This window comes from Phenylobacterium sp. CCH9-H3, from assembly GCF_001557235.1.
In the GTDB taxonomy this organism is placed as follows: Bacteria; Pseudomonadota; Alphaproteobacteria; order Caulobacterales; family Caulobacteraceae; genus Phenylobacterium.
In genome coordinates this window covers 1-55,323 of record NZ_LSJI01000299.1, presented here as the reverse complement: position 1 = coordinate 55,323, position 55,323 = coordinate 1, and the positions used below count along the sequence as shown (strand labels likewise).

Genomic DNA, 55,323 nt, shown 5'->3' with positions numbered 1-55,323 from the left:
CAGGTGATCACCTATCTGAAGCAGCGCGGCATCGGCATCCTGATCACGGACCACAACGTCCGGGAGACGCTCGACATCATCGACCGCGCGTCGATCATCCACGCGGGCGAGGTGCTGTTCGAGGGCAGCCCGGACGAGATCGTGGACGACCCGGAAGTGCGCCGGGTCTACCTGGGCGACCGGTTCACCTGACCGTCGCCAGCGAAGCGCGGCGCCGTCGCAGCGCGCCGCCCGCCAGGCCGAAGCCGCAGAGCATCAGCGCCCACGTGGCCGGCTCCGGCACCCCTTGAGCGACGTCGCGGGCCATCCCGTCCAGGCTCACGCCCAACTCCCGGTCGGCATAGAAGGCGGCGTAGTCGATCGAGCGTGAATATGAGCCGCCGATGGAAAGGCCGGTGCTGCCGAACCCGGTGGTCGAGGTCGTGAACTGGCCCGCGTAGGCGGCCATGTCGCCGCTGAACGTCGGCAGGCCGCCCAACTGGGTGGCGACGCCGCCGGCGAACACGGTCGAGCCGTCGATCGCCAGGGCGGTCGAGAAGGCGCCCGAGTGATTGGCGTCGTTGGTGCCGATGTCGTTGCCGATGTCGAAGACCGTGACGTAGTCGAACATCAGCACCGCGCTCAGCACGTCTTCCGGCGCCGGCATGGCCTCGGCGATGGCGAACCCGGCGTCAGCCGCCCGCAACTTCACCTCGCCCTTCCATGTCAGGACGGCCTCCGAATAGAAGATGCCGTCCCCCGTCGCCTCGACCTTCTTCCCGAAGAGCGAGTTGTTGGCCGTCGCCTCTGCGAGCCCGAACTCGTCGAGCGCGATCGCGTTCACAGGGCCGGCGGCGCCGAACCAGTTGTCCTTGTCGCTCTGCACATCGAAATCGGTGGGAACGACGGCGACGGCGACGGCGCCGCGGTTGTCGTCGAACACCTGATGGATCGCCAGCTTGATCAGCTTGATCGAGAGGTCCTTGAGAGTCGCGGCGACCACCATGTCGATGAGGGTGGTGGCCGAGGCGGCCTGGGCGCCGAAGACGACGCAGAGGGCGACGCTGGCGCCCGCCAGGCGACGATTGCGAACACGGCGGCGGGCGTGGAGATGGGACATGGAGCTGCCTTTCGAGGAGGGATTGCACGCAGGAGCACTCGCCTCGCCCCCGGAACCTTGCGAGGGTCCGGACGAAAGACACCTCACCGTGGGGGTTGTGCGTGCAGGGGAGCGTTGACCATGATCAACGCCCGAGAAATTCTCCCGGGCGCCCGCTGTCCGCGCTCGATCAGCCCAGCAGCTTCTCCATCTCGTCGAGGGTGCGCGAGAACTTGCCCAAGAGGGTGCGGTAGGGCTCGGGGCTGGTCATGTCGACGCCGGCGCGCTTCAGGACGTCCACCGGATAGTCCGAACCACCGGCCTTGAGCACGGCCAGATAGGCGTCGCGCTCCGCCGCCTTGCCGGTGAGGATCCGCTCGGCGAAGGCCGAGGCGGCGGTCACCGACGTCGCGTACTGGTAGACGTAGTAGTTGTAGTTGAAGAAGTGGGAGGGGTAGGCCCACTCGATCCCGTAGGTGTCCTCCACCGCCACCTTGGGACCGTGGTAGCGCTTCAGGAGGTCGAGGTAGATGGCGCTGAGCCGCTTGCCCGACAGCGGCTCTCCGCGTTCCGCCGCCTCGTGCGCCGCCAGCTCGAACTCCGCGAACATGGTCTGGCGGTAGAACGTGGCGCGCATCATCTCGCAGACGCGATCCAGGTAGAACAGCCGCTCGTCCCGGCTCTTGGCGCCCTTCAGCATGTGGGCGACCAGGAGCTGTTCGTTCACCGTCGAGGCCACCTCGGCGGTGAAGGTGGGGTAGCCGGCCAGTTCGAACGGTTGGGCCTTCTGCGCCAGCAGGGTGTGCATGGCGTGGCCCCATTCGTGGGCGTAGGTGGACAGGCTCTCGTAGTCGTCCGTGTGGTTCAGCAACATGTAGGGATGGACGTCGTAGGCGGCGCCGAAGACGTAGGCGCCGGCGGCCTTGCCCTTCTGCGGATAGACGTGGACCCAGGGCGCCGCCGTCGCCCGCGCGAAGGCCTCGGCGTACTCAGGCCCCAGCGGCTTCATGGCTTCGAGCGAGATGCGGCGCGAGGCGGCCAGGTCGAACTTGGCGTCCAGCTTCGTCACCGGCGGATAGAGGTCGTAGTAGGCCATGTCGGGCAGGCCAAGCATCCGGCGGCGGACCTCGAAATAGCGGTGCAGGATCGGCAGGCCGCGGTTCGCCTCGGCCACCAGCGTCCGGTAGACCGACTCCGGGATGTTCGGCCCATCCACTGCGGCCGCGAGTGCGGTCGGATACTTGCGGGCGCGGGCGTTGAAGACGTCGCCGTCGATCTTGGCGCCCAGGGCCGCGCCCAGGCTGGACTCGTAGCGCTTGAAGGTTCCGAAGAAGGTGTCGAACACCTTCTTGCGCTCGGCCCGGTCCGGCGTGGCGCGCGCCTGGCTGTAGCCTTGCAGGTCCAGGCGCAGTTTACGGCCGGACACCTCGATCTCGGGCCAGGGGATGTCGGTCAGCACCAGTTGCGAGCGGATGGCCTGGGGCCCGTTGAGCGGGTTCGACGCGGCTGCCAGCAGGGCCTCGCCCGCATCGTCCAGGGTGTGGGGCGCCTGGCGCAGGGTGTTCTCGTAGCTGAACCGGAACTTCGCGAGCGCGGGGTCGGACTTTAGGAAGGCCTCGACCTTCGCCGCGCCCATGGCCAGGACCTCGGGACTGACCCAGGCCGTGGCCTCGCCCACCTTGGCGTTGAGGGCGTTGGCGGTCTGACGCCGCTCCTGGTTGGCGGCCACGCCCAGGTCCTCGTCGGCCTTGAGCGTGGCGTAGACGAAGAGGCGGAGCTGCCGCTTGATCACCGCCGAGATAGCCTCCGAGGCCGCCCGGAAGGTCGCGGCGCTCTCGCCGAGCCGGCCCTTGAACGCCAGCAGGCGCGGCAGTTCGGCCTCCACCGCCTGGCGCTCCGCCTCCCAGGCGGCGTCGTTGGGATAGAGGCGCGTGAGATCCCAGGTCGTGGGCAGCGCCGGATCGGCGGCCAGGGCCAGGCCCGGCGCCGCGGCGGCGGCGGCGGCCAGGATCAAGGCCGCGCGGCGGCTGAGGTCGGTCATGTGGGTAACTCCCCCGGAAACGTGTGACGCCACGCTAGGCGCCGCCGGGGCCCACGCCAACTTACCGAACGTTCACGCAGCGCGCGGGCCTAGCGGAGGGGATCGCGCGGCGGCGGCGTCTCGCTGGGCGGGTCGGCGCGCCGCGCGAGTTCGGAGGTTCCGAGGGAGGTGATGTCCCATCCCTCGTGACTGCGCGCGGCCAGGCCGCGGTCGCTCAAGGTGCGGGCGGCCGCGATATTGACGAAGGCGACTGCTTCGCCGGCCTTTTTCCGAGCGAGCAGCTGCAGGGTCCGCAGCTCGACGTCGGTGAGGTCTTCCATCGCGTCGCTTGCTCCAGCGGCGGTTTCGGGAGGCGGCCTAGATGGGCAGATGCGATAAAGTCGTGCGCGCGCCCCTGCGTTCGCAATATGCATCTCTTGGCGCGGCGCCAATACAAGATCTGAAAAGGTCGCGAATTATCCGCGGCCGATGACGTCATCGGCGCCGAAATTTACTGATATATCCAAAAGAATTACCTGGGTCGTCCACGTCGTGTTACATGACTTTGGGCCAGAAAATTTCGATGGGATGGATCTTTCGGTCTCCCGAATCTTGCGACGCCCGTAGGAGCAGAGACATGGCCAAGGGTCAAAAGCGATCCAACAAGGAAACGCGCAAGCCGAAGCAGGAGAAGGCCAAGCCGGCGGCGGCGACGCCCCTGTTCCGGACGACCCCGCCGCCGGGCGCGCGTTGATGAACCTGCTCTCCATGATCTTCCGGCCCGGCGTCGCCGACACCGAGGTGCGGGCCGAGATCTGGCGGCTGGGCGTACGGCACGTCGGCTGGCCGCTGGAAGGCGCTCTAAGAGAGCTTCGCGAACCCAATCTACCCATGGACCGTGCGGTCCTGCTGCGCGCCTGCGTCGACAAGCTCAGGCTGGAGGAAAGACGATGACGCGACCCGTAAAGCTCGGCGGACCCCCATATGCGCCGGCCGCTCGCGGCGGGCTCTCCGATCCCCGCTCCACCGGCAGCCCGGCCACGTCCGCCGGCGCTCGGCCGATGCTGACCGACCGCCGCAGCACGCGTTAGCCTCCCGCATCGGCCGCGGCCGCCTTGGCCTTGTGCGCCTGCATCGCCTGCCACTGTTCCTGCTGGTGGCGGCGCCAGCGGGCGCGGAGCGACGCGGGGCGGTCGGGATAGCGATCTTCGGTGAACTGGGCCGCGGAGACACGGTCGGTCCGGAAGCTGCGGAAATCGCGGCGCATCTCGCACCAGGCCATGATCAGCCGGCTGGTTTCATAATAGCCCACGGCGAACGGCCAGACGGTGCGCTCGGTCTCGCGCTCCCGTTCGTCGCGATAGGTCAGGACGATCTTCCGCCCCCCGCGGATGCATTGGCGCACCCCCGCCATGTCGATCTTGTCGGGCTGGGTGTTCCAGTTGGGCGCCGCGCGGGTCGCGGGTTCGACCACCAGCGGGCGCAGGTTCTCCGGAATCACCGCGCCGATCTTGGCGATCAGGTCCTCGGCCGCGCGGCGCAGCGCCGGGTCGCCGCGGGCGGCCACCATCTGTGCGCCGAGGACCGCGGCCTCCACCTCCTCGGGCGTCAGCATCAGGGGCGGCAAGTCGAAGCCGTCCTCCAGGATGTAGCCGACGCCCGCCTCGCCGCGGATCGGCGCCCGTTGGCCGATCAGGTCGGCGATGTCGCGGTAGACGGTGCGCTTGGAGGTCTCCAGTTCCTCGGCGATCGCGTCGGCGGTGATCGGTCGTGTCCCGCGCCGCAGGATCTGGATGATCTGGAACAGGCGGTCCGCCCGACGCATGTTCACTCACCGTTCTGCTGACAGAATGCTGTCAGCAAGCCGCTGTCAGGGTGGCGCTGTCAATGAGGGAGACGGCAGATGATCACGCTTTACGGCGCCGGCGAGGGCTTCGGGCTTCCGGAAATCAGCCCCTATGTCACCAAGACCGAGGTGCAGCTCAAGATGGCGGGGCTGCCGTACGTGAAGGTGCGGGCGCGTCCCGACGAGTCGCCCAAGGGGCAGGTGCCCTTCATCGATGCGAAGGGGGTCCGGATCGCCGACTCCACCTTCATCCGCGGCTATGTGGAACGGACCTACGGCGTCGACTTCGACGAGGGCCTGGATCCTGCCCAGCGGGCGCAGGCCTGGGCGATCGAGCGCATGATGGAGAACCATTTCGGCTGGACCCTGTGCGTCGAGCGCTGGCTGGACCCGGAGAACTTCGCCAAGGGCCCGGCGAACTTCTTCGAGGGCGCCCCCGAGGGCGTGCGCGAGGCGGTGCTGGACGAGGTGCGGCGGAACGTGCGGGCGGTCGGCATCGGGCGGCACAGCGACCTGGAGGTCGTGGCGCTGGCGGTGCGGTCGCTGGCCGCCGTCTCGGCCATCCTCGCCGACAAACCCTTCCTGTTCGGGCGCCAGCCGTGCGGCGCGGACGCCACGGTCTTCGCCATGCTGGCCGGCACGCTGACCCCGTTCTTCAACGGCGAGATCCGCCGCAGGGCCGAGGGCTTCGGCAACCTCGTGGCCTATGTGGACCGGCTGATGGCGCGGTTCTATCCGGAGTTCGAATGGGACCTGGAGTCGAGCGTCCACGCGCCCATCGCGGCTTAATCCGCGGGCGTTAACCAGTCAGTTGGGAACGCGCCCTAGCTTGTGAAGCAAGAAACAGGCCAGGAGGCGGTTCGTTGGCGCTCAGCGCACGACTTGAGATTCGGCAGGGGCAGGGGCTGGTCATCACGCCCCAGCTGCAGCAGGCGATCAAGCTGCTGCAGATGTCGAACCTCGAGCTCGAGGCGTTCGTCGAAACCGAGCTGGAGCGCAACCCGCTGCTCCAGCGCGACGAGAGCGAGAACGAGGCGCAGGACGGCCCGACCGACGAGGCCGTCGCTCCCGCCGAGCATGTGGCCGACGCCGAGGCGCGGGCCGACCTGGACGCCGCCCATGATGAGGCCTCGCCCGGCGAGCGCGCCACCGGCGACGCGCCCGAGGTGGCCGACGCCGGCGGCGCCATCGATTGGTCGCGCGCCGGGTCGGGCGGCAGCTTCGACCACGATGGCGAGGGCTTCGAAGGCGCCCTGAGCCGCGAGAAGACGCTTGCCGAGCACCTGCACGAACAGCTTTCGGCCTCGGGCCTGTCGCCGGCCGAGACCGTCGTCGCCGGCATCCTGATCGATGCGATCGACGAGGCGGGCTACCTGCGCGCCGACATCCAGGAGGTGGCCGAGCGGCTGGGCTGCGCGCCGGCGCTGGTGGAGAAGGTGCTGTCGGTGGTCCAGGGGTTCGACCCCGTGGGCGTCGGCGCGCGCGACGTGCGCGAATGCCTGATGATCCAGCTGAAGGATCAGAACCGCTACGACCCGGCGATCGGCGCCCTGCTCGACAACCTGCCGCTGCTGGCCAAGCGCGACCTCGCCGCCCTGAAGAAGATCTGCGGCGTCGACGACGAGGACCTGCGCGACATGATCGCCGAGGTGCGCGGCCTGACGCCCCGCCCCGGCGCCGCGTTTCCCGGCGGGGAGGCGGCGACCCCCGTGGCGCCGGACGTGTTCGTGCGCGAAGGGCCCGGCGGCCTGTGGCTGGTGGAGCTGAACACCGACACCCTGCCGCGCCTGCTGGTGGACCAGCGCTATCATGCCCGCGTCTCGGGGCAGTCGAAGACCGACCAGGAGAAGACCTTCGTCTCGGACTGCCTGGCCCAGGCCAACTGGCTGATGAAGAGCCTGGACCAGCGCGCCCGCACCATCCTGAAGGTCAGTTCCGAGATCGTGCGCCAGCAGGACGCCTTCCTGGCCTACGGCGTCGAGCACCTGCGGCCGCTGAACCTGAAGACGGTGGCCGAGGCCATCGGCATGCACGAGTCGACGGTCAGCCGGGTCACCTCCAGCAAGTACATCGCCACGCCGCGCGGGCTGTTCGAGATGAAGTTCTTCTTCACCTCGGCCATCGCCTCGTCCGAGGGCGGCGAGGCCCACTCGGCCGAGAGCGTGCGCCACAAGATCAAGCAGCTCATCGACACCGAGGCGCGCGAATCGGACGTCCACTCGGACGACCGGATCGTGGAGATCCTCAAGGCCGCCGGCGTCGACATCGCGCGGCGCACCGTGGCCAAGTATCGGGAAGCGATGCGCATTCCGTCATCGGTCGACCGCCGCAGGATGCTTAAGGAACCGGCCTGAGCCGATTTCGCTTTGGTCCACTTGGCGTGGCGCCTCCGAAGCGCCAGATGGACTGAGCGATGTCCGAAGCGACCCACCCGGCCGAACTGCCCTTCAAGGAGCAGCCGCTTTCCGCGGTGCTGCAGGATATCGCCGAGCACGAAGAGCCGCGGATCTCCGTCGAGGAATTGATGGAGAAGTTCGGCGGCCGCGCCATCGGCGCGCTGCTGTTCGTCTTCGGCCTGGCCTGCATGCTGCCCCTGCCACCGGGGGCGACGACCATCTTCGGCCTGCCGCTGCTGCTGCTGGCGCCGCAGCTGGTGATCGGCGCCGGCGCGCCCTGGCTGCCCGAGCGGATCCGGGTCCGCACCCTCTCCACGGCCGATCTTCGCAAGGGGCTGCCACGCCTGATCCCGACGCTCCGCAAGGCCGAGGCGGTGTCGAAGCCGCGGCTGGTTTTCCTGTTCGGCGCCGTGGGCGAGCGCGTGCTCGGCGTGGTCTGCACCGCCCTGGCGTTCGTGCTGATCCTGCCGATCCCGGGCGGCAACATCCTGCCGGCCATGGCCGTCTCGGCGCTGTCGTTCGCCCTGATCCAGCGGGACGGCGTGATCGCCCTCCTGGGGTATGCCCTGGCCATCACCAGCGCGTCGGTCCTGGCCCTCGCGGCTCACATTATCGTCAGGATGTTCCTGCACGCCTGGGCCGTCGTTTACCCGACTTGACACCTTCCAGCGGGAGGCGCGTTGATCTCACATGCAAGTCCAAGTCACCGGCAAGCATGTCGATGTCGGGGAGGCTCTGCGATCGCGAGTCACCGACGAACTCTCAAACTCCATCGCGAAGTATTTCGACCGTGGCGGCGGCGCCGACGTGGTCGTCAGTCGCGAAGGCACGGCCTTCAAGGTCGATTGCGCCGTCACCCTGGCCTCCGGCCAGCAACTGACGACGCACGGTGTGGGCGGTGACGCCCACCTGGCCTTCGACCAGGCGCTGGAGAAGATGTCCAAGCGCATCCGCCGCTACAAGAACCGGCTCAAGGACCATCACGGCCAGGCCGTGGCCAAGCAGGCCGAAAGCGCCGCCTATTTCGTGATCGCCTCGCCCGACCTCGACGAGGAGGACGAGGACCAGGACGAGACCGGGGGGCCGGCGTTCGGCGAGCCGATGATCATCGCCGAGACCGAGCACCCGGTGCGGTCGATGACGGTTTCTATGGCGGTCATGGAATTGGACCTGACCGAAGCTCAAACAATCGTGTTTCGAAACGCCGCGCACGGCGGACTTTCGGTGGTATATCGCCGCCCCGACGGGAACATCGGCTGGATCGACCCGGAGCGGACGAAAGGCCGCAACGGGACCGGGGGGGACGGGGCTTCGGCCCACTAATTGCTTGGCGACCGCGCAGGCGGCCTTCCCGGGGCCATCTGCGCGGATTGGGGTTAGTTCTTCAAGACCATGAACATCGGCGAACTGCTGGATCGCGGCGCGATCTCCACGCGCGTCAGCGCGGCCAACAAGAAGAAGGCTCTGGCGGTGATCGCCGAGATCGCCGGCCGCAACTTCGGCCTCGAGCCCGCCGAGGTGCTCGAGGCGCTGAGCGAGCGCGAGGCCGCAGGCTCGACCGGCGTGGGCCATGGCGTCGGCGTCCCCCACGCCCGCCTGGAGGGGTTGCAGCGCATGCGCGGGATCTTCGTCCGCCTCGAGCAACCCGTGGAATTCGAATCCGTGGACGACCAGCCGGTCGACCTGCTGTTCGCGCTGTTCGCCCCGAAGAACGCCGGCGCCGAACACCTACGCGCCCTGGCCCGCGTATCGCGCCTGCTGCGCCAGTCCGACCTGCGCGAACAGCTGCGCAAGGCCCGCAGCGCCGACGCCATCCATGCGCTCCTGGTCCAGGACATGTCCGCCCGGCCGGCGGCCTGAGCGCGCGAAAAAGGCCGGCGGGTGAGGCCGGCCTTCCGTGATCGTGCAGGGTGGCGGTTGGTCTAGTGGACCGACACCGGAGCCAGCTCGTGGGCCAGGGCGGCCGCCATCGCGGAGTCCTTGTCCGTCAGCACGGCCAGCCGCTCGCCGTCGGCGCGGTGCACCGCATAAAGGGTCTGGTCGGGATCCAGCTCGAAGCTCTGGATCTGCGCCGCCGGCGTGTTGGCGATGATCTCCGCCGCCTTGATCGGGCGGACATAGACGAGATTGGGGGCGCCCAATGCCGCAAACGCTTCCATCGAAAGAACAGGTGTCATCATGACCACCTCCATGAAACTCAACGCTCCGAAAGGCCGCGGGTTCAGCGCACCTTCCTTTTGACAGGACCCCGGCTCATCCGGCGGTCCTTCCGGGTAGACTTTGGCAAAGCTCAGCCGGCGGTGCGGATGGGGATCGACTGCACCCGCTTTTCCGGCTCTGGCCGCGCCAGATCGATGTGGAGCAGGCCATGCTCCAGGGTCGCGCCTTCCACCACCATGCCGTCGGCGAGAACGAAGCTTCGTACGAAGCCCCGGGCCGCGATGCCGCGGTGAAGGTAGGCTTCCTCGGACTTGCCGGGCGCCTGGCCGTCGCGCTTGCCCGTCACCACGAGCTGGCGATCCTCGATGTTCACGCTCAGCTGATCGGGCGAGAAGCCCGCCACGGCGAGCGTGATGCGAAGCGCGCCGTCGCCGCGATCCTCCACGTTGTAGGGGGGATAGCTCTCGGCGGCCGCCTTGGCCGCCCGCTCGATCAGGCTTCGCGTGTGTTCGAAGCCCAGCAGGAACGGGCTGTCGAAGATCAGGCTACGGTTCATCCTCGGAGTCCTCGCTGGAAGCGACTCTCCGGTCGGACCGCCCGATATCGGCACGGCTCGCCCGGACCCTCCCTATGTGGGGATCGAGGCCGGTCCGATCAATATCGCCGCAAGCGGGCCGGGACGGAGCTCACTTCGCGTAGAAGCTGATCGCGACGCCGTCGAAGTAGGACTGGCCATCGGCGGACACGACCCGGACAACCGCCGTGTGAGGCCCGGGCTTCACCGCGGGCAGGGCGGCCCGGAACCCGGTGGAGGCCAGGGCGTCGGCCTTGAAGTAGGCGGCCACGTCCGCGCGCTCATGGCCGTATTCGGTGGGATAGGCCGCGCCGTCGATGACGATGTCGACCGCCTTGCCCGGCGTCTTGGCCACGGGATCGAAGCCGAAACCCGAGACCGCGACGGGAACCCCCGCGCGGATGGTGGCCGGCATGTTCACCGGGTCCTGCGCCTCGTTGATCGCATCCAGAGAGAAGCCCGCCATTTCGTCGCGCTGGGCCAGGCCCGTCGACGCCGCGGGCGCCGCGGGGGCCGCCGGCGCGGCGGCGGGCGCGATCGCGAGGGGCGGCGCAGCCTGACGGGGCTTGGGTCTGTCGCAGGCGGCCACGGAAAGCAGGGCCAGGGCGGCGATCGGCAGGGCGGCTTTCAAGGGCGGCGGTCCTCACTGGATCTGACCGTTGATTGCCACAATGGCCGCGGCGCGAGAAGCGGCCGGAGGGCCGCGACATCGCACCGCATCGGCGGGTTAGCAGATCGGCAGGGCTTGCGGGTCTAATCCATGGCGGTGTCGCCGGAGCCGCACCGTCCATGAGCCTCACATCCGCCCATACGGCGTTCCGCAGGACCATGACCCTCATGGCCGCCGGCAACCCGCTGCCCGCCGTGCTGGAGGCGATCGTGCTGTCGGTCGAGGCCGAGGCCCCCGACATCCTCTGCAGCATCCTGTTGCTGGACGACACGGGCCAGCGGCTGGTCCTGGGAGCTGGCCCCAGCCTGCCGGCAAGCTACAACGCCGCGATCGAAGGCATCGGGATCGGGCCGGACGTCGGGTCATGCGGGGCGGCCGCCTTCCTCGCGAAACGCGTGATCGTCGAGGACATCCAGGCCGATCCGCTCTGGAAGGACTTCAAGGACCTGGCCGCGGCCGCCGGACTGGGCGCCTGCTGGTCCCAGCCGATCCTCGGCGCCGAGGGGGGCGTGCTCGGCACGTTCGGTATCTACCATCGCCAACCGGCCGTGCCCGACAGCGAGGACATCGCCTTCATCGAGGCCGCCGCCGAGCTGGCGGCGATCGCCATCGACCGCCAGCGCGCGCTGAAGAACCTGGCCCGCAGCGAGGCGCGCGCGCGGCGCGCCCTGGAGGTCGAGAAGGCGACGGCGCGCGAGCTGACCACCTTCTTCGAGGTTTCCCTCGACATGCTTTGTATCCGGGACAGCGCGTTCCGGTTCATCCGGGTCAACAGGGCGTGGGAGACCACGCTGGGCCACCCTGTCGCCGCCCTCGAGGGGGCCTCGATGCTCGACTTCGTTCATCCCGACGATCGCGCCGCGACGCTCGGCGAGATGGAGCGCATGCGGCGCGACGAGGAGGTCCTCGGCTTCGTCAACCGCTACCGCCATCGCGACGGCAGCTACCGGCACCTGGAATGGCGCGCCCGCCGGGTGGGCGACCTGACCTTCGGCGCCGCGCGCGACGTGACCGAGCGCCTCGCCTTCGAGGCGGATCTCAGCGCGGCGACGCGTGCGGCCGAGGCGGCGAACCGGGCGAAGAGCGATTTCCTCGCCAACATGAGCCACGAGATCCGCACGCCGCTGAACGGCGTGATCGGCGTGGTCGACGCCCTGGCGCGCACGCCGCTGGCGCCGGACCAGCGGGAGATGCTGGACCTGATCCGCAACTCGGGAATGACGCTGGAGCGCCTGGTGTCGGACATCCTCGACATCTCGAAGATCGAAGCCCGCCGGCTGGAGATCGAGAACAGCGTGTTCGATCTGCGCGCCGAGCTCGCCAGCGTCGTGGAGCTGACCCACCTGCGCGCGGAGGAGAAGGGCCTGGCGTTCAGCGTCGATTACGACGTGGCGGCGCGGGGCGAGTTCGTCGGCGACAGCACCCGCATCAAGCAGATCCTCGGCAACCTTCTGTCCAATGCGGTGAAGTTCACCCAGGCCGGCGAGATCGGCCTGAGCCTCGCGCTGGCGGACCCGATGGTCGCGGGCGAGCCGTCGCAGCTGACGATCGAGGTGGCGGACACCGGGCTGGGCATGGACGCTGCGGCCCAGGAGCGACTTTTCCAGCGGTTCAGCCAGGCCGACGCGACGATCACCCGGCAATACGGCGGCACGGGTCTGGGCCTGGCCATCTGCCGGTCCCTGGCCGAACTCATGGGCGGCGACATCGCCGTCACGTCCGAGCCTGGCCGCGGCAGCGTGTTCCGCGTCACCCTTCCGCTCCGCCGGGCGCGGTCCCTGGCCGCGTATGACGCCGAGACCCGGCGTTCCGAGGACCTGATCCCCGGCCAGGGGATCGAGGCGCTGCAGGACGGGCCCGTACGGATCCTGCTTGCCGAGGACCACCCCACCAACCAGAAGGTCGTGCAGCTGATCCTTGCGCCGCTGGGCGTCGACCTGAGCATCGTGGAAAACGGCGCGGATGCGGTCGCGGCTCTGCGCGAGGACGTCTTCGACCTGGTGCTCATGGACATGCAGATGCCCGTGATGGACGGCCTGGCGGCGGTGCGGGCGATCCGGAAGGCGGAGCGCCGGCGACCGGAGTCTGGGCGCACGCCGATCATCATGCTGAGCGCGAACGCCATGCCCGAGCACCGCCACGCCGCGCAGGCCGCGGGGGCCGACTTCCACATTTCCAAGCCGGTCACCGCCGAGGCGCTGATCCGGGGCGTTCGCGAGGCCCTGGCGCCTTCGCCAGCGCTGGGGGCGCTGGGGCAGGGCTGAGCGGCGCGGTCGCCGACCGGATACACTTCGATACAAACCGTAGCCTGGGGTTCATGGGGCTGCGGGGGCGGCGGGGCATAAGGCCGGGCCTCAACCGCGGAGTCCTCCTCGCCATGAAACCAGGCTGCAGCCAGCCCCGGGTGGCCGGGGCGGACGTCGCGCTGAGTCGATGACGACCTCCCCGACTCCGGCCGGCTTCGCGGCCGGCCGGCTTCTTTCGGGCCGGGCAGCCGCGGGGATGCGCCGCCGAACCTTGCTCGCGGCCGGTCTCGCGGCGGGTGTCGGCGTAAGCGGCGCCAAGGCGGCGCCGGGCGACCGGCGGGCCGCCGCCGACGCCCTGTTCGACAGGTTTCGCGCCGAGACCGGCCTGGCGGACGCCTCCACCATCGTGATGCGCGGCGAGGCGGTGCTCCATCTGCGCTACGCCGGGCGCTACGCACCGCAGACCCTTGTCCCCATCGCCTCGTCCTCCAAGTGGATGTTCGGCGCGCTGGTGATGACCCTGGCGGACGACGGCCTGCTGGCGCTGGACGCGCCCATCGGAACCTATCTGCCGGAGCTGCCGCCATCCCACCGCGCGCTGCGCCTGGACGCCCTGATGTCCTACACCGCCGGGTTGGTCGGCCTGCGTGAGGCGCTGGAACTCAAGCAGCCGGCGGGGATCTCACTGCTGGAGTCCGCCCTGCGCGCGGCGCGGACGCCCCTGGCCGCCCCGCCCGGCGCGCAGTTCGACTACGGCGGCCCGAACTTCCAGTTCGTGGGCGCCGCGGCCGAGCGGGTCACCGGCCGGACCTGGCATGAGCTTTTCCAGGCCCGGATCGCCGATCCCCTGGGCATGACCTCGACAGCCTGGGGCCGGTTGCGCGCGCCGCCGGACCCCCGCGCGCCGGTCGCCAATCCGGTGCTGCAGGCCGGCGCCTGGACCACGCTTCCGGACTATGCCGCCTTCCTCACCATGATCGCGCAGGACGGGACCTATCGCCGCCGCCGCGTCCTGAGCGCCCGGGCCGTGGCCGCCATGGGGACCATCATGACCCGCGGCCTGCGCAAGGTCGGGCCGGAAGGCCTCGGCGCCCAGCCGGCGGAATACATGATCGCGCACTGGTGCGAGCGGCCGCAGGGCCTGCGCTGCGCCCTGGAGTCCAGCCCGGGCTACTTCGGCGCCAACCCCTGGATCGACCGGACCGCCCGCCTGCACGGCGTGCTGCTGGTCCAGGACCAGAGGCGGCGCATCGTCGACGCCGAGACGAGGCTGCGCGACGGCCTGATCGACCTGTTCGCATGAGGGATGAGCAACGTGAAAGCCCGTGAGCGTAACGATCCGACGCCGGTGCGCAGCCGGCGGGTGCTGGCCTTGTTCGTCGGCCTGGGAGCCGCCCTGGCCGCCACGCCGGCCCTTGCCGCCGCCGATTGCACGCCGGCGCTGCGGACCATGCCGGCGGGCGATGCGGCCTCCGACGCGGCGGGCCGCGGCCAGATGTTCGAGAGCATCGAGGTTCCGGGGATCACCGACGTCCAGCTGTCCACCAACAGCGGCGTCCTGGCGGACGTGAACCAGGACGGGCGCACGGACGTGCTGCTGATCCAGTCGGGCGGCAGCGTGACCAAGCCGGAAGGCCGGCTGCGCCTGCTGCTGAACCGCGGCTGTTTCCGGTTCGAGGAGCACGCGGTGGACATCCAGGGCGCCGGCTTCACCGCCGCCCAGCTGGGAACCCAGACCCAGATCGCCAACATGGCCGACTTCAACAAGGACGGCCGGCTCGACATCCTCTTGACCCGCAGCCGAGGGCCGTACGACGCCCCGTCCATCGGCAACAGCCTGCTGGTCAGCGACGGCGCCTTCGACCGCTTCCGCGAGGTGGGCGCCGCCATGGGGATCGCCAACGATCAGGGCTACAACCGCGCCACCGCCATCGGCGACCTGGACGGCGACGGCTGGCTGGACTTCGCCGTGGGCGCCGACAACATCGGCAACACGCGCCGATACGGCATCCCGCGCCATGGCCTGTTCCTCTACCGCCCCGCGGCGTCCGGCCGGTTCGAGGACGGCCGGTTCGAGGACATGTCGACCAAGGGCCTGGCGCCCGACTTCCCGGGCGAGTTCGTGTGCAATGCGCGCAAGGACCGCGCCGGGCCGGACATCCTGTTCCGCGACCTGGACGGGGACGGCGACCTGGATGTGGTCCAGTCCTACCACGTGGACATGAACGGCTCGCGCGCCACGGACCTCTGCGCCAGCGGCGAGTACCGCACCGGCGTCTGGGTGTGGAAGAACACCCTGAAGGAGACCGGCGTCTTCGGCTTCGAGAAGGCGGAGGGCAATGGCCTGGCCGAGGAAGGCCGGGCGATCTACGAGCCGGCCAAACAGCTCTACCGGACCGAAAAGGCGGCCGTGAGCCTGCCCTACATGTTCACCGCCGACGTGGACAACGACGGGCGGCTGGACGTGCTGGCCACCGGCCCGACCGACGCGTCCTGGACGGTGAAAACCGATCCCACCGCTGCACGCTTCTGGCGCAACCTCGGCGGCTTCAAGTTCCAGGAGGGGCTGGAGGCCTCAGGCCTATCGGTCCTGAACTGGACCTATCGCCAGTGGGCGGAGTTCTGGGGCACGGCGCTGCCGGAGAAGACCCAGTTCGACCAGATGGCCTGCAAATTCAACCAGCTGCAGGTGTCGATCTGCAGCAAGATGACCATCGGCGACTACCAGTTCTACCACGCCGACGCCCTGATGGAGGACTTCGACAACGACGGCGACATCGACCTCCTGGTCGCCGACCGGCGCGAGGCCGACGGCATGTGGGGGATGTTGCGGAACATCCTGTTCCTGGGCGATGGCCGCGGCGGGTTCAAGCCGGTGGCCACCCAGGTCTCGGGGATCGACCGCAACTCCATCGCCATGGAGACGGGAGACCTGAACGACGACGGCCTGCTCGACGTGATCCTGCTCAACAGCCCCTTCAACAGCTATCCGCCCAACCTGCCCCTGGTGCCGCCGCTGCCGGCCGACCGGCGGTTGAACACCGTCTACTGGAACACCGGCGCGCATGGGGGGAAGGCCAACCACTGGCTGCGGCTGCGGTTCGAGGGCGTGGATCACGCCGCCCTGATCGGGGCGCAGGTGGAGCTGCTGCGCGGCGAGACCCTGCTCGGCAGCCGGCAGCTGCACACGGCCCAGTCCTACAAGTCGGGCGGGGAGCTCGCCGCGCACTTCGGCCTGGGCAAGGCGCGGCGCGGCGACGTGCGGGTCAGGCTGGGGAACGGCGACGTGAAGATCTTCAAGGGTCTGGCCGCCGACGCGACCTACGTCCTGGACCTCAAATCCGGCGCCGCGCGGGTCCAGCGGCCGCCGACGTCCTGACCCGCCGCCGTCAGCCGGCGAGGGCTTCCGCAGCTACGCGGGCGACGTCGGCGATGACGGCGTTGCGCTGTGCGCCCGTGGCCTGGGACTCCGCGTAGTAGACGGTCACGATCGCCGGCTGGCCGGAGGGCGGCAGGACCACCGCCACGTCGTTGTTCGCGCCGTTCTCGCCGGCCCCGGTCTTGTCCATGACCACCCAACCCATGGGGATGCCGCGCCGGATGCGGGCGTCGCCGGTGGTGTTGCTGGCCATCCACTGGCTCAGCCGTCGCCGGGATTCGGGCGAGAGGGCCGGGCCGAGCAGCAGCTTGCGCAGGTTGCGGGCCATGGCCTCGGGCGAGGTCGTATCGCGCGGATCGCCCGGCGTGGCCTCGTTCAGCAGCGTCTCGTACCGGTCGAGGCGGGTGATCCCGTCCCCCAGTCCACGGGCGAACCGGGTGAGCCCCGCCGGCCCGCCCAGGCTGTCCAGCAGCAGGTTGCCGGCCGTGTTGTCGCTGTAGCGGATGGCGGCCGCGCAGATCTCCGACAACGTCATGCCCTCGCCGCCGACCCGCGGGCCGGTGACCGGGGAGTAGGTGACCACCTGGTCCTTGCCGAACACGATACGGCGCGCCAGGTCCTCGCGCCCCCGGTCCACGCGAGCCAGCACAGCGGCGGCGGCCAGGGTTTTGAACGTGCTGCACATGGCGAACCGCTCGTCGGCGCGCCGGGCGATCCGCAGACCGTCGGCGGGCCGCCAGATCACCACGCCCAGCCGTCCGCCATGCCGCCGCTCAAGATCGGCCAGGGCGGCGTCGGCGGAGCTTGTGTCCGTGGCCGCGGCCGCAGCGGTCGCGGCGAGGGCGAAGGGGGTCGCCAGGGCGGTGCGTCGGGTCAGCATGGCGTGGCTCCTCTAGGCGGCGGAGGCATAGTCCAGATCGGCCTCGGCGCCTGCGCCTGCGATGTGGAGTTTCGGCGCCGTGGATCAGGAGCATGCGTGCAGGCGAAGATGCGGAGCTGCGCTCACGGCGCCGGCGGCCGGGCGCGGGCCGCGTGGGGCGCGAAGGCTTGGGCCAGGGGATCGCCGGCGTACCACGTCGGCCGCTGCGAAGCGTTGGCGGCGCCCTCGATCACGCCGTGGATGTACCGCGCCCACCGCTCGGCCTGGTCCCAGCGGATCGGCAGGTTCATGTCGTCCGACGGCTGATGATAGGCGGTGTTCTCGTAGCCGTCCCATTCGGCGATGCCGTCCGGGCCCGAACGGGGCAGGCCGCGGGCGGGGTTGGGGAACAGCACCGGCACGCCGTGGCGCAGGAACGGGTACTGGTCGCTGAGCGCCAGGTTGCCCCGGTCCGGGATCGGGTCGGGGACGTGCGCGGCGCCGATGGCCTTGGCCGCGGCCGCCGAGATCTGGCCCAGGGTCGAATGGTCGGCGCCCAGGGCGACGATGCCGCCGAAGTCGTGGAAGGTCATCAGGCCGTCGACGCTGATCGCGGCGGCGATCTTCTCCAGCGGCACGGTGGGATAGGTCACGTAGTAGTCCGAGCCCAGCAGCCCCTTTTCCTCGCCCGTGGTGGCGATGAACAGCACGGTCCGCTGCGGCGGCGGGCCGGCGGCCACGGCGCGGGCGACGTCCAGCATCACGGCGACCCCGCCGGCGTTGTCGATGGCGCCGTTGTAGATCCGGTCCCCGGCGACCTCCGGGCCGATCCCCACATGGTCGAGGTGCGCGGCCACCACGACGTACTCGCCCTTTAGCTTCGGATCGGCCCCGGGCAGGACGCCGATCACGTTCGGCGAACTGGCGTCCTCATGACGCGAGGCCCGGGCGATGCGGATGCGACCGTCCAGCGGAAAGCCGCGCGGCGGCGCCGTGTCCGCGGCCCGATAGATCGCCTCGATGTCCTGGCCGGCCTTGGAGAAGAGCTGCCGGGTGAAGGCGGGGCCGAGCGTCATCGTGGCCGCCGGCGGAAGCACCTCCCCGGGTCGCCGCTCGCCGATCCAGCCCACCGCCGGCAGCGGCCGGTAGATTCGGGTCCGCTCCCAGGGCGAGTACTTCTCGCGGGCTGGCGCCTTGAGCGTCAGGACCGCCGCCGCGCCCCGGGCGGCCGCCATCCGCTCCTTCTGCTGGATCCAGCTGTAGTGTGCGCGCAGGGCGGGGGCGAGGGTGGCGGGCGCGCCCTCCATCAGGACCACGGCCTTGCCGCGGACATCTAGCCCCGCATAGTCGTCCAGGCCGAGCTGCGGCGCGTCGATTCCCCACCCGACGAAGACGAGCTCCAGGTCCATCGTCTCGCGGGTGGCGTAGGGACTGGCGTCGAGGGCCACGTCGACGCCGTTGACCAGCTCGATGCTGTCGCCGCCGCCCGCATAGCTGATCTGTGTGCTCTCCAGCGTGCGCCGCCGCACTTTCAGCGGCTGGAAGTAGCTGTCGCCGACGCCGGGCTGCAGTCCGGCCGCGGCGTACTGGGCCGCCACATAGGCCGCGGCGATGTCGAAGCCGCGGGCGCCGGTGTCGCGGCCCTCCAGCAGATCGTCGGCCAGGAACCGCGTATGCGCCTCGATCGCCCGCGCCTCGAGCCTGGGCGCTGGAGGCGAATGGGCGCAGGCGGCGGCCAGGGCGCAAGCCGTCGCGATCAGGAGTGACCGCGCGAAGGCCGTGGGTTGGGGCATGTCCTGATACCTGTCGGGAAAGGGCTGTCGGGCCGGCGTCACGGCGCGCGGATCTGCGAGGGCGTCGCCCCGAGGACCCGGCGCGTCCAGCGCGCCAGATGGCTCTGGTGAGAAAAGCCGCAGGCGTGCGCGACCTCCGCGGTGCTGAGGCGGTGGTCCTGAAGCAGGGCGCGGGCGCGCTGCACCCGCCGCTCCATGACGTAGCGGTGGACGGACTGGCCCATGGTGCGGCGGAAGAGAGCGGTCAGGTGCGGGATGCTGAGGCTCGCCTCGGCTGCGATCCGCTCCAGGGGCAGGTCTTCCGCCAGATTGGCCTCCACGAAGTCCGCGATCCGGCGCTGCTGCGGCTTGGACAGGCTGCGGTGGCGGGGGGCGCCGGAGGCCATGAAGCTCTGCAGCAGACGCGACGCCAGGGCGGCCCCCAGGCTGTCGGCATAGATCCGGGCGGCGGGCTGCGGCGCCTCGATCTCGCTCGCCAGCGCCCGGACGATAGGTTCGATCACCGCGTCGCGTGCGCCGATCCGGGGGGCCAGGTCGATGGAGCCGCGGATGGCCAGCGCCTCCGCGGTGTCCGCGAGCAGCCTCGGGTCGATGCGAACGGAAACAAACTGCACCGGGGCGGCGTCTTCCCAATAGCCGGAGGCCCCCGCGGGAACGAGGTCGAAGGCCCCGGGCGTCAGGGTGTGGACCCGGCGCACGCCCTCGCAGCCGCACTCGGCGGCGACGCCACCCGTTTCATAGAAGACCAGCCGATGATCGGTCCGGGCGTCCGTGGCGTGCCGACCCGCCGTGGCGTGGATGCGGTTCGCCGAGAACCCGCCCCACTGGCGGCTTGCGCGGCAGTGGAGGCGTGCATCGTCGACGTCTGCGAAACGGGTCATAAGCGGCACTGAACTCCGACCCGAACAGCACTCCGACTTACTTGCCGCCGTCAACGGTCTGCGGGGTTCCCGAGGCTCGCCGTCATCGGATGGTGCTCAGGGTGAGGGTCAGGCCCGCCGACCTACTGCACCGTCTGGCCAAACGTCCGGCTGGCCTCCTGGCAGGCGCGTTCGCACCGGCGGCAGGCCTCGGCGCAGATGCGGCAGTGTTCCATTCGGCTCGCGTGCCGCTCGCACTCCTCGGCGCAGAGGCGGCAGGCTTCCTCGCAGGTCTCCAGCATGGCGGCGATCAGCCGTTCGTTGGAGCCGGTGCGGCGCGTGCTGAGTTGGCCGGTGGTGAGGCAGACGTCCGCGCAGTCGAGGCAGGTGCGGACGCACTGGGTCATCTGCTGGACCATCTCCTCGCCCAGACACGCGTCTGCGCAGGAGGTGCAGGTCTGCGAGCAGTCGTAGCATTCCTCGATGCATCGGATCAGCGCGTCGTTCGTACTGCCACGGACGTGGGGGTGCGTCGCGATGATCTGTTGGGCGTGCATGTTCGCCTCCTGCCAGGTTGATCGGGGATCAGGGGTGAACCGGTCGGGGCGCGCCCTGTTCCGAACGCGCCGCGGCCCCGCCGTTCACGATTTTCGGCGCGCGACCTGGATGGCGCCGAGCAGAGACGGACGCCCGCAGCCGCGGAAGATCACCTGCGCGAGGTGCTGGCCGCCGCCGATCTGGTTGCGATCAGCTGGTCGACGTGTTCGAGGAAGTACTTCAGCACCGGCGACGGGTTGTCGGCCCGATAGCCGGCGGCGACCTCGATCACAGGGGCGTTGCCCACCAGCGGGCGGCTCACCACCGACGAGGGCAACAGCGGCTCCACATAGGCCGGCAGCAGCGTGACGCCGCCGGTGGAGGCCACCAGCGAGATCCCGGTGGCGAAGCCGTCGAGGAAGTGTGTCGGCGAGACGGTGACGCCCCGGTCATGGAGGTATCGCTCGACGACGCCGCGCAGGACGTGCGGTGTGTCCGAGTAGCCGATGAAGGCGTCGGGGGCGAAGTCCCGCGGGTCGATCTCGGCGCGGGCGGCCAGAGGATGGTCCGCGCGGAGGATCACCGAGATCGGTTCGCGCGCGATCACCTTGTAGCTGACCTCGGCCTGCGGCTCGATCCGCGAGAAGCCCAGGTCGATGTCCCCGCGCGCCACGGCCTCGGCCACGTGGGGTGAGAAGTCGCTGGAGACCCGCAGGTCGATCTCCTTCAGCTGGTCCTGCAGCACATGCGTCACGTGCCGCAGCCACTCGACCTCCTGGCCGGTGAGGAATCCGACGGAGAAGCTGGCCTTGGCGGGGCGCGCCGCCCGGCGTGCGGCGGCGACCGCCTCGGCCGCCTGGTGCAGGGTCAGCCGCGCGTGTTCCAGGAAGGCGCGCCCTGCGGCCGTCAGCTCCACACCGCGCGACGTGCGCACGAAGAGCTGAGCGCCAACCTCATGCTCCAGGTCCCGCAACTGGCGGCTGAGGGAGGGCTGCGCGGTATGGAGCCGCTTCTCGGCCGCCACCGTGAGGCTGCCTTCCTCGGCGACCGCGACGAAATACCTGAGGTGCCGCAGCTCCATCGCGATCCATGCCTGTGAGGTATGGCTGACACATATACAAAGTCGTTCTGCCCGCCCAGTCGCATCTGTAGGCATCTCCTGTCGCCGGAACTGATGTCTGCCGCCCGGGCATGGCGCGGAGAGGAAGCTCGCGACGACGCACGCCAACTTCAGGAGCGAACCATGACCACCATCTCCCTCGTCACCGGCGCGAACCGCGGGCTCGGCCGGAACACCGCCCTCAGCATCGCGCGCCGCGGCGGCGATGTGATCCTCACCTATCGCAATGGCGCGGACGGCGCGCAGGCGGTGGTTGAGGAGATCGAGCGCCTGGGCCGCAAGGCCGTGGCGCTCCAGCTCGACGTGGGCGACGTCGAAAGCTTTCCGCGGTTCGTCGAGAGCGTTCGCGCGGCGCTGACGTCCGCGTGGGGCCGCGACCGCCTCGACCACCTGGTCAACAACGCCGGGCACGGCGAGATGGCGCCCTTCACCGAGACCACCGAGGCGCAGTTCGACCTGCTGTTCAACGTCCACGTCAAGGGCGTCTTCTTCCTCACCCAGGCGCTGGCGCCGTTGCTCAAGGACGGCGGGCGGATCGTCAACTTCTCGTCCGGGCTGACGCGGGTGACCTATCCCGGCTTCTCGGCCTATTCGGCGGCCAAGGGCGCGATCGAGATCCTGACGATCTACATGGCGAAGGAACTGGGCGCGCGCGGCATCACCGCCAACGCCATCGCGCCAGGCGCCATCGAGACCGACTTCCTGGGCGGGGCCGTGCGCGACACGCCCGCCTACAACGAAGCCTTCGCGAGCATGACCGCCCTGGGGCGGGTCGGCGCCCCGGACGATATCGGTCCGGCCGTGGCCAGCCTGCTCGGTCCGGACAACCGCTGGGTCACCGCTCAGCGGATCGAGGTCTCCGGCGGCCAGAACATTTGAACCCGAACTCGCGTGCGCCGCGCACCGGACAGCCCCGGCGCACGCGTAACTCCAGACGGAGCAGCACAATGACCCGCATCCTGATCGTCCTGTCGGCCGCCGACCGATGGACCAGAGCCGACGGATCCATCTACGAGACGGGCATCTGGGCCGAGGAGTTCGTCGTCATGGACGAGGCGTTCATCGCCGCCGGCTTCCAGGTCGACCTCGCCAGCCCGGGCGGAGCCCCGCCCACGATGGACAAGCGCAGCCTCGATCCCGCCGTGGTCGGGGAAGACCTGGCCCTACGGATGCGTGACTGGCTCGCGGCCAACGCCGCCAGGCTCGCATCGCCCATGGTCCTGTCCGACGCGGACGTCACCCTCTACGACGCCATCGTCATTCCAGGTGGGCACGGCCCCGTGGAGGACCTGTACAAGGATCCGGACATGGGCCGCCTGCTGGTGCAGGCCGACCGGCAGGCGAAGGTGATCGCCGCCGTCTGCCACGGCCCTGCGGCGCTGTTGTCGGCGGTCGACGAGCAAGGCCGCTGGCCTTTCGCCGGCCGCCGGATGACCGCACTCAGCGACGAGGAGGAGGTGGAGTTCGGCACGGCCGAAAACGCGCCCTGGCTGCTGGCCGACACCCTGCGCCGGCGCGGGGCCGCCTATCAGCAGGCCGCCAACTGGTCCGTCCACGTGGTCCAGGACGGCAACCTGCTCACCGGCCAGAACCCGGGGTCCTCCGCCGCCTTGGCCGAGGTGGTGATCGCATCGCTTCGGTGACGTCCGTCGCGTCCAGGCGCAGGAGCCGGGACGGGTGCGGCAGGCCCCAAAATGATGAGGGCCCCCGGCTGTCTGCCGGAGGCCCTCATGGTGGAGCTAAGCGGAGTCGAACCGCTGACCTCTTGAATGCCATGGGCCCCGGAGGCCTTTTTCGGCCTGTTTCAGGCTGTCTCATTTCGTTTCTAAGTCATTGTGGGAGTTGAAGAAATGGAGGCGTTGGGCAAAACTGGAAACGGGTGAAACCTGGGTACCAATTTTGCCTGCTGGTACCCATGCGGTACCCAGAAAAGGGCCTCGCGCGATGCCGAAACTGACTGAAAAACTGGTCGCCGCCCTCGTCCCGGAGGCCGCGGAGTACGTCGTTTGGGACACCGAGGTGACAGGCCTGGGCGTCCGGGTCCGGCCCACGGGCTCGAAGAGCTTCATCCTGGTCTACCGGCGTGGCGGCAAGAAGCGCAAGCACACCATGGGCCCGCTCCGCTCGGACTATGGCGTGAAGGAAGCCCGCGATCGCGCCGGCGATCTGCTGCACGGTTTGCGGGGCGGGGTCGATCCGCAGGACGCCAAGGCCGAGGAGCGCGGCGCGATCAGCGTCTCCGAACTCGCCGACGCCTACCTGGAGGACGGGCCCGCGCTGAAGCCTGAGAAGAAGGACAGCAGTTGGGACACCGACCGCGGGATCTTCAAGAACCACATCAAGCCGCTCATCGGCCGGATCCTCGCCCGCGACGTCACCAAGAACGACGTGGCGATGATGCAGCTCGACATCTCCAAGGGTAAGACCGCCAGATCCGAGAAGACCGGTCACCGCCGCCGCTCGAACGTGAAGGGCGGCAAGCGTATCGCCTCCATGGCCGTCGTCGTGCTCGCCGCCTGCTACCAATGGGGCATCGAGACCGGCCGCGTGACCCACAATCCGGCGCGCGGCGTGAAGGGCTTCAAGACGACGCGCCGCGAGCGATACCTTTCGGAGAAGGAGGTCGCCTGCTTCAGCGAAGCGATCGCCGAGATCGAGCGGGAACAGCCGCACATGGAGGTCATGGCGGACGCGGTGCGGCTGCTGATGCTCACGGGGTGTCGGAAGAGCGAGATCCTCACGCTGGAATGGTCGTGGGTCGACTGGACCAAGAGCTGCCTGCGCCTGCCGGATTCGAAGACGGGCGCGAAGGTCGTTCCCCTCGCGGACGCCGCCGTCACGATCCTGAAGCGGCGCTGGGAGGCGAACCGCGCCGAGCCGGATATGCGCGGCCACAATTCCGGGGAGCGACCGGAGCCGAAGCGGCGCTCACGCTTCGTGCTCCCCGCGATGAAGGGAGAAGGCTGCTATGTCGGCCTTGGCCACCACTGGGAGAAGGTCAGGATGCGGGCCAACCAGGTCTCGCGAAAACGAGCGCAGGAGGCTGGCGATCACCCTGACGATGTGCCCCCGCTGACAAATGTGCGGCTACACGACCTGCGGCACAGTTTCGCCAGCTTTGCCATCGCCGACGGCGCGTCGCTGTTCATGGTCGGCAAGGTCTTGGGTCACAAGCAGTCGCGCACCACGGAGATCTACGCCCACCTGAGCGATGACCCCATCAAACAGGTCGCCAACCGCGCTGCGTCTCGCGTCGTCGCGGCGATGAGTGGATGAAGGCGATCGCCCGACCGGGAGCGTTGACGCGAAAAGCCCGTGCGCGGCCGCAAGGACGCGCCGTCGAGCGGCGGGCGGTGTCTAACGAGCGCGAAAGAGGGGGGCATTGCCGGCGGCCTTGGACCCGGCGGCTTGGGCCAAAAGGGGCCATCCCGACCTCTTCGGCAGTACGTATGAATGCTAGGCCCGGGCTCCAAGCTGCAGGGAGAAAGGAGGCGAGCGGCCCTTCTCGGTCTAGGTTATGCGGGCACGCCCCTTCCGCCCGAACTCACGTGCCTGCGTCCCCACGCATAGTAGCCGAGCGCCAAGGCGATCAGGGCGTTCAGCGGGCCACCCGCCATGTGCCAGGCCGGCGTGAACGTCAGGCCGAACAGCGTGATGGCCGTGCCCGAGGTCCACAGGTACGCGTGGAACGCGGCGTGAAAGGCTTCAAAGCCGCTGAAGAACTTGGCGATTTCCTTCCAGTTCATGTTGCACCTCCTGGCTCGGTTCTCAGCATTCGGCGCCGCCGAATCCCAAGCGTGCCCCATCGCGGACGAAGAGCTTGATCCGCGTGATGGTTCCATTCTGAAGGGCCGCCCGCAGACCTCTGGAGGCATTTTCGGTCTCAGGCCGCAACCGTCGGTGACTTCCGGAGGATTGTCAGAACCATCGCGAACCTACCTCGCGCGCGAGCTCCTGCTGGTCGGATCAATCTCTCCGCAGCCAGAACCGATAGGTCTCACCGAAGGTCTCGGGATGGCGTTGCTCGAACGCGTGCCAGTCGCGCAGCGACCGCAAGCTCGAGGCGGCCGGGTACTCGCCGCGGAACCGCTGAAGGTCGGCGCCGTGGCGCGGCTCCATCCCCAGGAAGGTGAGGCCCAGGCGGGAGATCATCTCGTCGATCTGCAGCAGGCCGAACCGATGCTCCTGCACGTGGAACAGTAGGTCGCGGCAGTCGGACGTTGTCCAAAAGTCCGACACCGGGCTCAGGAGGCCCCGAAGGTCCGGCGCAAGGTCGCTCTCGGTCATGATCTCGCGCCGTAACTGGCGAACGCCGGAGGCGTCGGGGGCGTAGCCGCGGGCGGCGATCCGCCCGCGGGCGGCGACCACGCCGGCCCGGCCGAGCTCACTGTAGAGGCCAAGGCGCATCAACCCGCCCCTCTTCAGAACCGTGCGCAACTCGGCGAGCCCGCGCTCCGGATCGGCCATGTGGTGAACGACCCCGAAACTCTCGATGAGGTCAAACTCCTCGCCGAGCCGCGCAACGTCGAGAATGTCTCCATGCACGAGCTGCACATTTTCGACGCCGTACTCCGCGAGCTTGCGCGCGCCGTAGGCCAGACTCGCGCGGCTCAAGTCCAACGCGACGACGGACGCACCTCGGTAAGCGGTCACGACCCGCATTGTCTCCAGCCCGGTGCCGCAGCCGGCGACCAGCACGCGCGGCGACGCCACAGTTGGCGGCTCGCGAGATGGAAGATGCGGCAGCGCGGCGGCGACGACATCGCGGAGAGCGGCCGGCTCCCCCTGGCCGCAGCGGGTCCAGCGCGGATAGGGGTTTTCCTCGTACTGGGCTTGCACAGCTCGGGAGGTCCGGTCCTGCACCGGCCGCAGGCTTCGCAGGCCCGCGGCCAGCTCGCGCTCAGCTCGCGGCTCCTCGATCTGCTGGCGCAACACCGCTTGCAGCGACGCCGGCGGATCCGCCGGAAGGTTCGCCGCCCCGAGCGCCTGGTCGAGGCGCATGTAGCAGCCGATGAGGGCCACGGCGCCCCAGCGCCGTTCGTCGTCATCGCGCTGCGCAAGAGCGGCCCGAAGCGCCTCAAGCGCAGCCTGCTCCGCTGGGGTGACGAAGTAGACGTATTCGTTGAGCCAGCACTGCTGCGCTAGGGCGCAGATCAGGTCGAGGTCTTCGGTGGCCGATTCCGACGGGGCCTCCGCGGCCTGTAGAAGCACGTCCCGGCGCAGGCTGGTGAGGAGCTGCTCCACCGCCACATCGGGGATCGGGGCTGCGACCATCAGGGTCTGGAAGACCCGGTCCGCCAGCAAGGCTACGGCACTCGCCCTTCGCTCGGCGATGATGCCGTCGACGCCAGCGGGGTCTGCGGCGATCGCGTCGAGCAATCCCGCGAACGCCGGATTGCGCTTGAGGACGACCAGAGCCGCGGTGGCGAGTCCGCGGGGATTGACGTCGGGCCGGGCGAAGAGCGCCAGCAGCGTGTCCCGGAACGCCGCGCCCTCCGGCGCGACCTTGCTGTCGCGCAAACCGCGCGCCAGGAGGCGCCAGTAGTCCGGAACTTCGGGCGCCAGCCGGACCGCCTCGTCGAACGCCGCGAGCGCCTCGGGCCGGTGGCCCAGGTCGAGCAGCACGACGCCGAGCTGCGAACAGGCGGCCGCACGGCCGGGTTGCCCGAGGAGCGCGTCGCGGGCGTCGCCGAGGAAGCGCGCCGCCGATTCCAGGTCACCCGCCTTCCGAGCCACGACGCCTAGGCCCATCAGGGCCGTCGGCAACCCTGGCCGGAGCGCGAGGGCGCGGCGATAGGCCGCTTCGGCCTCGTCGGACCGCCCGAGCGCGCGGCAGGCGTCCCCGGCGTGGGCGTGGGCCTCGGCGAAATCCGGCTTCAGCTGGATCGCATGCCGGAAGGCGCGTAGGGCCGCCGCCGCATTGCCGCTCCGGCGAAGCGCCTCGGCCAGGTTGAACGCGATGAACGGATTGCGCGGCTGGCCGCGCGCGGCCCGTTCCAGAAACGGGATCGCCTCCTGATGGCGGCCGGTGTTCATGGCGGCGCCGCCGAGCACGTTCAGCGCCGAGGGGTCCGCGGGTTGGCGGGCCAGAACCTGGCGCGCCAGTGCTTCGGCCTCCGCCCAGCGGCCGGCGTTGAACGCCTCTACGGCGCGGCGCAAAACCGCGAGCTGGGCGGCATCGGCGCCGATCCTCAAGGGCGACATCCGCGGCATGCTGGATTCGGAACCCGCCTAGGGCCGCGGTGCGAGCACGCCATCGGCGCCCGCCTCGCGAAGGTCGCTCCGCGCATGACGGATGATCGACCAGGCCGACTGCAGAAAGAGGCCGGCGATCACGAAGGCCACGACCAGGTCCGGCCAGGGCGTGCGGGTCCACGCGACCAGGCCCGCGGCGATCACCACCGCGAGGTTGCCGAGCGCGTCGTTGCGCGAGAACAGCCAGACCGCGCGGGCGTTGGCGTCGCCGGCGCGATGCCGCATCAGCACCAGGGCGGCGACCACGTTCACCACGAGGGCGATGGCGCCGAACAGCCCCATCGTCTCGGCGTTGGGTTCGTTGAGCACGAGGACGCGATAGGCCGTCCCGAGCAGTACGCCGACGCCAAGAACGGCCAGGAACACGCCCTGGATCAGGGCGGCGCGGGCGCGCCAGGCGAGGCCCCAGCCGATCGCCAGCAGTCCCAGGAAGGTGATAAGGCCGTCGCCGAAGAAATCGAGCGCATCGGCCTGCAGGGCCTGGGACTGGCCGGCGAGGCCGGCGCCGATCTCGATGATGCCGTAGCCGACGTTCAGCAGGACCACGATCCAGAGCGCCCGCCGGTAGGCCGGGTCACGGCGGATGGCGTCCCTCGCCTCGTCGGCCTCCCCCGGCGCGGCGGCGTCGACCCGCTCGAGGTGATAGCCGAGGGCTTGTACGGCGCGCTCGACGTCTGGAAGGCGGCGTTCGCGGTCGTCGACGTGCAGCGTCATTAGCTCCGAGGCGATGGAGACCCGGACGTCACCGACGCCCTCGAGCTTGCGGACGCCGGCCTCGATCTTGGCGGCGCAGTCGCCGCAATCCATCCCGGTGACCCGGTACTGGGCGCGCTCGCTGGCAGGGCCGTCTGTCATGGCGGAACCATCCTCATCCCTGCACCCTAGCTCCTCTAGCCACTTGAGGATCAAGCCCAAAACGGGGCAGGGCCGAGACAGGCTCCCAGTCAGCGGCCCGCGATCCTCAGGGCGCCGGCGGCGAGGAGCCCGAAGATGATGGGCGCGCCGGTCAGGGCCATGCCAAAGGCCGGGCCGCACGCGCCACACGACCATAGCCCAACGCAAAGGTGGCCCGACCAGCGAGGCAGGGCGCCACCAATCCCAGGCCTCTCGGCGGAACTCGTTCGAGCTAGATCACGCCACGGAGCAGGCCGTCGACCATGTCGTAGATGACCCAGGCGAAGGCGCCCATGATCGGCAACGCCGTCGTCACGACGCCGAACGCTCTGCCAGGCGAACCACGAGGGTAGCCGCGCCAGAAGGTGATGCGCCCGACCGCGAACAAAACCACCATTCCCACGATGAAGGCGAGCGGGGCCTCGCCCTTGACGGTGGCGAGCGCAAGGGCGGCAAACGCGGCCAGCACCGCGTGCTCGAGCGTGTTCTGCAGGAAGGCCAGCGGAACTCTGAGCCGCTCGCTCGGCGGGCCGTAGGCAGAGCCCGCGGTGTCGTGCGCCGACTTGCGCCGGAGCCTCCCGACGGTCCCGACGCCGATCAGGACCCAGAGCATGATCAGCAGGCTCGCCCGAGCGGCGAAAGCCAGCCGGTCGCCCATCTCGACCGGAAATTCAAACTGCCGCGGCAGCCACCAGAGGGCCGCGGCGAGAACGGGCGCGCAAAACACGAAAGACAGGGCAGCCTGACGGCGGACGCGGGCAATCTCGGCAGCCAGATCTTTCGGGATCGGGGGCTTGTTCATCGCGCTCTCCACCAACGTCGTTGATTGGCCGGGTTCGCGGCGCCGATGTCCGCCGCCGTCGCCAGCCATTCAGCGACCTCTCGCCAGGCGACGCGCCGAGCCGTCGAGGACGAAGCCTATTCCGGCGAGCGCGGCGATGATCCCGTCAAACGCGAAGTGTTCCGGACCGATACCCAGGAAGGAACGGCCCGACAGGTCGACCAGACCCGAAAGCCCCGCTTCGATCAGCGCCCACACCAGCAGGACGCGACCGATGATGACGGACCAGTTTCGTGAGCCGCCAAGCGCCCGGTCGGGATTACCGACTGCATGATTTTGACTTGGCATTACAGGTTCCTTTCGGTTGCCGTCGCGTCGTCACAGTGAGAGTGGAATGACCTCCCGGAATTTCCCGCCGCGACCCTGCTCCGGCGGCTCGCCGCCGCGCTCGACGGCGACGTGTTGGAGCCCATGCACGGCGAGCATGTTGCGCAGGCCGGCCTCGGCCTCGCGCCAGACGGTGTCCGCATTCGCTGTCGGCGCGATTTGCAGACGCAATTCCAATCTTTCCGGCTCGGACTGCGCGATCTGAAAGAGCGTGACTCCGCTGACGCCCTCGACGGGCTGGCTCAGCGCCAGCGGGGGCAGCCGGACATCGCCGCCCGCAGTCCGGAACGTGAGAACGTCCGCGGAGCGACCCTGAACGCGGATCGCGGGCAAGGGGTTGCCGCACGGGCACGGGCCCGGCCGCTGCAGGACGCTGTCGCCCAGATCGTAGCGCAGGATCGGCTGCACACGATTGGCCAGATTGCTGATCAGGACCGTGTGCGACGGCTCGCCGGGCGCGACCGGCCGATAGTCGGCATCGACCGGCTCGAACGCCACCCAGTCGGCGTTGGCGTGCAGCCAACCTTCGCTGCACATGTAGCTGAGGAACATGCACTCCGAGGCGGCGTAGCTGTTGCCGACCTTGGCGCCGAACACGCGCGCTATCCGGCCGTACTCCGGCTGCGGCAGACCTTCGGCCGCGAGGACCAGCAGCACGGGATCGATGTGGAGCCGCCCGGCTTCCTGTTCGTCGGCCAGCATGGCCGCCATGCTGGCGTAGGGCGTAAGCAGTGCCGGCTGGAAGCGGTTCAGCCGCTCGACAAGCTCCGCCATCGGCATGTGCGCGGAGAGCACCTCGACGCGGTTTCCGCGCTGCTTCTTCAGGCGCGCCGCGGCGACGGCCGACGCGAAGTGGCCGCCCGTCGCCATGACCATCGCCAATCGGCCGCGGCGGGCGATGATCTTGAGGATGTCGCTCGGGCTGAGCCAATCACCCATCCAGCGGAGCATCATGGCCGTCACGACCGCCATCGTGCGATCGTCGGTCAGGAATATCCCGCGGCGGCCGGTCGTGCCTGAGGTGGTCGCCAGCGTGTACTTGCCGAGGAACCGCTCACCAATCCGCCCGGGATCGTCGACGACCGCCTCTGCGGCTTCCAGCGTCACGGCGCGGTCGGTGCACCAGTCGTCGAAGCGCGCCATGAGCCTCTTCTTGTCGGTGACGGGAAGCTGCTCGGCGCTTTCAACCCGATCCGGCAGGTCACGATATAGCTCACCGTAGTACGGCGAGTTGACGCGCGCGTGGGCGACGATGTCCGCGACACGGGCGCGCTGGCGTCCGGCGATAGCCTCGGGGCCGTCGCACCACGTCCGGCGCGAGTCCAGGATGACCCGAAGAAGGTTCTCGGTCATGCGCGTCTCCGAACCAGACTCTACAACCTCAAGCCACTTGAGGATCAAGTCGCCCTGCGAGACTGCGCTTGCTCCTCAAGTGGCTAGAGGGTCTAAGCTGCTGCAAACCAGTCGCAATTGCAGCAGAGTCCCTGATGCCGCCCGTCGTCCGCCTTCTCGCCGTGCTCGTCGCCCTGACGGCTGCTGCGCTGCCGCTCCGCGCCGTGGCGCAAGACACGCCGCCCGCCCAGGTCGCTTGGCGCCTGCTCGACTACATCGCCGTCGATTACCCCGGCGCGGTCCAGGGCGGGCGGGTCGTGAGCCCGGCGGAATATGCGGAGATGCAGGAGTTCTCCAGGACCGTGCGCACGCGCCTGGCGGCGCTTCCGGAGACGCCGGCGCGCGCCGGCCTGGTGCAGGCGGCCGACGCCCTGGCGGCGGACATCGAACGCAAGGCGCCGCCGGAGACGGTCGCCGCCCGCGCCCGCAATCTGGCCGGCGCGGTGCTGGCGGCCTATCCGACGCCGCTCGCTCCGGCCAAGGCGCCCGACCTGGCGACGGGCGCGCGGCTCTATGCCGAGCAGTGCGCGAGCTGCCATGGCGCGAGCGGCCGCGCCGACGGCCCCGGCGCCAAGGGTCTCGATCCTGCGCCCGTCGCCTTCGCCGACGCCGAGCGGGCGCGCGAGCGCAGCCTCTTCGGGCTGTACCAGGTGATCGGCCAAGGCCTGGACGGCACCGCGATGGCGAGCTTCAGTCATCTGACCGAGGACGAGCGCTGGGCGCTGGCCTTCTACGCCGGCGGCTTCGCGTTCGACGCGCAGGCCGCCCAAGCCGGCGAGCGACTCTGGACCGCCGACCCGAACCTGCGGGCGCGGTTCCCCAACCTTCAGGCGGTGACCCAGGCGACGCCGGCGGCGCTGGCCGCCGAGCTCGGCGAACCGCGCGCCACCCAGCTGGTTGCCTACCTGCGGCGCCACCCCGAGGCTGTGAACGCCTCGCCGGCCGGCAGCCTCGACATCGCGCGCGCCAAGCTGCAGCAGAGCCTCGCGGCCTATCGCGCCGGCGACCAACCCCGGGCGGAGGAGCTGGCCCTCTCCGCCTACCTCGATGGCTTCGAGCCGGTGGAGCCCGCGCTGCGCGCGCGGGATGGGGCCCTGATGGCCCGGGTCGAGTCCGCCATGGGCGAGCTGCGCGCCAGCCTTTCCGCACGGGCCCCGGCGGTCGAGGTGGAGGCGAAGGTCACCCAGCTCAGCACCCTGCTGGGCCTTGCAGAACAGGCATTGGCGCCGGATCGGGCCAGCGCCGCCTCGAGCTTCGCCGGCGCCTTCGCCATCCTCCTGCGCGAAGGCCTGGAGGCGCTGTTGATCGTGGTGGCCATGGTCGCCTTCCTCGGGAAGGCCGAGCGCCGCGACGTGCTGCCGTATGTCCACGCCGGCTGGCTTGCCGCCCTGGCGGCGGGCGCCGCCACCTGGGCGGCGGCCACCTACCTGATCTCGATCAGCGGAGCGAGCCGCGAACTGATGGAAGGCTTCGGATCGCTGGTCTCGGCCGCGGTGCTGATCTCGGTGGGCGTCTGGATGCACGGCAAGTCGCACGCGGAGGCCTGGCAGCGCTACATCAAGGAGAAGCTCTCGGCGGCCCTGTCCAAGGGGTCGGCCTGGTTCTTGTTCGGGCTGGCCTTCGTGGTGGTCTACCGCGAGGTGTTCGAGACGATCCTGTTCTTCGCGGCCCTCTGGAGCCAGGGCGGCCACGCCGCCCTGCTGGCCGGCGCCGGGGCGGCGATCCTGGTGCTCATCGTCCTGGCGCGGCTGCTCCTGACCTACAGCCGCCGGCTGCCGATCTCGCAGTTCTTCGCCTACAGTTCCATCCTCATCGCCGTCCTCGCCGTGGTGCTGGCCGGCAAGGGGGTCGCGGGCCTGCAGGAGGCCGGCCTGCTAGATATCCGCCCGCTTCAGGCCCTGCCGCGCATCGAGATCCTGGGCGTCTTCCCGACCTGGGAGGGCCTCTGGGCGCAGCTCGCGACCATCCTCCTCCTCGTGATCGGCTTCCGCATCGCCGGGCGCAAGGCGGGCCCGGTCGTCTAAGGGACGTTCGTCTCGAGTTCGTCCAGCCACACCGTGGCCGTGCCATCGGAGGGCGCCCGCCAGTCGCCGCGCGGCGACAGCGCCCCGCCGGAGATCACCTTCGGCCCGTTCGGCATGGCCGAACGCTTGAACTGGCTGATCTCGCAGAAGCGGAAGAGGAACACCCTCAGCCACTGCTTGACGGTCGCCAGGTCGTACTGGTGGCGGGCCTCAGGCGGAAAGTGCTCCGGCCACGACCCCTGATCGACATCGCGCCAGGCGTGCCAGCCCAGGAACGCCACCTTGGTGGGCCGCAGCCCATAGCGCGTGATGTGGAAGAGGTTGAAGTCCTGCAGCTCATAGGGCCCGACCTTGGCCTGGGTGCTCTGTATCGCCCCGCTCGCGTCGGCGGGCACCAGCTCGGGCGAGATCTCGGTGTCCAGGATGGACAGCAGCGTGGCGGAGGGACCCTCGTCGAACTGCTTGGTCTTCACCACCCAGCGGATCATGTGTTGGATCAGGGTCTTCGCGAGCGAACCGTTGACGTTGTAGTGGCTCATCTGATCACCGACGCCGTAGGTCTGCCACCCCAGCGCCAGCTCCGAGAGGTCGCCCGTGCCCAGCACCAGGCCGCCCCGCTGGTTGGCCAGCCGGAACAGGTAGTCGGTGCGCAGGCCGGCCTGCACATTCTCGAAGGTGACGTCGTACTCGGGCTCGCCCTTCGCGAACGGATGGCCGATGCCCTCCAGCATCACCTTCGCCGCCGGCCGGATGTCGATCTCCTCGCCGGCCACGCCCAGGCCACGCATGAGCGCCCAGGCGTTGGACTTGGTCCCTTCGCTGGTCGCGAAGCCCGGCAGCGTGAAACCCAGGATGTCGGAGCGCGGCTTGCCCAACGCGTCGAACGCCTTGGCCGCGACGATGAGGGCGTGGGTGGAGTCGAGCCCGCCCGAGACGCCGATCACGATGTGCTTGGACTTCGTCGCCTGCAGGCGCTTCACCAGCCCCTGAACTTGGATGTTGAACGTCTCGTAGCAGTCCTTGTCGAGCCGCGCCGGATCGTCCGGCACGAACGGAAAGCGATCCAGCGGCCGGATCAGGCCCACGTCATCCCAGTGCGGCTGGTGGACGAACCGCACCCGACGAAAGTCCTTTTCCGGGTGGCCGGCGGCCGCCGCGGCGTTGTTGAACGTGGGCGTCCGCATGCGATCCAACTGCAGCCGCTCGACGTCCACGTCGGCGACCGCCATCTGCGACCCCGCCGGGAACCGCTCCGTCTCGGCGAGGCGCCGGCCGAGTTCGTGGATGGTCGCCTGGCCATCCCAGGCGAGGTCGGTCGTGCTCTCGCCCGGCCCCGCGGCGGAGTAGAGATAGGCCGCCTGGCAGCGCATGGATTGGGAGGCGCACAGCAACTCACGCTCGTCCGCCTTGCCGACGACAATGTTCGACGCCGAGAGGTTGCAGAGGATGAGGGCGCCGGCCAGGGCGGCCCGGCTTGACGGCGGGGTGGCCGCCCAGAAGTCCTCGCAGAGCTCCATATGGAAGGCGAAGCCCGGCAGATCCTCGGCCTCGAAGATCAAATCGGTCCCGAACGGCGCGGCCTGGCCGGCGACGTGGATCTCGAGCCCGGTCACGCCCGCGCCGGGCGCGAACCAGCGGTTCTCGTAGAACTCCCGGTAGTTGGGCAGGAAGCTCTTCGGCACGACGCCGAGGATCCGTCCGCGCGAGATCGCGACGGCGCAGTTGTAGAGGCGACCGTTGCGCGCGAGCGGCGCGCCGACGATGAGCGCCGGCGACATCGCCGCCGAGGCCACGGCCAGGTCCGCGAGGGCCCGATCCACGCCCTGCAGCAGCGCGTCCTGCAGCAGGAGGTCGTCGATGGCGTAGGCGGACAGGCCGAGTTCCGGAAACAACATCAGGTCGACCTTCCGGTCGTGCCCCTGCCGCGCCAACTCCAGGGTCGCCTCCAAGTTGGCGAAGGGTTCGGCGACCGCCACCCGCGGCGTGCAGACGGCCACGCGCACGAAACCCTGCCGATGGATCGAATAGAAGTTCGCCGTCACGGTCCGCCGCTCCTGAGGTTCATCGCCAACAAGACGCCTCAGCGAGACGCCTCAGCGAGACAATTGGTTGCGCCTCGGTGCGGGCCGCCGGGGAACCTCCGTGACCGCCTACGGCTCGGCGACCAGGTGGCGGAGGTCCTGCGGCGGGGCCATCGCCTTGAGCGCCGGGACCCGGGCGCGCCCGGTGTTGCCATGCGGCAGCAGCTGCAGCCACGAGAGCACCCCGCCCATCGCAAGGCGCAGGACCTGGCCGCAAACCTCGGTCCAGTCGCGTTGCGCGAGGCCGACGCGGAACATCATCCAGTGGCTCCAGGTATGTGGACCCGCCCAGGGCTGGCCGAGCACATGGGCGCGCTCAAGATGGTCCATGGCGACGTCGTATCGGCCCTCGCCGAAGGCTTCGCGCGCACGGCGCGCCTCGGTCTGGAAGCCTTCCCAGCGTTCGGACGTCCCACCCATCATCCCTTCTCCGCCGTGTAGATCGAGATCGAACCGGTCGGTGTGGGGATGACGCGCCCTTCTTCGACCCGTTGGAAGCCGGCGGCTTCGATCAAGCCAGGAAGCACACCCCGTGCATTCGGCTCGGTGTTCGCGAAGCCGTCGAGCATCTGCACTTGCCGGAACAGGAGACGCATGAAGGGAGAGCGTTGTCGTCCGTAGTCCGCGACGATCAGCCGGCCTCCATCCCCCAGGACCGCCGCGGCAGCCGCGAGGATCGAATTCTTCACCGCCATCGGGCATTGGTGGAAGACGAGGCTCGAGGCGACCTTGTCGGCCCGCGCGCCGAGCCCGGCGAGTTCGTCGCCGAAGGCGCGCCGCCACTCCACGTCCGCGCCGGCGGCCGAGGCCTTGGCCCTCGCGATGGCCAGAACGTTCTCGTCCGGGTCGACGCCGATGACCCGCGCCGAAGGACAAGCCTGCTTCAGCATGATCGCGAAGGTTCCCGTGCCGCAGCCCACGTCGAGGATCGTTTCGCCGGGCCTGGGCGCGACCAGCGCGAGCAGTTCGGCGCGCCAGCGCCGCTCCCGGGTCATCAGGGCGATCATCCGGTCGTAGGCGCCGGTCAGCTCATGTCGGCCGAGGGCGGGCGTGAAGTCGGTGCTCTGGGTCATGTCGCTGATGTAAGCCTGCCTGCCCGAGGCGCGCTTGAACGTAGCGGCTATCCGGCCCCTCCGAGTTGCGAGGCGCTGATCCCGAACATCGCGCGGATCGTCCGGGCGAGATGGGCGCTGTCGGCGAAACCGGCGCCGTGCGCCGCTGTCGTGGCGTCGCAGCCTTCGCCTCGCAGGGCGACGGCCCGCTGCAAGCGCTTCCACAGGAGATAGCGGCGGAACGGGACACCCACCGCCTCCACGAACACATGCCGGAAGCGGTCAGGCGACAAGCCGGCCGCCGCGGCGGCGGCCGCCAGCCGGACCGGACCGTTCGGCAGCTCCGCCTCCAGCTGCGCCAGGGCCCGCCGCAGGGTCGGGCTCGGCCCTTCGCGCGCGCCCGGGACGCCGCGCGGCCGGCTCCAGAACCGTCGCCGAGGCTCGTCTGACTCCAGCCGGATCGCGTCAGGATCGTCAGCCGGGACGCGCGCCAGGACCTCGGCGGCGTCGCCTTGGAGGGCGGCGGGTTCGAAAAAGATGATCTCGACGTTGCTGGCCCGGTCAAGTCGATGGGCCACGAGCGGATCGATCAGCACCACCCGGCCCCTGACGACACCGCCGTCCGACCGATGAAGGCCGACCGGCTGGGCCGCGAGCACGGCCTGTGCCGCGAGATGGCGATGCAGGGTGTTGTCCCCGGCTGCGCCCTGCCAGCGAGCCCAGCCGTCACCGACCGTGAGTTCGCCGCGCCAGGCAGCCAGCGCGCGGTTCGCCCTGCCGAGCCTGTCAACGCCGGTCATGCGAGGCCGAGGCTCGAGCGCCGGAACTCTCGTCGCCGCGCCGGAAGCCGAGCATCATGAGCACGACGCCCGCGGTAATGGCCGTATCGGCGAGGTTGAACGTCGGAAAATGCGCCTCACCCAGGTGGAGGTCGAGGAAGTCCGTCACGACGCCGACGCGCACACGGTCGAGGAGGTTACCGAGGGCGCCGCCGAGGATCAGGGCCAGCGCCGCAGCCGTCAGGGCGTTGGCTTCCCGGAAAAGCCAGGCGAGCAGCCAAACGGCGACGAGGCCGGTCACGGCCACGAGGGCCCACCGGGCCCAGGCGCTCTCGCCGGCGAAGAGGCCGAAGCTGACGCCGCTGTTGAAGCCCAGCCGCAGATCGAAGAACGGCGCCAGCTCGACCGACGCGGACGCCAGGGTGGCCCGCGCGAGCCCCTTGGTCGCCTGATCCACCGCCACGACACCGAGCACGATCGCCACTCCGAGACTGCGACGCGCCATGTAACCTCCGAGCCGTTCGACTTCCAGCCTGCCACCTCCAGCCACTTGAGGATCAAGAGCCGTGTTCCCGGGATCTTCCGGGCAGCTCGCGCGGCGTGGGCGGCTCGGCCCGCGCCTGGGCGGCTTCCAGCCTGCGGTGCGAGGTGAACAGCCCCGACCGGACGACCCTCACAAGCTCGCGGCCCTGCGATGCGAACAGCACGGCCGCAAGGCCGAGGTAGACCCACGCGAGCCCCGTCAGGCTGGCGATCGTGCGGGCTTCGTCGTCGCGGAAATGGAGGGCGAGCCCGACCTGGACCGCGAACAGGCCGAAGAGGATCGCGGCGGCCAAGACGGTCAGGCGCAGACGAAGCAGGAGCGCGGTCGCAAAGACCGACTGCGCGGCCGTGAGCAGGAACTCCTCCTGCTGGCGCGCATCCAGAGGAAGGCCGACGAGCCCACTCGCGCCGACGCTCATCGCCAGCGGCAACATGCCGACCAGCAGGGTCCACTGGTTGATCTTGTCGCTGATCATGGCGGTCAGCCCACTCGCGGCGCGACCGGCCAGGACGAACAACACGGCGATGCTGACGGCCGGCGCTTCGCTGGCAAGCGGCGCCAGCCACTGGATCAGGAGGAACTCGTCGATGCCCAGGACGCGCCCGGCCTCCACCATGGATTCGGCGAACGGCTCGGCGGAGGCCAGGATGACGGCCAAGGCGACCACCGCCAGTGCGCCCATCCAGCTCCATTGCGCCGCCGGACGCAGCGTCTCCAGCGCCGCGGCCGGCCCAGGCTCCTCGTCCTCATCGTCTTCGTCGTCCGCCTTGGGCAGCGTGCTGACGCGGTAGAGATAGCCGGCGAAGATCGCGAACAGCACCAGGAAGTCGAACGGCGAGATGACGCCCTTCAGGAGGATCACGAAGGCGTAGAGGCTGCCGAGAAGGAGGAAGGCGACTTCGACCGTGTTCACGGGGCCAAGCTGCACGGCGCGGTCGCGGGTCCGCAGCCAGTGCAGCAGGACCATCAGCGGCCAGGCGACGCCGACGAGCAGTCGGTTCGCGCCGGTCATGTTCGCGGCGGCGTAGTGGACGTAGTCGGACTCCGGCGCCTGGCCGGCCCGGAAGGCGTAGTAGAGGTCCACGGCGTACTCGGGCATGACCGTGACCAGCGCCACGATGGCCACGATCAGGCCCTGCGAGATGTGCTTCTCGGCCGCTTCCGCGCCCCAGGACAACAGGAAGCCGGCCGCGAGCACCGCCACGCCGAAAACGAGCGCGTCTACTACCGGATCGGGCCGCCAGCCCGAGAGGCGAAGCCCCATGGCCGGCGCGGTGGCGAGCAGGGTGATCAGGACCAGGAAGACGAACCGTTTCATGCGCGGGATCCCTCCGGCGGCGCCTGACGACGTCAGGGGCTCGGGTGGCCGTAGCGCGCAACCTCCACCTTCTCGAAGGTGATCAATCCGATGTCGCCGAAGCCGTCGAGTTCGCCAACGAACGCCCGCAAGGCGGGTTCCTGGTCCACCAACTCGATGACCACCGGCAGGTTGTCGTCGAGGCCGAAGGGGCGATGGACGTGCAGGTGTGAGGCCTGACCGAATCCGAGCCGGCCGCGCAGCACGGTGGCGCCGGCCAGGCCGGCCTGTCGGGCCTTGCGGACGATCAGGTCCACGAGCGATTGGTCGCCGTGCAGCGCATCCTCGTCGGTGTAGATGCGGAGCAGGACGGCCTGGCCGGGGCTAAGCATCACAACTCTCCTTCTGGACCATGGGACGGATCATGGATGGGCCCCTCCCGCGGCGGGCGTGAGGTCTGCCGCCGCCGCCGTGGCTCCCCGCGCCAGCAGCAGCCGGGCGATCGCGGGCAGCACGAGCAGCGTCACCGCGGTGGCGGTGATGAGGCCGCCGATCACGACCATCGCCAGCGGCTTCTGCACCTCGGCGCCGGTGCCGTGCGCGATCGCCATCGGGATGAAGCCGATGGCTGGTACGAGGCCGGTCATCAGCACCGGCCGCACCCGCTCCATGGCGCCGTCGTAGATCGCCTTCACCGGATCGACCCCGTCGGCGATTCGGTCGCCGATGCTGGTCATCACCACGAGGCCGTTGAGCACCGCCACGCCGGCCAGCACGATGAAGCCGACGGCCGCCGAAATCGAGAACGTGATACCGGTCAAAACGAGAGCGAAGACCCCGCCCGACAGCCCCAACGGAATCGCCGCGAAAACGGCGACGGCCGGGCGCACGCCTCCAAGAGCCATCGAGAGGATGACGAAGATCAGCACGAAGCAGATCGGCACCACGATGGCGAGCCGCTGGGTCGCGGCCTTGAGGTTCTCGTACTGGCCGCCCCAGACCACCCAGGACCCGGGCGGCAGCGGGATGGCATCGACCTTGGCGCGCGCCTCGGTGACGAACGAGCCCACATCGCGGTTCAGCACGTTGGCCTGGATCACCACCCGGCGCTTGCCATCCTCCCGGCTGATCTGGTTGAGCCCTTCGGTGAACCGGAACTCCACCAGCTGGCGGAGGGGGACCGCCTGTCGCGCCCGGCCCTCCTCGGCCGGCAGCATCACAGGCAAGGCGCCGAGGACCGCGACGTCGTTCCGCTGGGCCATCGGCACGCGCACGACAATTTCGAATTGCCGGTCGCCTTCGAACACCGCACCCGCCTCGCGTCCGCCCATGGCGGCCGCGAGCGTGTCGGCGACCTCCTGGACGGTGAGCCCGTAGCCGGCGATCGCGCCGCGATCGAAACGCACGTCCAGGGCCGGCGCGCCAGCCGTCTGCTCGGCCCGGACGCCGGTGGCGCCAGGGATCGACTCAAGCGCGGCAGCGATCCGGTTCGCGGTGGCTGTCATCTTGTCGAGGTCGTCGCCGTAGAGCTTGATGGCCACGTCGCCGCGCACGCCCGCGATCAGCTCGTTAAAGCGCATCTGGATCGGTTGGGTGACCTCGTAGTTGTTTCCCAGCAGGGGCTCCACCTTCTCCAGGATGCGAGCAACGACCTCCTCCTTGCTGTCGACGCCCGCGGGCCAGTCCTTCTGCGGCTTGAGGATCACGAAGCCATCCGACTGGTTGGGCGGCATCGGGTCGCTGGCGATCTCGGCGGTGCCCACCTTCGAGAACATCATCTCCACTTCGGGAAGGCTCGAGACGGCCCGCTCGACCTGCAGCTGCATCCTGTTCGACTGCTCGAGCGCCGTGGACGGAATGCGGAGCGAGCCCAACAGGACGTTCTTCTCGTCCAGCGTCGGGATGAACTCCTGGCCCAAGGTGGTGAACAGCCCGCCGGCCACGACAAAAATGGCCAGGGCGCCGCCGATGAAGGGCGCCGGCCTCGCGATCGCACGCCGCAGGACGGGCTCGTAGCGCGTCTTCGTGACCTCGATCACGCGCACCTCCTTCTCGGCGACCTTCCCCCGCATGAGGATCGCCACCATGGCGGGCACGAAGGTGAGCGACAGGACGAAGGCCGCGGCCAGCGCCAGCATGATCGTCACCGCCATCGGGTAGAAGGTCTTGCCCTCGATCCCGGTGAAGGTGAGCAGCGGCGCGAACACCAGGAAGATGATCGCCTGGCCATAGACGGTCGGCCGGATCATCTCCTGGGTGGCATGCAGGACGGTCTCCAGCCGCTCGGGCAGCGCCAGCAGCCGCCCCTCGTGATGCTGCCGCTGGGCGAGGCGCAGCAGGCAGTTCTCGACGATGATCACCGCCCCGTCGACGATCAGGCCGAAGTCCAGGGCGCCTAGGCTCATCAGGTTGCCGGGCACCTTCAGCCCGTTCATGCCGATGGCCATCATCAGGAACGAGAATGGGATCACGAGCACGGCGATGAAGGCGGCGCGGACGTTGCCCAGCAGCAGGAACAGAGTCGCCGCGACCAGCAGCGCCCCCTCGGTGAGGTTGGTTTCGACGGTGCCGATGGTCGCGTTCACCAGCGACGAGCGGTCGAGCAGGGTGTTCACCGCCACGCCCGGGGGCAGGGATTTCTTCACCTGGTCGAGGCGGTCGCCGACCGCCCGGGCGACGGTGCGGCTGTTCTCGCCGATGAGCATGAGGGCGGTGCCGACGACCATCTCCTGACCGTTCTTGCTGGCCGATCCCGTCCGCAGGTCGCCGCCCACGCGGACCGTGGCGACGTCCTTCACGGCGACGGGGACGCCGCCGCGGGTGGCGATCACGGCGCTGGCGATCTCGTCGAGATTGCGCACGCGCGCGTCGGCGCGGACCAGGAAGGCCTCGCCGGAGCGCTCGATGAAGTTGGCGCCGACCGAGAGGTTGGCCGCCTCCAGCGCTTCGGCGAGATCGGTGTAGGAGATCCCGTAGGCCGCGAGGCGCGCAGGATCGGGCTCGACGACGTACTTCTTCTCGTAGCCGCCGATGGAATCGACGCCGGCGACCCCCTGGACCGTGCGCAGCTGCGGCCGGATGAGCCAGTCCTGGACCGTCCTCAGGTAGGCCGCCTTGGAGACGTCGTCGACCAGGCGCTCGCCCTCGACGGTCAGGAAGGACCCGTCGCTCTGCCATCCGGGGCCGCCGTCCCGGGTCTTGCCGCGCGCGGGTCGCGGCGCGAACTCCACCGAATACATGTAGATCTCGCCCAGCCCGGTCGACACCGGCCCGATCTGCGGCTGGACGCCCGCGGGCAAGGAGTCGCTGGCCTGGGTGAGGCGCTCGGCGACCTGCTGGCGGGCGAAATAGAGGTCGCTGCTGTCCTTGAAGACGGCGGTGACCTGCGAGAAGCCGTTGCGGGAGAGCGACCGGGTGGTCTCGAGGCCGGGAATACCGGCAAGCGCCGTCTCCACCGGGAAGCTGACCCGCTTCTCGATCTCCACGGGGGACAGGGCCGGGGCGATCGTGTTGATCTGCACCTGCTTGTTGGTCACGTCGGGCACGGCGTCGATCGGCAGCTTGGTCAGCTGCCACAGGCCGAGCACGGCGATGGCCAGGGTGAGGAAGAGGACGAACCAGCGTCCCCTCACCGACAGTGAAATGAGGCGGCCGATCATGCGGCGAGCTCCGGACCAGGGACCACGGCTATTCCTCCTCCTCCGCTTCGCCCTTGCCGAGCTCGGCCTTGAGCAGGAAGGCGTTCTTCACCGCGATGACCTCGCCCGGACGAACGCCGGCGTTGAGTTGCGCCCGTCCGTTGGCGCGGGACCCCACGGTGACGGGCCGCGCCACGAAGCCGAGCTTGTTGCGGACGAAGACCACGTCGTGACCCTCCCAGGACTGAATCGCCTCCTCAGGCACCACCACCCCGGCGGTGACGCCCTGGCGTGCGGCAATGCGGGCGCGCACCAGTTGGCCGGGTTGCAGGACGCTGGGGCCGCCGGTCACCGCGAGCACGACGGTCGCGGCGCGCGTGGTCGGATCGACTCCAGGGGTGATCGAGCGGACCACGGCGTTGACCGTCGCGCCGTCGCCGGTCTCGAGGACAGCCGCGTCGCCGGGCTGGATGCGGCGGGCGTCGGCCGCGGTCACCGCCGCCTCGACCTGCAGCTGCCGCGCGTCGGCGACGCGGAAGAGCTCGGTCTCCGGCTGCACAAAGGCGCCCAGGCTGGCGCTGGCCGCCGTGATCCGCCCGGCGATCGGGCTGACGACCATCACGTAGCGGCCGTCCCGAGAGACGTCCGCGGCGCTGACCGCCGCCGTGGCGCTGCGGGCTTCCGCCTCGGCCGCGGCCAGTTCCGCCTGCGCGGCCTCGAGATCCTGCCGCGGACTGACCTTCTGCTCGTAGAGCCGCCGCTCGCGCGCCAGGGTCTTGCGGGCCAGGTCGGCCTTCGCGGCGGCGACGCCGCGGGCCGCGGCGATCTGGGACGCCTCCCGGCTCTCGACCAGAGCCAGAACTTCGCCTTCGCGGACAGGATCGCCGATGCGCTTGTTGATGCGCGATACCGAGCCGGCGGCGCGGGCGGTGAGCACGGCCTCGGCGCCGGGCGCGGCCTCGACGCTGGCCTGGGCCATGATCTCCGAGGCGAGCCCGCCGCCGGCGACCGTCTGGACGCCGACGCCGCTGGCGGCGAGCCGTTCCGCGTCCATCACCACGGTGTCCGGCGGCCCCCTGGCTTCGGCTTCCTCGCCCTCCGCTTCGACAGCCGGCCCCGCGCCGGGGGCGGTCAGCTTGGCGATCCCGAAGCCGCCCAGGCCCGCGATGACGGCGATAGCGGCGGCGGCGCCGTAGAGGCGTGTCCGGTCTGGTCTCATGGTTGGTCTCCGGGGATGGCGACGCCGTTGAGCCGGGCCAGCGCGGCCTGCGCGCTCACCCGCTCGACCGCGGCGTCGATCGTCTGGGTTCGGGCCTCGGCGAGCTCGCGCCGGGCGTTGAGAACTTCGAGCAGTGCAAGCTTGCCGCCCTCATAGCCGATCCGGGTGAGCCGGTAGGCTTCCTCGGCCGTGCGCTCGGCTTCGCGCGCGGCCGCCAGGCGGGTCTCGGACGCCGCCTGGCGCGCCGCGCCCGAGCGGGCCGCAGCGTCAGCTTCCAGGCGAGCGGCGTTGAGGCGGGCCTCTGCGGCCGCGACTTCGGCCCGGGCCGCGGCGATGTTGCCCCGGTTGCGGTCGAACAATGGCAAGGGCACGGAGACACCGGCCACCAACGCCGTGGCGTCCTCGTCGTTGAACCGCCGGACGCCCACGGACAGCGCGACGTCCGGCACAGCCTGCGTCCGCTCCAACCTCAGGCGCCGCGCGGCGGCCTCCCGCTCCGCCTGCGCCGCGGCATAGGCAGGGGTCGTCGAGGGATCACCGCCGCTTGTCGCAAGGATCGGCGCCGTCTGGTCCAGCAAGCTCGTCGGGATCGAAGTGATGGGGGACGCCGTGCCGGACAGCGCCGTCAGGTTTCCGAAGGCCGTGGCGCGGGCGGCCCGGGCTTCGTCCACGGCGGCTCTCGCCGCATGCACCGCCGCCTGGGCCTGTACGCCCCGTAGGTCCGCTTCCCGGCCGGCGTCCACCAGCGCGTTCGCGACGCGCGCATCCTCTTGCGTGAGAGACAGGAGCTCGATCGCGAGCTGCAGCCGCCGCTCCGAAGCCTCGGCTTCGGCGTAGGCGGCGGCGAGGTCGAAGGCATATTCCCCCAGGACGCGGCGCGCCCGCGCCTGGGCGGCGGTGACCTCTGCCCGGCCCGCGGCGACCCTGGCCGACCGTTTGCCGCCCAGTTCAAGGGTCTGCTCGATCGACGCCGTGGTCTCCGAGAGGTCCGTCCCGCGGAAGGGGCCGGACCCCGAGAAGTTCTCGACCTCGACACCGAGGACGGGATTCGGGAGGACGGCGGCCTGCCGCGCCAGGCCTTCGGCGCGGGCGATCTATGCGCGCGCTTCGGCGAGACGAGGCGCGCTGGACTGCGCCTGGCGAAGCAGCGCCGCGAACGGCGGCGCCGGCTCGGCCAAGGCGGCGCCGGCGCAAAGACCGAGGGCGCCTAGGCCCAGGGTGGCCGCACGGAACGGCCGTCGATGATGGAATGGCAGCATGAACCTTCTCGCGGAGACGACAGGGGGCGCGTGAGACGCGGCGGTCGTCAGGCGCGCGGCGGTCGCTCGACTCGCGAGAACGTCCAGGAGTCGGGCCGCCGCGAATTCGCCACGGCCGGCGCGTCGCGCGTCGCCATGGAGATCGCCGCGACTGCCAGGAGCGGTGTCGGAAGCGCTCCTTGTTGATGGCAGTGGCAATGCTGGCAGATCGCCGAGCCCCCCGCGCGGCCCTTGTCCGGCGCCTCGTCCGGGCCCGGCGTCGCGGCGGCATCGGACTGCGCGGCCACGGCCCGCGCCGGCTCGCCGGCGCAGACGGCCGCGCCGGCGACAGGCGCCGCCACGAGCACGAACGCCAAGCAAGCCGCCAACAGGCCGGCCAGGCGTCGAGCGGATGTTCTGAGTGCCCTCACACGCGCACCCTATACGCCGGGTACAGCAGCAGACAAATCAGCGCGCCATCCAGGCCCGTTGAATGTGTGCGTCGAGCCACACCTTGCGCAAATCCGCGCTGCCGGCGCAGACCTGCGCCGTCGGTTCGCCCGCGATTTGAAGAATGGCTCGACATCAGCGCCATGTTTGCATCCTCTAGTAGGTAGAGGAGCAAGGCCTATTTTTGCTTGAGCGGAATGACGGAGCCGGCCAATGACGGGCATGCCGATCGGCCAGTTGGCCAAGGCAACGGACGTGAAGGTTCCGACGATCCGGTTTTATGAGCAGATCGGCCTGCTGCCCGCGCCGAGCCGGACGTCTAACGACCGGCGGGTCTATGACGACGACGCCGTCAAGCGGCTCTCATTCATCAAGCACGCACGCCAGCTCGGCTTCTCTATCGAGGCGATCCGGGACCTGCTCGATTTTGCGGACCACCCCGAAAGGCCCTGCGAGCAGGCGAACCGGATCGCGACGGCGCAGCTGAGGGTCGTCGAGGACAAGATCCGGCAGTTGCGGGCGCTAAAGCAGGAACTCGGCCGGATGGTCGATGCCGCGTGCAACGGTCAGGCTTCCGATTGTCGAGTCATCGAAGCGCTGAGCAACTGCGCTGCCTTGCGCCGGTCATAGCCGGGCGCTGGTCGTTCGCCCCTTGCCGACTTGCACCGAACACGGGCAGCGGCCTGCGCGGCGAAATGCCAGTGGCTCGTCGCGTCGCCGGCGCGACCGGTCCAGCGCGCCCAGTGGTCGCCGACCGTCAGGCGCCCTTGCCATTCCCGACCTGCTGACGCGCGCCGATCGGCGTCGGGATGCGCAAGCGCAGGTCTGTCGTCGCGGTCCACGTCTGGTTTGTTCCCGGCCGCCGAACAGGTCCGACAGCCCGATAGATAAGCCGCTGGATGCGGCCTACGTCTTCCGCTTTCGGCGGCGGATATCGGGCGCAATGCGGAATGATGCGGCCCGGGTCTTCGCCATGAACCGCGCCAGGTCCTCCGTGACGATACCCAGCACGGGGCCGTAGAGCCGGGTCAGGCGGCCCCGGAAGAGAAAGGCTGCGAGGCCCGACAGCTGCAGATAGTGGCGGACGGCTGTCGCGCCGCCGGCGGGTCGCAGGGCGAAGCCGAACCGCAGGCCCATCAAGCCGGGGATTCCGCTCGTCCAGACGAGGTCGCGGTCCGCCTCGACCATCTTCACCGTTCCCTCGTGCCGGATCGCGCGCTGGACGCCAGACCGCATGCGGCCCGCGATCTGATAGGTGATCGCCGCCCCTACCCGGGGTTCACCGCCGACAAAGACCACCTTGGTCCACGCCCGGTAGCCCGCCAGGTCGGTCACGACCCGCCACACCGCCGGGGGTGGGGCGGCGACGCGGACTTCGCGGCTCAATTCGAACATCTTGCCTTCCCCTTCGGCGCCCTTGCGACGCCGTGGTCGATATCAGCCCGCGTGCGGCGACTGGAGCGGACCGTCGTTCGGATGCTCACCCGCGGCGCAGGCCTCCAAGGTCGCGTGCTTTACCTTGAAGTCGCGGGCCAGCGTAGACCGGATGCGGGCTTTGACGGCGGCGAAGTCCGACAGGGAAGCCCCGTCAGGCTCGACGTGCGCTTCCAGGGCCCGGGCGTGTTCGCCGAGGTTCCAGATGTGGACGTGGTGTACGTCGCGGACGCCCTCGACACCCCGGATCGCCGCCACGATGTGGTCGAACTCCAGGCCATCCGGGGTCGCGTGCATCAGCAGGCGGATGGTCCGCGGGAGCAGCGAGAAACCCTGGTAGAGGACGCAGGCCGCGATGATCAGGGTCACGATCAGGTCGGCGACGTAGAGGTCGTAGAGCAAGATCAGCGTGCCGGCGACGATCACCCCGACGGAGGCCAGGGCGTCGGAGACGTTGTGCAGGAAGGCCGCCTTGATGTTCACACTGTGCTTGGCGCCGACGCGGACCATCAGCGCGGTCGCCACGTCGATGACGAGGGCGATCCCCGCGACGATGACGATGATCCAACCTTGGATCGGCTGCGGATCGATGAACCGCAGGATCGCCTCGTAGACCAGGTAGAGGCCGACGATGATCAGGGTGGTCAGATTGATCAGCGCCGCAACCACCTCGGCCTGGCCGTAGCCGAAGGTCATCAGCTTGTCGGCGGGCTTGCGCCCCACCTTCCGCGCGAACAGCGCCAGGGCCAGGGACGCGGCGTCGTTCAGATTGTGCAGGGCGTCGGCGATCAGCGAGAGCGATCCCGACACGGCGCCGCCGACGATCTGCGCCACGGTGAGCAGGACGTTGACGGCGACGGCGCCGACGAGGCGCCCGTCGCTCATGCCTTCGGTGTCGTGGTGGTGATGCCCGTGGCTTTTTCCCGTCGCGTGGTCGTGGGCGTGCCCGCTCATCCGTGGAGCTCCGGGCGCGAGTCGCAGGGGACCGTCTCGGTCTGCAGGGTGACGTGATGCACATCGAAATCCGTCGCGAGCGTGGCCGCGACGCGCTGCCGGACGTCTTCGCCTTCCGACCCCGCAGCCAGGACCACGTGGGCTGTACAGCTCGGCTGGTCCGCGCCCGAGACCCAGACGTGCAGGTCGTGGACCTCTGAGACGCCCGGCGTTTCTGTAATGGTCTTGCGGAGGGCGGCGAGCGCCACGCTGGAGGGAGCACCCTCCAGCAGGATGTTGGTGCTGTCGCGCAGCAGAACCCAGGTCCGGGGCAGCACCCAGAAGCCGATGGCGATCGCGACGATCGGATCGACCCAGGCCCAGCCCGTGAAGCGGATGACGATGGCGCCGCCGATCACCCCGATCGAGCCGACCATGTCGGCCCAGACTTCGAGGTAGGCGCCCTTGACGTTGAGGCTCTTGTCCTTCCCGCCGGACAGGACGCGCATGCAGATCAGGTTCACGGCCAGGCCGATGCCGGCGACGATCAGCATGCCGGTCGATTCCACCGGCGCGGGGTCGAAGAGACGGCGGCCGCCCTCGATCAGCACATAGAGGGCCACCGCGAACAGCAGCACCGCGTTGAAGGCGGCGGCCAGGATCTCGAAGCGTCGGTAGCCGAAGGTCCGGCGGTCGTCGGCCTTGCGCTGGCCGATCTTGATCGCCGCCAGCGCGATGGCGAGGGCGACCACATCCGTGAACATGTGCGCGGCGTCGGAGAGCAGCGCCAGGCTCTTGAAGACCAGCCCGCCGACGACCTCGGCGACCAGGAAGGTCGATGTCAATGCGAGCGCGATTGTCAGCTGGCGCGCGCTGGCGTTGGCGGTGTGGCTGTGGGCGTGGCCCGCCTTGCCATGTCCCGCATCGCGGGCTTCCTCCTGGCTATGTCCGGCGTGCGCTCCGTCCTGGCTCATGGTCGTTTCCTTGTTCTCGCCGCGCGGTCAGCGACCCCTCGGGTGGAAGTCGACAGACGGGGTGCTCAGGAGGAGCCCGACCGCGGCTGCGAGCAGCAGAACGGCCACCACGACCAATAGGATCTGGGCGCGGCCGGGCTTTTCGTCAGGCCTCGCCGCGTTCCGGCGATCCGGGCCACTAGCCATCGAGGTTTGCGCGGGGCGGGCTTCGCAGCACCTCCACCGCCTCCAGTGTGATGAGGCCGATGTCCGGCAGGTCCGAAAGCGCGGCCGCGAACGCCCGCAAACGGGTTTCCTCGTCCACGATCTCGATGACCACCGACTGGTCGTCGTCGAGCAGATGCCGCGTGTGCAGGTGCGGCGTGTGTCCGAACCCAATGAGCGCCTTTAGCACCGTCGCGCCCGCGAGCCCGGCCTCGCGGGCGCGGATGGCCACCACCTCGAAGACCCTTCGGTCTCCGAAGTAGGCGGCCTCATCGGTGTAGATCCGGAGCAATTTCCTGACGTCGTCCATCGCATGGGGCTCCTGGGTTGCCATGACGCCCCCTACTCGGCCGGCATGAGGCTGGCGTCGGCGTGGGGACGGCGCTTGCGCCGCTCGGCGAAGGCCAGGAGCACCTGGGTGATGGCCGGTAACACCAAGAGTGTCAGGGCGGTCGCCGTGACCAGGCCGCCGATCACCACCATCGCCAGAGGCTTCTGCACCTCGGCCCCGGTGCCGTGCGCCAGCGCCATCGGGATGAAGCCGATCGCCGGCACCAGGCCGGTCATCACCACGGGCCGGACCTTCTCCATCATCCCTTCGGTTATCGCCTGGGTGATCGGCATGCCGCCGTCCAGCCGCTGGCGGATCGCACTCATCACCACCAGTCCGTTCAGCACGGCGACGCCGGCCAGGACGATGAACCCCACCGCGGCGGAGACGGAGAAATTGATCCGCGTCAGGGCCAGTGTGAACACCCCGCCGGCCAGGCCGAGCGGGATGGCCGCGAACACCGCCACCGCCAGGGGCGTGCTGCCCAGCGCCATGTAGAGCAGGGCAAAGATCGCCAGGAAGCAGATCGGCACCACGATCGCCAGGCGCTGCGAGGCGGCCTGCAGGTTCTGGAACTGTCCGCCCCACTCGATGAACGTGCCCGGCGGCAGCGCCACCTCTTCCACCTTCGGCTGGGCGGCCTTGACGAAGGAGCCGACGTCACGCCCCCGGACGTTGGCGGACACCACGACGCGACGCTTGCCGTTCTCGCGGCTGATCTGGTTCAGGCCTTCCGTGTAGCGGAACTGCGCGAGCTGGCTGAGCGGGGGCGGGGCCGGCGGAGGACCTGGCCGCCATGGCCCGCCGCGCGGACGCCGACCTGGCGCGGGGCGGCGGCTAGCCGCTCGTGATGGCCCTTGGCTCCGCCAACCGGATCTGAGTCCAGCGGCGCACCAGATGGGACCCCTTCCAGAGTTCGGCGTCGCCGCCGTCGAGGACGCTCTCGGCGCGGGCGATCGCTTCGTCCTGGGTCGGGGCTACGAAGGTCTCTCGGAGGGGCGCGCCACAGCGCTGCCGTTCGACGAGGGTGTACGCCGACTGCGGGAACGGATGTCGCATGATGGAAAACGAGCGCCCGGGACGCCGTCGGCGCCCCGGGCAGACCCGACGTGTCGGATCTAGGCGACCACGGCGACGTGGCGGCGGCGGCGGAGCATGCCCCCGGCCGCGCCGAAGCCCAGGATCATGAGCGCCCACGTGCCGGGCTCGGGGACGACACCGGTGTTGCAATCGACGCCCACGGTGCAGAAGTCCCGCGCGGCGACCGTGAAGGTGTTGCTGTTCGGGCCGCTGGTGAGCGAGCTCTTAACATCGGCGGCGAACCACCAGCCCTTGGTGAAGCCGGCGATGTTGCCGCCGGCCACCGTCGTCGAGGTGAACTGGTTGCCCGGGCCCACGAAGGTGATGCCGTTGGCGTTGCTCACGCGGAACGCGAGGGTCGGCGCCGCGCTGTTGTTGCCATTGCCCTGACCCGGATAGTTGTAGGCGATCGCCTCGCTGAAGTTCATGAAGGGCGCCTGGTCGCGGTCGCCGTTCTGGTAGAACGTGTAACCGTCCGCATTGCCCGCGGCGTTGATGTCCAGCGCCGGATCCAGCAGCGTCACCGTGCTGTTGGTCGTGTCCGCCAGGTTGAAGGCGAACATGTAGTGGGCGCCAGTGTCGACGAGGTTGGTGAGCGGCGGCAGAAGCTGGACCAGCACGTCGACATAGGCGCCGTTCCCGGAGCCGCCCTCGGTGAGGGTGACGGTGCCGAACGGGCTGCTGCTGTAGCCGTCCTGGCTGTACTCGAGCTTCGAGATATATTGCGCGGCGCTGGCCGAGCCGCTGGCGGCGAGCATTCCCGCCGCGGCGGCGACCGCAAATGCCGCCTGGTTGAACTTAGTCATTCACTTCCCCTTTTGTCCGGCCGAACGGCCGCCCGTACATCATTATATCGACGATACGGGAATTCTGCGCTTGGACGAGCGGTTTCCCCCCAGACGGGATTGTCGCGCAATCGGGCGATGAACCTGTGGCCATCGGCGGCCGCACGCGGTACGGCCGTTCGGCGACCTTCGCTTTGCCGGGAGGGATCATGACGAACGCCAGGCTGTGGGGGCTCGCGATCGGCGCGGTGGCGGCGGGGCTGACGGGGCAGGCCGGCGCGCGGGCGCAGGGCCAGCCGCCGATCCCTTCCGTGGTGCTGACCCACATGCAGTCGCTGGACGCGCGCTGCCTCGCCGCCGGCGGCCGCGAGGGGCCGGGGCGCTATGTGGCGGCGCAGGATTTCACCGGGGACGGGCGGCTGGACTATCTGCTCTCGGAGGGCGACTACAATTGCGCGGGCCGGCCGGGCCTGTTCCGCAAGGCCGGCCAGGCGCGGGTGGACATCTTCGTCACCGATGCGCGGGGCCAATCGCGGCGGGTCTATTCGGACGTCCTGGCCGGGTATCGGATCGTGGCCGGGCGGCCGGCGAAGGTGCAGGTCGCCCGGCGGGGCGCGGCCTGCGGCGGCGGCGCGGGGCCCGGGGCGCAGTGCGCGGCGCAGCTGGAATGGAACGGGACCGGCTTCGGCCAGGGGGTGTCGGTGGCCAGAGCCGCGCCGGGCGCGCCATCGGCCGCGGCGTCCGCGCCGCCGCCGCCGGTCTCCGCTCCGGCGGGTGAGGCGGAGTTCCTCGCCCGCTGCCGGCGCGAGCTGGTGAGCCGCGACGCCTCGGCCGCGCGCTGGGCCGACGAGGAATGCCGGGGGCGCTGGGGTCGGGTGGTGGCGTCCGGTCCGGCGGCGGATTTTTTGATCTCGGCGGTCCCGCGGGCCGGGGAGCGGGCGAGCCTGGCCGGCGTCCGGGCCGGCGCCCAAGGGGTGCGCTGGGCGGCGCGGCCGGAGGCGCGGCAACTGGCGTCCGGAACCCTGGGCGACCTGAAGGTGGGGGTCGCCGGCGCAGGCCAGCCGGCCGAGGTGTCGGTGGGCTGGCAGAAGATCGGCGCGGAAATTCCCTACGACGTGGCCGAGGCCCTGCGGCAGCGGGGCGCCCGCGTCGACCTCGCCGCCTGCGAGAAGCTCGGCGTGGGAGAGGGCGAGAAGGCCTACGCCGTCAGCCTTCCGGGTCGCGCCCCCTTCGGCCTGACCGTGTTCCAGCGCACGGCGCCCACGGGCAATGCGTGGAGCTCGTACTCGGCGACCGTGAGCCTGGACGGCCGCCAGCCCCGCCGCGGCGCCACGGGCGACTGCGACTTCTGAACACGCGATGGGCCGGGGGGCGGCTAGCGCAGGCGGCGGTTTGGCCCTAGCTCTGCTGGGAACAACCCGGAGGTCCCCCTTGCGCCGTCTCGCCGCGTTCACCCTCGCCGCCGCCGTCTCTGCCGTGTCCGCCGTGTCGGCCGAGGCGCGTCCCATCCAGTTCGCGGGGGAGGCGCCCCGCGGCGGGGCGGCCGTTCTGCCGCTGGCGTCGGCGGCGGACCTGCAGACCCGCGGCGCGGCGCTGGACCCGGCCACGCGGGAGGCGGTGCGCCGGGCGCTGGCCGACGCTCGGTTCGAGTACAAGACGGGCAAGGTTCTGACCCTGCGCGGGATCGGTGGCTACGAACAGATCGTGGTGCTGGGCGCGGCCGGCGCCGACGGCCCCGCGGCGATGCAGGACCTGGGCGGGCTGGCCCGGCGCGAGACGGCGGAGGCGGACGGCGCCGTCGTGCTGCTGGCCCAGGGTCTGGACGCCGCCGAGCTCGCCATCGGCGCGGAGCTGGGCGGCTACGCCTATTCCGGGCTCAAGGCGCCGGCCAAGCGCAAGCCTTCCCAGGCGCCCCTGGTGATCGTGGGGGGTCAGGCCGCGGAGTCGCGCGCCGCCTTCGAGGCCCGGGGCGCGGCCCTGGCCGAGGGGGTGAAGCTGTCCCGCGACCTGATCTCCGAGCCCTCGAACATCAAGACGCCGCAGTGGTTCGCCGACCGCACCCGCGAGGCGTTCCGCGGGGTGAGCGGCGTGACGGTGGAGGTGTTCGACGAGGCCGAGCTGGCGAAGCGCGGCATGAACGCCATCCTGAGCGTGGGCCAGGGCTCGACCCGTCCGCCCCGGCTGGTGATCGTGGAGTACAAGGGGCCGGGCGCCACCGGCCGGCCGGTGGTGATTACCGGCAAGGGCATCACGTTCGACGCGGGCGGCGTCTCGATCAAGCCGGCCTCGGGCATGTGGCGCATGCGCACCGACATGTCGGGCGCCGCCGCGGCCATGGGCGCGGTGCTGTCGCTGGCCAAGTCGAAGGCGCCGGTCCACGTGGTGGCGGTGGGCGCCATGGCCGAGAACATGCCCGGCGGCGGCGCGGCGCGTCCCGGCGACGTGGTCCGCGCCTATGGCGGCAAGAGCATGGAGCGGCTGAACACCGACGCCGAGGGCCGGGTCGTCCTGGCCGACGCCATCGCCTATTCCGACGAGCGGTGGAAGCCGGCGGCGCTGTTCAGCGTGGCCACCCTGACCGGAGCCGTGGGCACGGCGCTTGGCGACGACTACGCGGGCCTGTTCAGCCGCCACGACGGCCTGGCCGCCCAGGTCCAGAAGGCCGCCGCCACCTCGGGCGAGGCGGTGTGGCGCCTGCCGCTGCACGAATCCCTGGCCGAGGACCTGAAGAGCCCGGTGGCCGATATCCGCGACGTGGTGGAAGGCGGCGGGGCGGGCGCCAGCGTCGGCGCGCACGTCATCGGCTTCTTCGCCGATCCGGCCACGCCCTGGGCGCACCTGGACATCGCCTCGGTCGCCTGGTCGAACGAGGCGCAGCCGACGGCGCCCAAGGGCGCCCGCGGCTGGGGCGTGCGGCTGCTGGACCGCTTCGTCCGCGACTTCGATGCGGCCAGCGTGAAATAGCGCCGCCATCAGCGGTTCCCCCGGGGGTGCGGCGCCCCCGGGGGTGGCTTGTAGGCGGCGGAGCGCCTACATCGGGGGATGCACACTTTCAGAGCCTACCTTCAGGACGCCGCCGGAACGATCACCTGGGCGGCGTGGATCGAGGCCGCGCATCTCGACGATGCGCGCGGCCGGGCGAACGCCCTTTGCGCCAAGGGGACGCCGACGGTGGACCTCTGGTCGTCGAGCGAGCGGAAGGTGTGGCCCGCCGGGGCGCTCGAGGCGGTCTAGGCGGCTCGCCGAGGCGCTGGGCGCGGCACCACTCCCGCAAGCGGAAAGTTTAAACGTCGCAGATGGGTGGCTAGCGGACCTTGGGCTCCACGGTGGGCGCGCTCGAAACCGGCTTGGTCTCGGCCAGCGCTTCAGCATCGAGCTGCTCCGCGTGTTTGGCGAGGGAGGCTGGCGCGAGTTGGGCTTGCATTAGCGCCGTCGACCAAGGGTTCATGCCAATGCAATGGCCGCTCAGATTGCCACATTGGCGAAGCTCGCCCGTCCTACTGTCGATAGCAACGATCACGTAACTGTCGTCCGCGATCCGCGCCGCGCCCGCTTCCTTCGGTGCGGGCCCCGCCAGTTGCTTCCACATTCGATCAGCTTGGTAGAGCCCTACTCCGGCGTAGCGACCAGCACCGTGACCTGGTCCGCTTCCGGTCAGTTCGGATCGGCTGCATCCAGTGAGCACTAGGCCTGCGGTCGCCACGAATACGAGCGAGTGCTTCACGGTGGCTCCTCCAGTCGCGGCGAAGTTGGCACTTCACGAACGCGTGATCAAGGTAGAGCCATCTGTCCATGGTCCGCAACGGGTCGCACGCCGACATCGGCCCGCCGCAAGGATCTGGACATTCCAACAACGTCCGCTTTGGGCTTTGGAGGCAATTTCCGACTTCGACCCATTGCGGACGTTGAGCCGCGAGCTAGGCTGTGGCTGTGAAAGTCGTTTCAACAGAATTGCCGACTGATCCTCCCCCGAAAAAGTGGACGGGGTTAGGCCGCTCTGCGCTCGGCCTCGG

The 55,323-nt window shown here is 69.9% G+C and carries 55 protein-coding genes and 1 pseudogene (1 of these 56 only partly in view); 19 read left to right on the top strand and 37 right to left on the bottom strand.

Annotation, left to right across the window (positions count from 1 at the left end):
- Positions 1–192, top strand: the 3' portion of a protein-coding gene (lptB, locus tag AX721_RS26440; RefSeq protein ID WP_068878952.1) for an LPS export ABC transporter ATP-binding protein. Its footprint begins 534 nt before the window's first position; only the last 192 of its 726 coding nucleotides appear in the window; its start codon lies off the left edge, out of view; its stop codon occupies positions 190–192.
- On the opposite strand, the gene AX721_RS28170 is transcribed toward lptB, so the two are convergent.
- The 3 genes from AX721_RS28170 to AX721_RS26425 form a co-directional block, all read right to left on the bottom strand.
- Complete coding sequence (locus AX721_RS28170) at positions 185–1,099, bottom strand: PEPxxWA-CTERM sorting domain-containing protein (protein ID WP_068878941.1); 915 nt, start codon at positions 1,097–1,099, stop codon at positions 185–187. The two genes, lptB and AX721_RS28170, sit on opposite strands and share 8 nt — an antisense overlap.
- Positions 1,100–1,268: 169 nt before the next feature.
- On the bottom strand, positions 1,269–3,119 hold the full coding sequence (gene pepF / locus AX721_RS26430; protein WP_068878940.1) for an oligoendopeptidase F: 1,851 nt from the start codon (positions 3,117–3,119) through the stop codon (positions 1,269–1,271).
- A gap of 89 nt (positions 3,120–3,208) precedes the next feature.
- The gene (locus AX721_RS26425; RefSeq protein ID WP_068878939.1) at positions 3,209–3,439 is read right to left on the bottom strand and encodes a hypothetical protein; all 231 of its coding nucleotides are present in this window, start codon (positions 3,437–3,439) and stop codon (positions 3,209–3,211) included.
- Between the two features lie 296 nt (positions 3,440–3,735).
- Between AX721_RS26425 and AX721_RS28515 the strand changes: the two genes are divergently transcribed.
- Both AX721_RS28515 and AX721_RS26420 read left to right on the top strand, forming a co-directional pair.
- Complete coding sequence (locus AX721_RS28515) at positions 3,736–3,852, top strand: hypothetical protein (protein ID WP_231733331.1); 117 nt, start codon at positions 3,736–3,738, stop codon at positions 3,850–3,852.
- The gene (locus tag AX721_RS26420) at positions 3,852–4,052 is read left to right on the top strand and encodes a hypothetical protein (protein ID WP_068878938.1); all 201 of its coding nucleotides are present in this window, start codon (positions 3,852–3,854) and stop codon (positions 4,050–4,052) included. The genes AX721_RS28515 and AX721_RS26420 overlap by 1 nt, the downstream gene beginning before the upstream one ends.
- A 133-nt stretch (positions 4,053–4,185) precedes the next feature.
- Here AX721_RS26420 and AX721_RS26415 read toward each other — a convergent pair whose 3' ends face one another.
- Positions 4,186–4,923, bottom strand: coding sequence for a YafY family protein (locus AX721_RS26415; protein ID WP_068878937.1), 738 nt, complete (start codon positions 4,921–4,923; stop codon positions 4,186–4,188).
- Positions 4,924–5,001: 78 nt separating this feature from the next.
- Between AX721_RS26415 and AX721_RS26410 the strand changes: the two genes are divergently transcribed.
- From AX721_RS26410 to ptsN, 5 genes are all read left to right on the top strand, one after another.
- The gene (locus tag AX721_RS26410) at positions 5,002–5,733 is read left to right on the top strand and encodes a glutathione S-transferase family protein (RefSeq protein ID WP_068878936.1); all 732 of its coding nucleotides are present in this window, start codon (positions 5,002–5,004) and stop codon (positions 5,731–5,733) included.
- Positions 5,734–5,807: 74 nt separating this feature from the next.
- Entirely contained in the window at positions 5,808–7,298 is a 1,491-nt protein-coding gene (gene rpoN / locus AX721_RS26405) for an RNA polymerase factor sigma-54 (RefSeq protein WP_068878935.1), read from the top strand.
- A 59-nt stretch (positions 7,299–7,357) separates the two neighbouring features.
- Positions 7,358–7,999: an exopolysaccharide biosynthesis protein gene (locus tag AX721_RS26400; protein ID WP_068878934.1), complete on the top strand. Its 642-nt coding sequence runs from the start codon at positions 7,358–7,360 to the stop codon at positions 7,997–7,999.
- Between the two features lie 31 nt (positions 8,000–8,030).
- Positions 8,031–8,663: a ribosome hibernation-promoting factor, HPF/YfiA family gene (hpf, locus tag AX721_RS26395; protein ID WP_068878933.1), complete on the top strand. Its 633-nt coding sequence runs from the start codon at positions 8,031–8,033 to the stop codon at positions 8,661–8,663.
- Between the two features lie 69 nt (positions 8,664–8,732).
- Positions 8,733–9,200, top strand: a complete 468-nt coding sequence (ptsN, locus tag AX721_RS26390; RefSeq protein ID WP_068878932.1) for a PTS IIA-like nitrogen regulatory protein PtsN — start codon at positions 8,733–8,735, stop codon at positions 9,198–9,200.
- Between the two features lie 62 nt (positions 9,201–9,262).
- Here the strand turns inward: ptsN and AX721_RS26385 are convergent, their stop codons facing one another.
- From AX721_RS26385 to AX721_RS26375, 3 genes are all read right to left on the bottom strand, one after another.
- A complete protein-coding gene (locus tag AX721_RS26385; protein ID WP_156467397.1) occupies positions 9,263–9,532 on the bottom strand; it encodes a DUF1150 domain-containing protein in 270 nt (89 codons plus the stop codon).
- Positions 9,533–9,630: 98 nt separating this feature from the next.
- Positions 9,631–10,056 carry an Hsp20 family protein gene (locus tag AX721_RS26380; RefSeq protein WP_068878931.1) on the bottom strand — a complete coding sequence of 142 codons (426 nt, stop codon included), beginning with the start codon at positions 10,054–10,056 and terminating at the stop codon, positions 9,631–9,633.
- 130 nt (positions 10,057–10,186) lie between these two features.
- A complete protein-coding gene (locus AX721_RS26375; RefSeq protein WP_068878930.1) occupies positions 10,187–10,705 on the bottom strand; it encodes a hypothetical protein in 519 nt (172 codons plus the stop codon).
- Between the two features lie 158 nt (positions 10,706–10,863).
- Here AX721_RS26375 and AX721_RS26370 point away from each other — a divergent pair, with 158 nt between their 5' ends.
- From AX721_RS26370 to AX721_RS26360, 3 genes are all read left to right on the top strand, one after another.
- Positions 10,864–13,008 (top strand): ATP-binding protein, encoded by a 2,145-nt coding sequence (locus tag AX721_RS26370; RefSeq protein ID WP_068878929.1) that lies wholly within the window; start codon positions 10,864–10,866, stop codon positions 13,006–13,008.
- Positions 13,009–13,246: 238 nt separating this feature from the next.
- Positions 13,247–14,293: a serine hydrolase gene (locus AX721_RS26365; RefSeq protein WP_197422728.1), complete on the top strand. Its 1,047-nt coding sequence runs from the start codon at positions 13,247–13,249 to the stop codon at positions 14,291–14,293.
- A gap of 3 nt (positions 14,294–14,296) precedes the next feature.
- The gene (locus AX721_RS26360; RefSeq protein WP_068878927.1) at positions 14,297–16,369 is read left to right on the top strand and encodes a CRTAC1 family protein; all 2,073 of its coding nucleotides are present in this window, start codon (positions 14,297–14,299) and stop codon (positions 16,367–16,369) included.
- 10 nt (positions 16,370–16,379) lie between these two features.
- Here AX721_RS26360 and bla read toward each other — a convergent pair whose 3' ends face one another.
- The 5 genes from bla to AX721_RS26335 form a co-directional block, all read right to left on the bottom strand.
- Positions 16,380–17,249, bottom strand: coding sequence for a class A beta-lactamase (gene bla / locus AX721_RS26355; protein ID WP_068878926.1), 870 nt, complete (start codon positions 17,247–17,249; stop codon positions 16,380–16,382).
- A 122-nt stretch (positions 17,250–17,371) separates the two neighbouring features.
- Positions 17,372–19,021, bottom strand: a complete 1,650-nt coding sequence (locus tag AX721_RS26350) for a M20/M25/M40 family metallo-hydrolase (RefSeq protein WP_068878925.1) — start codon at positions 19,019–19,021, stop codon at positions 17,372–17,374.
- Between the two features lie 38 nt (positions 19,022–19,059).
- Positions 19,060–19,902, bottom strand: coding sequence for a helix-turn-helix domain-containing protein (locus AX721_RS26345; protein ID WP_068878924.1), 843 nt, complete (start codon positions 19,900–19,902; stop codon positions 19,060–19,062).
- 122 nt (positions 19,903–20,024) lie between these two features.
- Positions 20,025–20,438 (bottom strand): four-helix bundle copper-binding protein, encoded by a 414-nt coding sequence (locus AX721_RS26340; protein WP_068878923.1) that lies wholly within the window; start codon positions 20,436–20,438, stop codon positions 20,025–20,027.
- Positions 20,439–20,587: 149 nt separating this feature from the next.
- Positions 20,588–21,499: a LysR substrate-binding domain-containing protein gene (locus AX721_RS26335; protein ID WP_068878922.1), complete on the bottom strand. Its 912-nt coding sequence runs from the start codon at positions 21,497–21,499 to the stop codon at positions 20,588–20,590.
- Between the two features lie 162 nt (positions 21,500–21,661).
- Here AX721_RS26335 and AX721_RS26330 point away from each other — a divergent pair, with 162 nt between their 5' ends.
- From AX721_RS26330 to AX721_RS26320, 3 genes are all read left to right on the top strand, one after another.
- Positions 21,662–22,417, top strand: coding sequence for an SDR family NAD(P)-dependent oxidoreductase (locus AX721_RS26330; protein ID WP_068878921.1), 756 nt, complete (start codon positions 21,662–21,664; stop codon positions 22,415–22,417).
- Positions 22,418–22,485: 68 nt separating this feature from the next.
- Positions 22,486–23,181 (top strand): type 1 glutamine amidotransferase domain-containing protein, encoded by a 696-nt coding sequence (locus AX721_RS26325; protein ID WP_068878920.1) that lies wholly within the window; start codon positions 22,486–22,488, stop codon positions 23,179–23,181.
- Between the two features lie 199 nt (positions 23,182–23,380).
- Complete coding sequence (locus AX721_RS26320) at positions 23,381–24,814, top strand: site-specific integrase (RefSeq protein ID WP_156467396.1); 1,434 nt, start codon at positions 23,381–23,383, stop codon at positions 24,812–24,814.
- 239 nt (positions 24,815–25,053) lie between these two features.
- Here the strand turns inward: AX721_RS26320 and AX721_RS26315 are convergent, their stop codons facing one another.
- The 6 genes from AX721_RS26315 to AX721_RS26290 form a co-directional block, all read right to left on the bottom strand.
- Positions 25,054–25,284, bottom strand: coding sequence for a hypothetical protein (locus AX721_RS26315; RefSeq protein ID WP_068878918.1), 231 nt, complete (start codon positions 25,282–25,284; stop codon positions 25,054–25,056).
- Positions 25,285–25,504: 220 nt separating this feature from the next.
- Positions 25,505–27,733, bottom strand: coding sequence for a class I SAM-dependent methyltransferase (locus tag AX721_RS26310; RefSeq protein ID WP_231754765.1), 2,229 nt, complete (start codon positions 27,731–27,733; stop codon positions 25,505–25,507).
- Positions 27,734–27,769: 36 nt separating this feature from the next.
- Positions 27,770–28,648, bottom strand: coding sequence for a cation transporter (locus AX721_RS26305; RefSeq protein WP_197422727.1), 879 nt, complete (start codon positions 28,646–28,648; stop codon positions 27,770–27,772).
- 271 nt (positions 28,649–28,919) lie between these two features.
- Positions 28,920–29,558 carry an MAPEG family protein gene (locus AX721_RS26300; RefSeq protein ID WP_231733235.1) on the bottom strand — a complete coding sequence of 213 codons (639 nt, stop codon included), beginning with the start codon at positions 29,556–29,558 and terminating at the stop codon, positions 28,920–28,922.
- Positions 29,559–29,726, bottom strand: coding sequence for a hypothetical protein (locus tag AX721_RS27670; protein ID WP_156467395.1), 168 nt, complete (start codon positions 29,724–29,726; stop codon positions 29,559–29,561).
- Between the two features lie 120 nt (positions 29,727–29,846).
- On the bottom strand, positions 29,847–31,208 hold the full coding sequence (locus AX721_RS26290) for a phenylacetate--CoA ligase family protein (RefSeq protein ID WP_068878914.1): 1,362 nt from the start codon (positions 31,206–31,208) through the stop codon (positions 29,847–29,849).
- A gap of 134 nt (positions 31,209–31,342) precedes the next feature.
- On the opposite strand from AX721_RS26290, the gene AX721_RS26285 reads away from it, so the two are divergent.
- The gene (locus AX721_RS26285) at positions 31,343–33,271 is read left to right on the top strand and encodes an FTR1 family protein (protein ID WP_068878913.1); all 1,929 of its coding nucleotides are present in this window, start codon (positions 31,343–31,345) and stop codon (positions 33,269–33,271) included.
- Here AX721_RS26285 and AX721_RS26280 read toward each other — a convergent pair.
- From AX721_RS26280 to AX721_RS26230, 11 genes are all read right to left on the bottom strand, one after another.
- A complete protein-coding gene (locus AX721_RS26280; protein WP_068878912.1) occupies positions 33,268–35,313 on the bottom strand; it encodes an NAD(+) synthase in 2,046 nt (681 codons plus the stop codon). The two genes, AX721_RS26285 and AX721_RS26280, sit on opposite strands and share 4 nt — an antisense overlap.
- Before the next feature lie 108 nt (positions 35,314–35,421).
- The gene (locus AX721_RS26275; protein ID WP_082765424.1) at positions 35,422–35,775 is read right to left on the bottom strand and encodes a DUF3703 domain-containing protein; all 354 of its coding nucleotides are present in this window, start codon (positions 35,773–35,775) and stop codon (positions 35,422–35,424) included.
- Positions 35,772–36,425, bottom strand: coding sequence for a class I SAM-dependent methyltransferase (locus AX721_RS26270; protein WP_068878910.1), 654 nt, complete (start codon positions 36,423–36,425; stop codon positions 35,772–35,774). The genes AX721_RS26275 and AX721_RS26270 overlap by 4 nt, the downstream gene beginning before the upstream one ends.
- Before the next feature lie 47 nt (positions 36,426–36,472).
- On the bottom strand, positions 36,473–37,204 hold the full coding sequence (locus tag AX721_RS26265) for an AraC family transcriptional regulator (protein ID WP_068878909.1): 732 nt from the start codon (positions 37,202–37,204) through the stop codon (positions 36,473–36,475).
- Positions 37,191–37,688 (bottom strand): signal peptidase II, encoded by a 498-nt coding sequence (gene lspA / locus AX721_RS26260; protein ID WP_068878908.1) that lies wholly within the window; start codon positions 37,686–37,688, stop codon positions 37,191–37,193. Before lspA ends, AX721_RS26265 begins: the two co-directional genes overlap by 14 nt.
- Positions 37,689–37,740: 52 nt before the next feature.
- Positions 37,741–39,045, bottom strand: coding sequence for a sodium:proton exchanger (locus tag AX721_RS26255; RefSeq protein ID WP_082765423.1), 1,305 nt, complete (start codon positions 39,043–39,045; stop codon positions 37,741–37,743).
- A 32-nt stretch (positions 39,046–39,077) separates the two neighbouring features.
- Positions 39,078–39,416 (bottom strand): DUF190 domain-containing protein, encoded by a 339-nt coding sequence (locus AX721_RS26250; RefSeq protein ID WP_068878907.1) that lies wholly within the window; start codon positions 39,414–39,416, stop codon positions 39,078–39,080.
- A 30-nt stretch (positions 39,417–39,446) separates the two neighbouring features.
- Positions 39,447–42,683, bottom strand: coding sequence for an efflux RND transporter permease subunit (locus tag AX721_RS26245; protein ID WP_068878906.1), 3,237 nt, complete (start codon positions 42,681–42,683; stop codon positions 39,447–39,449).
- 28 nt (positions 42,684–42,711) lie between these two features.
- Complete coding sequence (locus AX721_RS26240) at positions 42,712–43,881, bottom strand: efflux RND transporter periplasmic adaptor subunit (protein ID WP_068878905.1); 1,170 nt, start codon at positions 43,879–43,881, stop codon at positions 42,712–42,714.
- Positions 43,878–44,957 (bottom strand): TolC family protein, encoded by a 1,080-nt coding sequence (locus AX721_RS26235; RefSeq protein WP_369796618.1) that lies wholly within the window; start codon positions 44,955–44,957, stop codon positions 43,878–43,880. The genes AX721_RS26240 and AX721_RS26235 overlap by 4 nt, the downstream gene beginning before the upstream one ends.
- Before the next feature lie 230 nt (positions 44,958–45,187).
- Positions 45,188–45,496, bottom strand: coding sequence for a hypothetical protein (locus tag AX721_RS26230; protein ID WP_068878904.1), 309 nt, complete (start codon positions 45,494–45,496; stop codon positions 45,188–45,190).
- A gap of 286 nt (positions 45,497–45,782) precedes the next feature.
- Here AX721_RS26230 and AX721_RS26225 point away from each other — a divergent pair, with 286 nt between their 5' ends.
- A complete protein-coding gene (locus tag AX721_RS26225; protein ID WP_068878903.1) occupies positions 45,783–46,199 on the top strand; it encodes a helix-turn-helix domain-containing protein in 417 nt (138 codons plus the stop codon).
- A gap of 276 nt (positions 46,200–46,475) precedes the next feature.
- Here AX721_RS26225 and AX721_RS26220 read toward each other — a convergent pair whose 3' ends face one another.
- The 7 genes and pseudogenes from AX721_RS26220 to AX721_RS26190 form a co-directional block, all read right to left on the bottom strand.
- Complete coding sequence (locus AX721_RS26220) at positions 46,476–46,964, bottom strand: SRPBCC family protein (protein ID WP_068878902.1); 489 nt, start codon at positions 46,962–46,964, stop codon at positions 46,476–46,478.
- Positions 46,965–47,006: 42 nt separating this feature from the next.
- Positions 47,007–47,957, bottom strand: coding sequence for a cation diffusion facilitator family transporter (locus tag AX721_RS26215; RefSeq protein WP_068878901.1), 951 nt, complete (start codon positions 47,955–47,957; stop codon positions 47,007–47,009).
- The gene (locus tag AX721_RS26210; RefSeq protein WP_068878900.1) at positions 47,954–48,910 is read right to left on the bottom strand and encodes a cation diffusion facilitator family transporter; all 957 of its coding nucleotides are present in this window, start codon (positions 48,908–48,910) and stop codon (positions 47,954–47,956) included. The genes AX721_RS26215 and AX721_RS26210 overlap by 4 nt, the downstream gene beginning before the upstream one ends.
- A gap of 178 nt (positions 48,911–49,088) precedes the next feature.
- Positions 49,089–49,424 carry a DUF190 domain-containing protein gene (locus tag AX721_RS26205; RefSeq protein ID WP_068878899.1) on the bottom strand — a complete coding sequence of 112 codons (336 nt, stop codon included), beginning with the start codon at positions 49,422–49,424 and terminating at the stop codon, positions 49,089–49,091.
- A gap of 32 nt (positions 49,425–49,456) precedes the next feature.
- Positions 49,457–50,227, bottom strand: a pseudogene (locus AX721_RS26200) (efflux RND transporter permease subunit); the annotation flags it as partial.
- A 55-nt stretch (positions 50,228–50,282) separates the two neighbouring features.
- Positions 50,283–50,504: a hypothetical protein gene (locus AX721_RS26195; RefSeq protein ID WP_068878897.1), complete on the bottom strand. Its 222-nt coding sequence runs from the start codon at positions 50,502–50,504 to the stop codon at positions 50,283–50,285.
- A 59-nt stretch (positions 50,505–50,563) separates the two neighbouring features.
- A complete protein-coding gene (locus AX721_RS26190) occupies positions 50,564–51,331 on the bottom strand; it encodes a PEPxxWA-CTERM sorting domain-containing protein (protein ID WP_068878896.1) in 768 nt (255 codons plus the stop codon).
- 188 nt (positions 51,332–51,519) lie between these two features.
- On the opposite strand from AX721_RS26190, the gene AX721_RS26185 reads away from it, so the two are divergent.
- The 3 genes from AX721_RS26185 (at position 51,520) to AX721_RS26175 (ending at position 54,544) form a co-directional block, all read left to right on the top strand.
- Positions 51,520–52,662, top strand: a complete 1,143-nt coding sequence (locus tag AX721_RS26185; RefSeq protein WP_197422726.1) for a hypothetical protein — start codon at positions 51,520–51,522, stop codon at positions 52,660–52,662.
- A gap of 79 nt (positions 52,663–52,741) precedes the next feature.
- Positions 52,742–54,274, top strand: coding sequence for a M17 family metallopeptidase (locus tag AX721_RS26180; protein ID WP_068878895.1), 1,533 nt, complete (start codon positions 52,742–52,744; stop codon positions 54,272–54,274).
- 78 nt (positions 54,275–54,352) lie between these two features.
- Positions 54,353–54,544, top strand: a complete 192-nt coding sequence (locus AX721_RS26175) for a hypothetical protein (RefSeq protein WP_068878894.1) — start codon at positions 54,353–54,355, stop codon at positions 54,542–54,544.
- A gap of 70 nt (positions 54,545–54,614) precedes the next feature.
- Here AX721_RS26175 and AX721_RS26170 read toward each other — a convergent pair whose 3' ends face one another.
- Complete coding sequence (locus AX721_RS26170) at positions 54,615–54,899, bottom strand: hypothetical protein (RefSeq protein ID WP_068878893.1); 285 nt, start codon at positions 54,897–54,899, stop codon at positions 54,615–54,617.
- Positions 54,900–55,323 lie beyond the last annotated feature (424 nt).

Bases quoted from the DNA above. Each gene is read 5' to 3' on its own strand.
- AX721_RS28170 (WP_068878941.1), bottom strand. From the start codon at position 1,099: ATGTCCCATCTCCACGCCCGCCGCCGTGTTCGCAATCGTCGCCTGGCG.
- pepF (WP_068878940.1), bottom strand. From the start codon at position 3,119: ATGACCGACCTCAGCCGCCGCGCGGCCTTGATCCTGGCCGCCGCCGCC.
- AX721_RS26425 (WP_068878939.1), bottom strand. From the start codon at position 3,439: ATGGAAGACCTCACCGACGTCGAGCTGCGGACCCTGCAGCTGCTCGCT.
- AX721_RS28515 (WP_231733331.1), top strand. From the start codon at position 3,736: ATGGCCAAGGGTCAAAAGCGATCCAACAAGGAAACGCGCAAGCCGAAG.
- AX721_RS26420 (WP_068878938.1), top strand. From the start codon at position 3,852: ATGAACCTGCTCTCCATGATCTTCCGGCCCGGCGTCGCCGACACCGAG.
- AX721_RS26415 (WP_068878937.1), bottom strand. From the start codon at position 4,923: ATGCGTCGGGCGGACCGCCTGTTCCAGATCATCCAGATCCTGCGGCGC.
- AX721_RS26410 (WP_068878936.1), top strand. From the start codon at position 5,002: ATGATCACGCTTTACGGCGCCGGCGAGGGCTTCGGGCTTCCGGAAATC.
- AX721_RS26400 (WP_068878934.1), top strand. From the start codon at position 7,358: ATGTCCGAAGCGACCCACCCGGCCGAACTGCCCTTCAAGGAGCAGCCG.
- hpf (WP_068878933.1), top strand. From the start codon at position 8,031: ATGCAAGTCCAAGTCACCGGCAAGCATGTCGATGTCGGGGAGGCTCTG.
- ptsN (WP_068878932.1), top strand. From the start codon at position 8,733: ATGAACATCGGCGAACTGCTGGATCGCGGCGCGATCTCCACGCGCGTC.
- AX721_RS26385 (WP_156467397.1), bottom strand. From the start codon at position 9,532: ATGGAGGTGGTCATGATGACACCTGTTCTTTCGATGGAAGCGTTTGCG.
- AX721_RS26380 (WP_068878931.1), bottom strand. From the start codon at position 10,056: ATGAACCGTAGCCTGATCTTCGACAGCCCGTTCCTGCTGGGCTTCGAA.
- AX721_RS26370 (WP_068878929.1), top strand. From the start codon at position 10,864: ATGAGCCTCACATCCGCCCATACGGCGTTCCGCAGGACCATGACCCTC.
- AX721_RS26365 (WP_197422728.1), top strand. From the start codon at position 13,247: ATGCGCCGCCGAACCTTGCTCGCGGCCGGTCTCGCGGCGGGTGTCGGC.
- AX721_RS26360 (WP_068878927.1), top strand. From the start codon at position 14,297: ATGAGCAACGTGAAAGCCCGTGAGCGTAACGATCCGACGCCGGTGCGC.
- bla (WP_068878926.1), bottom strand. From the start codon at position 17,249: ATGCTGACCCGACGCACCGCCCTGGCGACCCCCTTCGCCCTCGCCGCG.
- AX721_RS26350 (WP_068878925.1), bottom strand. From the start codon at position 19,021: ATGCCCCAACCCACGGCCTTCGCGCGGTCACTCCTGATCGCGACGGCT.
- AX721_RS26345 (WP_068878924.1), bottom strand. From the start codon at position 19,902: ATGACCCGTTTCGCAGACGTCGACGATGCACGCCTCCACTGCCGCGCA.
- AX721_RS26340 (WP_068878923.1), bottom strand. From the start codon at position 20,438: ATGCACGCCCAACAGATCATCGCGACGCACCCCCACGTCCGTGGCAGT.
- AX721_RS26335 (WP_068878922.1), bottom strand. From the start codon at position 21,499: ATGGAGCTGCGGCACCTCAGGTATTTCGTCGCGGTCGCCGAGGAAGGC.
- AX721_RS26330 (WP_068878921.1), top strand. From the start codon at position 21,662: ATGACCACCATCTCCCTCGTCACCGGCGCGAACCGCGGGCTCGGCCGG.
- AX721_RS26325 (WP_068878920.1), top strand. From the start codon at position 22,486: ATGACCCGCATCCTGATCGTCCTGTCGGCCGCCGACCGATGGACCAGA.
- AX721_RS26315 (WP_068878918.1), bottom strand. From the start codon at position 25,284: ATGAACTGGAAGGAAATCGCCAAGTTCTTCAGCGGCTTTGAAGCCTTT.
- AX721_RS26305 (WP_197422727.1), bottom strand. From the start codon at position 28,648: ATGACAGACGGCCCTGCCAGCGAGCGCGCCCAGTACCGGGTCACCGGG.
- AX721_RS26300 (WP_231733235.1), bottom strand. From the start codon at position 29,558: ATGGCTGGCGACGGCGGCGGACATCGGCGCCGCGAACCCGGCCAATCA.
- AX721_RS26290 (WP_068878914.1), bottom strand. From the start codon at position 31,208: ATGACCGAGAACCTTCTTCGGGTCATCCTGGACTCGCGCCGGACGTGG.
- AX721_RS26285 (WP_068878913.1), top strand. From the start codon at position 31,343: ATGCCGCCCGTCGTCCGCCTTCTCGCCGTGCTCGTCGCCCTGACGGCT.
- AX721_RS26275 (WP_082765424.1), bottom strand. From the start codon at position 35,775: ATGATGGGTGGGACGTCCGAACGCTGGGAAGGCTTCCAGACCGAGGCG.
- AX721_RS26270 (WP_068878910.1), bottom strand. From the start codon at position 36,425: ATGACCCAGAGCACCGACTTCACGCCCGCCCTCGGCCGACATGAGCTG.
- AX721_RS26265 (WP_068878909.1), bottom strand. From the start codon at position 37,204: ATGACCGGCGTTGACAGGCTCGGCAGGGCGAACCGCGCGCTGGCTGCC.
- lspA (WP_068878908.1), bottom strand. From the start codon at position 37,688: ATGGCGCGTCGCAGTCTCGGAGTGGCGATCGTGCTCGGTGTCGTGGCG.
- AX721_RS26255 (WP_082765423.1), bottom strand. From the start codon at position 39,045: ATGAAACGGTTCGTCTTCCTGGTCCTGATCACCCTGCTCGCCACCGCG.
- AX721_RS26250 (WP_068878907.1), bottom strand. From the start codon at position 39,416: ATGCTTAGCCCCGGCCAGGCCGTCCTGCTCCGCATCTACACCGACGAG.
- AX721_RS26245 (WP_068878906.1), bottom strand. From the start codon at position 42,683: ATGATCGGCCGCCTCATTTCACTGTCGGTGAGGGGACGCTGGTTCGTC.
- AX721_RS26240 (WP_068878905.1), bottom strand. From the start codon at position 43,881: ATGAGACCAGACCGGACACGCCTCTACGGCGCCGCCGCCGCTATCGCC.
- AX721_RS26225 (WP_068878903.1), top strand. From the start codon at position 45,783: ATGACGGGCATGCCGATCGGCCAGTTGGCCAAGGCAACGGACGTGAAG.
- AX721_RS26220 (WP_068878902.1), bottom strand. From the start codon at position 46,964: ATGTTCGAATTGAGCCGCGAAGTCCGCGTCGCCGCCCCACCCCCGGCG.
- AX721_RS26215 (WP_068878901.1), bottom strand. From the start codon at position 47,957: ATGAGCGGGCACGCCCACGACCACGCGACGGGAAAAAGCCACGGGCAT.
- AX721_RS26210 (WP_068878900.1), bottom strand. From the start codon at position 48,910: ATGAGCCAGGACGGAGCGCACGCCGGACATAGCCAGGAGGAAGCCCGC.
- AX721_RS26205 (WP_068878899.1), bottom strand. From the start codon at position 49,424: ATGGACGACGTCAGGAAATTGCTCCGGATCTACACCGATGAGGCCGCC.
- AX721_RS26195 (WP_068878897.1), bottom strand. From the start codon at position 50,504: ATGCGACATCCGTTCCCGCAGTCGGCGTACACCCTCGTCGAACGGCAG.
- AX721_RS26190 (WP_068878896.1), bottom strand. From the start codon at position 51,331: ATGACTAAGTTCAACCAGGCGGCATTTGCGGTCGCCGCCGCGGCGGGA.
- AX721_RS26185 (WP_197422726.1), top strand. From the start codon at position 51,520: ATGACGAACGCCAGGCTGTGGGGGCTCGCGATCGGCGCGGTGGCGGCG.
- AX721_RS26175 (WP_068878894.1), top strand. From the start codon at position 54,353: ATGCACACTTTCAGAGCCTACCTTCAGGACGCCGCCGGAACGATCACC.
- AX721_RS26170 (WP_068878893.1), bottom strand. From the start codon at position 54,899: ATGTGGAAGCAACTGGCGGGGCCCGCACCGAAGGAAGCGGGCGCGGCG.